Origin of the sequence: Colwellia sp. BRX8-4, assembly GCF_014077345.1 — a bacterium.
Taxonomy (GTDB): Bacteria; Pseudomonadota; Gammaproteobacteria; order Enterobacterales; family Alteromonadaceae; genus Colwellia_A.
Genome location: NZ_JACGVS010000020.1, coordinates 1 through 57,671, shown reverse-complemented (window position 1 = coordinate 57,671; position 57,671 = coordinate 1). Strand labels below are relative to the sequence as shown.

Below are 57,671 nucleotides of genomic sequence, written 5' to 3'. Positions count from 1 at the left end.
GCGCCTATGGTCGTCGCGATGGCAACGGTGATTATAGTCATGGGCTCACTCATTGGTATGGGCTTTACCGTTCATATTATGTCATCAATGATCGCTATATTCTTAATGCCAATTGCCGTGGTTGACTCAGTTCACATTCTTTCTGAATTTGCTGAAAAATATAAAAAAGGTGATGATGCCGGCGATGTTGTAAAAGGTGTCATGAAGCATTTATATACACCAATGCTTTATACATCAATCACCTCTGCAATCGGTTTTTATTCGTTAATGCTAACACCTATTCCGCCAGTAAAAGTCTTTGGTGCTTTTATTGGTACCGGTATTTTATTGGCATTCGCGCTGACAATTATTTACGTCCCTGCTTATATCTCTCGTTTAAAACCTGAAACTTTAGCCAAATTGCATGACGCTATTGTGCGTATGGAGAAAAAAGGCAGATTAGCCAATGTATTAGAACGATTAGGCAGTTTTGCTACTCAAAAAACCAAGCTCATTCTTATCGGCTTTGTTGCCTTATTTTTAATTAGTATTGAAGGCGTTAGTCGTATTGAGATTAATGATAATCCTGTTAATTGGTTTAAAGCGGATCACGAAATAAGAATTGCTGACAAGGTGCTTAATGAACATTTTGCTGGTACTTATGATGCTTGGTTAGTGTTTAACAATAACCAGGGTGACAATAACGGCGAGGTAAAAAAATTCAAAGCAGTGCTGGCAACGTTTACCGCTGATTCAACTAGCGCCAAAAAAATTAATTCCTTTATAAATAACGTTAACTCGGCTAAAAAAGAGTCATTATTTAATCAGAACTTGTTGGTTTTATTAGATGACCTAACGTTTTCTGCCCCTGATAAAGACCAAGGTATTATAGAGCAGCTAGTCAATATTGCTGATAGCGCTTTCAACGACAGTAAAGTATTTCTAGACCCCGCGTTATTAAACTGGCAAAGCGACTTTCAACAAGCATTACTAGCCACAGGTTTAGTCGGTAAAAGTAATGGCTTGGCTGATATCGTCAAAACGGTCAATCGTGAGCTTTTCTCCGGTGAAGATAAAGACTTTACTCTGCCTGAAACGAGCAATGGCGTGGCGCAAACATTATTGCAATATCAGTCGTCACATCGTCCACAAGACTTATGGCATTTTGTCACTAAAGATTACCAAAAAAGTCTCTTATGGTTGCAAATGACTAGTGGCGATAATCAACACACCACCAAAGTTGTTAACTGGACAGAAACTTACATTACCAACAATCCCATGCCAAAAAATATTAGTTATCAATGGGCAGGTAAATCTTATTTAAACATTGTTTGGCAAGATGCGATGGTAAATGGAATGATCGACAGCCTATTGTCTTCATTTGTCATCGTTTTCTTGATGATGGTTTTACTGTTTCGCTCTTTCAAGTACGGTATTTTAGCCATGTTGCCGCTAACACTTACTATTTCGATGATCTATGGATTAATTGGCTGGATAGGTAAAGACTATGATATGCCTATCGCGGTATTGTCGGCGCTCACATTAGGACTATCTATCGATTTTGCCATTCATTTTCTCCAACGTGCACGAGAATTAGAGAAAGAACTGGGCAGTTTATCACAAGCATTAACCGCAATGTTCCAAGAGCCAAGCCGAGCAATATCACGCAATGCAATAGTTATTGCCGTTGGTTTTACCCCATTATTACTTTCACCATTAATGCCTTATATTACCGTTGGTTTTTTCCTGGCGAGTATTATGGCGCTATCGGCGTTAGTTACTTTAGTGCTATTGCCGGCATTAATGACCCTTTTTGCTGGTAAGCAAAACCTAAAAACTGAACAACTATAGGATATAAAGATGAAATATTTATCAAAACTATTGATACTGGTCTGCTCCCTTTCAAGTTTTGTTGGCCAGGCTGGCGATCTAACCAATGCCAATGAAATTATTACTAAGGCAAATTTAGCCTCATATTATTCTGCTGATGATGGTAGTGCCCAAGCCCGTATGATTATTGTTGATGCGCAGGGCAATAAGCAGATGCGACAATTTACTATCTTGCGTAAAGACCAAACCGATTTAGGTAACCAAGACATCTTAGTGTTCTTCTCTCGCCCCACCGATGTCCAAGGTACGGTATTTCGTGTAGTTAAAAAAGTCACAAGCGATGACGACCGCTGGTTGTACTTGCCAGCACTAGATTTAGTAAAACGTATTTCAGCCGGTGATAAGCGTACTTCTTTTGTTGGCGCACATTTTTTTTATGAGGATGTTTCAGGCAGAAACCCAGCAGAAGATAACTTTACCCTGTTAAAAACTGATAACAACTTTTATACGATCAAGGCTCAGCCTAAAGATCTAAACAGTGTTGAATTTGATCATTATATTGTCAGTGTTGATAAAAACACTTTTTTACCGATGCAAGTTGACTTTTATGACAGCCAAGGTAAAAAATCACGTTCTCTGCAAGTATTAAAAACTGAAGCTATTGATGGTTTTACCACGGTTATGCATTCAAAAATAACTCAACACTCCGATGGCAGCTATACTGAAATGCAATTTAGAAATGTGAAATATAATGTTGGCTTACCCAATGATATTTTTTCTGAGCGCAGTTTACGTAACCCACCAAAAGAGTGGCTGGATTAATAAGCTAACGATGATCGTATAAACTCATCCTGATCCGTTTCAGCTACTAACGTTTTAACTGCTGAAATTAATTCAGTATCGGGATTATTATTTATATCACTAACAATAAATGGACAGAATTATTGTGCAAAAATCAGTAAAATATTTCTATTTTATAGTGACCAGCCTTTGTGCCGCTAGCGCAAGTTTTGCCGCTAATATTCTCGCAAACGAAACAGATAATTGGGGGGATGAGTGGAGCGAAGAAGTGGTTTCACCTTGGAAATTTTCAGGTTTTGTTGAAGCGGGTTATGGCTATTTATTACAGGATAATATTGTTGAGTCAAACGCATCATTAAGTGAAATCACCACACGCGTTAATCTTGATTACAGTCATGAATCTTTTGAGCTGGTTTCAAAAGCAGAGTTAATTTATGACGATGTATTAAAAGATACTTTTTTGCAAACACGCGAATTAAATATCCGTTTTAGCCCCTCAGATAAAACAGATGTTAAGTTAGGTCGGCAAATTCTGACATGGGGTACCGGTGATTATATTTTCCTTAACGACTTGTTTGCAAAAAACTGGCAATCATTCTTCTCAGGACGTGATGACCAATATCTAAAAGCGCCTTCAGATAGTGCGAAAGGTACTTGGTATATTGGTCACTATTCACTTGATCTCACTTGGACTCCTGAGTTCACCCCTGATGTTTACATCACTGGCGAACGTTTTTCTTTTTATTCACCGCAAGCACAAGCCATTGTTGCACCCGCTGATAATTTTAGGGTAAAAGAAACCAATAAAGCACAATTTTCAGCGCGCCTTGCGACTAACAATAATGGCGTGGAATATGCGCTGTATGGTTATAAAGGTTTTTGGCCAACTCCCGTAGGTATTACAGAAGATAACAGTCAGCCACCACAAGCTTATTTTCCAGAAATGAATGCTTGGGGAGCCAGTGTTCGATTGTCATTAGCCGGCGGATTATTTAATGCTGAATATGCAAGTTATAACAGTATTGAGGATAATAACGGCACTAACCCTTTTATTGCTAATGGTCAAAATAGGTTTTTAGTGGCGTTTGAAAGAGAAGTAATTAAAAACCTGACCGCTAGCGTTCAGTTCTATGTTGAGCAAACCAAACATTATCAGCAATTTATTAGCCATTCTGCTACGCCAGCAACAGAAGTCGATGAAAACCGTCAATTATTAACCGTTCGCTTAACCTACAGAACATTGCAGCAAAAATTAATTTATAGCGTTTTTAACTTTTATTCTCCCACAGACAAGGATGGTTATCTTAAACCTTCAATTACTTATCGCTATAGCGATAAGTGGTTATTCTCGGCTGGGGCGAATTTATTTTGGGGTGAAGAAAAGTATACTTTTTTTGGTCAACATCAACAAAACAGCAATGCTTGGCTTAGAGTAAAAGCCCACTTTTAAATGACGCCAGCACTAAAGGCTCAATGTCTACAGAATTAATCTGACAATAACTTACAGTTTTTCAGCATATCCTAACAATTAGATCACTGAAACTTACCCGTAATAAGATGAGAATGGCTGTAAATATTCTGCTGAGCTTATTATGAACAAAATTATTATCGTCATCTGTTTTAACATTTTGTTTTCTTTGAATAGTTACGCAATGAAATCTAATGATTATATTATTTCTATTAAGCATGCAACTAACGACAGTGACTATTACTCAAGTGTTGGCGTAGAGGTAATTCATCGTAAACTTAATAGTTATTTAGGTTTCTCGGTTAATAGCTCAATAGGCTATGCAAGGGTTACCGATACCTTCGATTACCAACATGGTTTTATTGCATGGGAAGGCGGTATAAAAATAGGTTATTTTTCTAACTTTAGTCTTTATGCTGAATTTGGCGTTGATCTGCTTGAGCTTGCCTTTAATGATCGAAGTGACGATGACTATTCACATAGAAATAAGGGCTATAGTACAGATTTCGAAAATGATAACTTTGACCATCATTACAATGACAACGATTCAGATGGCTATATAGGGATTGGTAGTTCGATGATGATTGAGCAAATAAAAGTTACAGCATTTGTTCGTTTTCGTGAAATAAGTGGTTATAACTGGCAAGCAAAAAACTATGCCTTTAGCGGTATTGAGTTAGCGGTAGTTTTTTAATTAAATTACCATCGTTTGTTTGCTTGTTTCTTTCTTTTCTCTACGGCAAAATAGTCCCCATAGATATTTACAAATAATAGAGAAAAAAATGAGCGCAAATTCAGCAGCACAAAATCAAATAAAACAAATGCTAACCATGCAAGACGCGATGAATACTCGTGTTAGTGATACCTGGCAAGAAAATGGTTATGAGTGGTATCGCGCCATTTGGGTTGAGTGTGCTGAAATGTTAGACCATCACGGATGGAAATGGTGGAAACATCAAGAAATAGATATTGCGCAAGTGCAACTGGAGTTGGTTGATATTTTTCATTTTGGATTAAGCTTACGTTTAATGACAGGCGAAACCGTTACAAGTATTACTGACACCTTAGCAACAGAACTCACTGAAAGCTCAGGCGAAAAAGATTTTAAAATTGCCCTTGAAAACCTAGCGTCAGCCGCCGTTACTAACAAAAGTTTTGATGCGATTGCCTTAGCTGATTGTATGCGTTTGATGAATATGGACCTAGATGAATTATTTCGTCAATATGTTGGCAAAAACACCTTGAATTTTTTCCGTCAAGACCACGGTTATAAAGAAGGGACATATATCAAAGTTTGGCATGGCGAAGAAGACAATGAAGTATTAGCTAATTTAGTTAATACCTTAGATGCCAGTGCAAGTGATTTTCAGCAACAACTTTATGCAGCACTTGAGACAAAATACCCAGCATAATTATTCGCTCAAAACCTAATAAAGACTCTAGATAAATAATAACTAGAGTCTTTTATCCCCCACCCTTTTCCCATGCTCAAACAGTCTTTTAGCTTAAAATATACAGAATAAATTCTACTTTTCGAACGGTCATTAAAACAACTCTTTTATATTAAGATCTGTCGCATAAATTCCACCTAGCCAAGGGTTATTAAAAGAATCTAGCAAAATTATGATCTGTGGCACAAATTCTGCTTATTCAACAGTTATTAAGAAGACCGTCAAGAATTTGAACCGCCGGAGCAGTGTATGGAATTAATTCTCTTTGCCATGATCAGCCTAATTGTTATTGTCGCTTTGTTAGCTAGCCGCTTAAACGACAATAGTTTTCCTTTTCCATTTGATAAAAAGCAAAGTCTTTTTACGCCAGCAGAGAAGAATTTTCAAAATTTGCTCGAACAAGCCCTTGGTGGTAAATACCGTATTATTAATCGAGTAAAACTTGCTGATATTGTCACTATTCGTCATGGTGTGTCGAACAGAGCAAGCCAAACAGCATCAGCGAATGCCGAAAGTAAATACTTAGACTTTGCTATTTGTGATCGTGAGAGTATGAAGCTATGTGGCGTTATTGATTTAGTTGATACCCAAGGTAAAGGCTATAAAATCAAAAAAGACTGGTTTGTCAGCGGCGCATTAGAAGCATCTTCAATTCCTCATATTCGTATTAAAGTGAAAACTAATTATACCGTTGACGAGATCCGCGCTTGTATTTACAGTCGACTTTTAGGAAACAGACCACCAGAGCCAAAAATTAAAGGAAAAATTATTCCTGCTCCCATGCTAAAACCTCGACCCAATAGAAATAGAGAAGAAGTTGGCGCTTTGTCTCCTATTGCCGCTCGTGCGCAATTAGGCTCATCAACAGGCAATGCTATGTCGCAACGTATCCCTGCACCGCAAGTAGCCGCATTACCTCATTAAACTCTACAATAAAATTAACTCATTATTAAAATAAAAAGTCAGCGATTTAAATCGCTGACTTTTTTGTTTTCCCTTAGATATAAACGTGCTTGGCAGTTTTAATGCGATAAAGGCTACATAAAGGCTAAGAGTGGCGATGTGATCGTAATATATCGTTGACGTATAATCTTGTGCCTATTGAACTAATACATAGAAAGACAGGGTGTCTAAGAAAGGCCATCCTGAACATATACGCTCTTTGCCATCTCGGTAACTGCTCCTGCGTTACTCTACTTCCTACATCCATGTAATCACAGCACCGCATTATACCGTTGACGTGCAGGGATGCACTAATGCCTAGAAAGACAGGATGTCTGAGAAAGGCCATCCTGAACATATACGCTCTTTGCCATCTCGGTAACCGCTCCTGCGTTACTCTACTTCCTACATCCATGTAGTCACAGCACCGCGCTATACCGTTGACGTGCAGGGATGCACTAATGCCTAGAAAGACAGGATGTCTGAGAAAGGCCATCCTGAACATAAATATACGACATCTGGGAATCTTCACGTTATAATTGTTTTATTAGATGTTATCAACGAATTGGAAATAAAATGAAAGCAGGAATAATTGGCGCAATGGAGCCAGAAGTTGCTATTTTAAAAGCAAAATTAACTCATGCAGTAACAACCGAACATGCAGGTTATACCTTTTATCAAGGGCAACTCAACGGCAGTGATGTCGTTATTGTACAATCGGGTATTGGTAAAGTGGCTGCTGCCTTAGCAACCGCGATTTTAATTGATAAGTTCCAGCCTGACTATATTGTTAATACTGGCTCTGCTGGTGGTTTTGAACAATCACTAAAAGTAGGCGATATTGTCATTAGTTCAGAAGTTCGCTATCACGATGTCGATGTTACCGCTTTTGGCTATGAGATTGGTCAGTTACCAGGTAATCCAGCTGCTTATATTCCTCACCCGACACTTGTTAAGGCCGCACAGGCAGGTGTTGCTGAATTAGAAAATATCCAGACCTTACTGGGTTTAATCACTACCGGCGATACCTTTATGACTGCTGATGATGATATTGCTAAAGCCCGCGCTAACTTTCCGACTATGGCCGCGGTTGAAATGGAAGGAGCCGCAATTGCTCATACCTGTCATCAATTTAAGGTGCCTTTTGTGGTTATTCGTTCTATGTCTGATATAGCAGGTAAAGAGTCTCCTACCTCCTTTGAAGCTTATTTAGAAACAGCTTCGGTGAATTCATCTCAGTTAGTTGAAAATATGCTCGACGCATTGCAAGGTAAAAAGTTAACTTAAGCCCTAAGTTTAATCGATACCGACTCCACTAATTTTGTGATCTTGTTCGCGCAAGGAGAATATATCAAGGCAAGGCTGACGATTTTCTAATCACTGACTATAGGCGTTGAGTGCGCCGCAGGTTTGGAGTATTTTAACCCGCACAAGTGAGCAATAATTTAATGGAATGGCTATAAATATGACTGCTAATAATCTAACAAACTTAATTGATATCAGCCCTTTCGCCTATTCAGTTGTCATGCTTTACGGTGTTATTTTGGTTAAGCTTTTTACTGGCTATTTAGCGAGTCATCAACCCTTAAGGTTTTTTCGAATTTTTTGCGATCAGCTCGCCAAAAAAGTCAATAAAAGTAAGAATACTGACCGTCAGCGTTTTATTTCTGGTTTAATTGCTATTGTAGTTAGCCTTACGCCTATAGTCATTATTCTTTGGTTATTTGAAGCTTTTGTTGAGGCCACCTGGCTTTGGCAGGGATTTTTACTTTATCTTGCCTTAGGCTGTTTACAACTAGGAAAAACAAGTAAAGAGATTGCCAAGTTAATTGTCGCCAACAAAAATTTCGAGGCTAAACAGTTATTAAACCCCTGGCTGTTGCGTAATACCGAACAGCTTTCCTCTTTAGGCTTAGCAAAGAGCTGTATTGAAATGTTATTGCTTCGAGCGGTGCAAAATCTATTCACTATTAGCTTGGTATTTTTACTTTTTGGTCCACTTACTGCTTTAGTTTGTCGATTGCTTATTGAGATGCATTACAGCTGGAATAACAAACAAAATAGTTTTCAACCTTTTGGCGACAGTGTTGCTTTTATTGTCAACATTATACAATGGCTACCTAGCCGTATCTTTTCATTAATCCTGCTGTTTGGTTGTATTGGCAAAAATTTCGTTTTATTTTTTCGGTTAAATCACCGCTACTTTTTTCAATTAAATAATAGCTATGTGCTCAATTTATTTGCTTTGTCATTAGAGGTTAAACTTGGTGGTGTGGCTATGTATCAAAATATAAAATTACGTAAAACAAGTTACAACGATCACGGAAGGCAGCCTCAAGCTACTGATATTATTCATGCCAGCAAACGTATTAGCCAAGTGTTCTATTTTTGTTTTCTATTTTTAACACTACTGACATTATTTATTTACTCGTTCAATATTAATAGGTAACAAACATGTATGAACTTCTTTACTGGTTAGATTTATTTGGTATTGTTGTCTTTGCCTTATCGGGTGCATTAATGGCTGGGCGGTATAAGCTCGACCCTTTTGGTGTTGTCGTATTAGCCGCAGTAACAGCGATTGGCGGCGGTACCATCCGCGATATTACTTTAGATACGCCAGTATTTTGGGTTGCTAATCCCATTTATCTTTATGTTATTTTATTAACTGCAGTGTTAACAATTATCATTATTCGCCGTCCTAAGCGTATTCCAAAGCGCTTTTTACTGATTGCTGATGCATTTGGTTTAGCATTATTTGCTGTTTTAGGAACTGAGAAATCATTAAGTTTAGGCGCTCCTGTATTTGTTGCTGTTGTAATGGGCACCATTACCGGTGTTGCTGGTGGGATGATCCGTGATGTTATATGTAATGTTATTCCAATGATCTTACAAAAAGAAATTTATGCTACTGCTGCGATCTTAGGCGGCTCTTTGTATGCGTTATTTCGATACTTAGCTTGGCCAGAAAATATCGCCATCATTTCTGCAATTCTTGGCGCATTAACGCTGAGACTAGCCGCTATTTATTGGCGAGTTTCACTGCCAGCGTTTCATATTGTTGAAAAAGAAGAAAGTAAATAATGCCAGCTCAGTGTTTTACAGATGTCGATAAGTTGTTTGTTTCTGTTAGATAATTAAGAGATACTAAAGATTAATTTTTAATCACTTTATGATTTCATTAAGCGACTAAGCCATTAATAACACTCATCGAACTATTTTATGACTGATAAAGATAAAATCATCGAAAAACTATCCAACAAAATAGTCATGTTAACTCAAGAAAATGAGCTTATTAAAGATGAACATAAAAAATTAACTGAGTACTTATCTGCGGCTCTAGATAGAACTGGTTTATTTATCTGGGAGCAACACATACCTAGTGGACAGTTAAAAATATTAGATCAAGCGTTTGGTAGCATGTGCGGTTTTGAAACCAATGAAATTGAATCAACAGTATCCTCTTGGAAAAACAACTTACATCCAGATGATAAAGAAAAAGTTATCGCTGCATTTGAAGAGCATTTAGCGGGAATAACACCCTACTTTTATATGACTTACCGCATGAAGCACAAGGACGGAGGTGATGTATGGGTATCGGATCGCGGTAGGGTTATTGAATTTGATGATGATAATAATCCTTTACGTATGACAGGAACACATACTGATATTACCCAAGAAAAACTTTATGAATTAGAGTTAGCTCAATATGCTAATTTAGATCCGCTCACTAATTTACTGAACAGAAAAGCCCTTCAACATAATTTTGAAGTCTACACTAACACCAGTAAATATTGTGGTGGTGCCTTATTTTTTATTGACTTAGACGATTTTAAATCAATAAATGATATTTATGGACATAAAGTGGGCGATAAATTACTGCTGCATGTTACCAGTAACTTTGATGCCTTAGCACCAACAGACGCCTTAATTGCCCGATTCGGAGGTGATGAATTCGCGATTATTTGTAAAACAACCGATAGACTAGCCCTTGAATTATTAGCGCAGTCGATATTAACAATATTAGCTAAACCCACTGAAATTGAAGGGATAAAAATATCAATTAATTTAAGTATCGGTATATGCGTTTTTGAAAAAAATAATGAAAGCTTTGCCAATATCTATGAGAGAGCTGACAAAGCGATGTATTCGGTGAAACGAAAAGGCAAAAACCATTATGCCTTTTGGGACGAAGACAAAGAAAGTTAAACGTCGAGTTCCTCTGTTTAAGCCTCCATTCCCCAGCCATCGTTATAGCCATTATACTTTGCAGCAAGTTGTTCAAGTTGTGCTTCTTGCGCGACAATCGCATCGTAGCAAGGTAGCATTTTTACAGTGCAATCTAAATCCCAAACATTAGGTGTTTCATCAGGATGAATGACTAATTCCATTTCAGGTGCATGTTCTGCTAAATAATCAGCCATTGCTTGGGCTTGTTCTTTTTTTTCGAACAATTGAAAAAACACGACGGGATGAATAATAGACAAATCAATACCAGCATCTTGCATTTCAGCCAAAATTTGGCCTGTTTCATCATTTGGAAAGGTCATAAAAGTTATTATCTGGGTAAAAAGTACTTCATTATAAACCGCTATTTTCTTCAACTCCACAGGAGAGTTAATTATTAATGTTTGAGTAGCTGCATAAATTATTCTGACAACTCAATTGACTCTTTGCGGGGTAGCGAGGACACCTTGCCACTGAACTCGACTCATCTGCTGTTTTCGCTAATAAAGAGGCGCCAATGGTATTAATAGCAAAGGCACATGTTAACTCTCCAAAGGTAATGTTAACTAGCACACATTGTTTTTTTGATGAGCAGGTTAAATTTTCTAGCAATATTTTTTGTTTGACCGAGACAAAGGTTTTACTTGTTAATGTATTCGTCTTGGCAGCAACGTTAACAAGAGAGGTTTCAATAACCGTGTTAAGCTTGTGTTTATTTCTTTTTTCTTTGCTTTTTTGAGCAGCCCTTTCCTGATCAAGCTGATGTTTTAAGTGCGTTGTTGCTATTTCATGTTCTTTTAATAAATACCCCAAGCCTAATAAAATAGTAATAAAAATCACTACGGCTATCAGTGTTATCGTTAACCATTTAAGCATTGTTAGCTTTACTTGCATCACGAGAATGAGGATATTTATCTATCATCGCATCAATAGCCCGGTAAATTTTCAATTGAGCCTCTCTACTATTATCGGTTTTAGCATTAATTTTCAAAGGGTAAACACTTCGCCAAACTGAACGTTTTTTTTCAGGGTCAAGTACATCAATAATTAAACTTCCCGGTTTAGTTTGCCACTGTTTTTTGTCCGCTTGCGCTTCACCGCCACGCAAACAAAGAGAACAATAAAGCACCCCTTTATTGTAGGTTAATAATTCCTTAGTGTTTTCATTAACAAGGTGATAAGTAATCACAATATCAGCATCATCTAGCGTATTATAAATAAAACCATTCTTATCTAATACTTGCTCTATGGCTAATTCAATACTGTTACGCGTGGTATAACTAATATTTTGAAACTGGCCAAAGTCAGAGTTACGCTTATAAAAAGCGTAGCTGCTTACCTTTGAAAAATTAAAGTTAGTTTGATATTTTGAAATGGCCGGTTGGTATAATGTACAACCTGAGAGCATTAGTGCTGAAAAGCATAGCAAGGTTATTAAAAAAATAAGCTGAAAAGATATTGGCTGGCTATTTTTAATCAAGAATAAAAGGCATAGATAATGAAAAGGATAACTTTAGCCTACCCTGCTGAAAAAAAATTACAACTATTTGCGCAAGTAATAAAATAACAGCAGAGCGTTTTGTGTAAATAGCTTACATCAACACAGATAAATCAACTTGGGTAAAATTAATGACCTTACCACCAAATTCAGCTGCAAAGGTTTGCGCATCTTTTTGTTTACTAAAACTTGCCAGCGTTTTACCCATCGCACCTGTTTTAATTGAGCCAGCAACAAACCATGCGTTGCGGGCATCAATAAAGTATTGGTCATTTGGTGTTTTCCACGGTGATTTACTCATATCGTGTACTAATATGGTGGTAACATTTCGCTTATTCTCAGGGTCTAAGTAAAAGCTAAACATATCGCGAGTCGAGCAAAACTTTTTCACACTATCGCCTTCCGCTTTAGTAAGACCCTTTCTAAATAATTCCCCTTTAGGACCACTAAAGTTTGAAATTAACATCCCACACAAATGACATTCATCGGCCGTTTCTATCGCCACGGCTTCATGTAACGATTGGGCGACCTCGTCATTTTTAGAACACGCAGACAGCAGTGCTGCCAACAATAGGGTTATCAATAAAAGGGGTAAGCTAGGCTTTAAAATATTCATTAGAGTGTTTTTTTCCTAAAAATAAAAATGGCAATAATGATAGGTACCATGACCCATGCCAGTAAAATGCTAAATAATTGCCCTTGTGACAGACTCGATTTTATTGCAATCGCTAAAGCGCCATTAACGTCACCACTATCAAGGCCGGCAAGATTTACTAATCTAAATATATCGGCTGGATTTAGCATCATTAATTGGGTAAGTCCCTGCTGGCTAATACCTTGTTCCACACCGACCAATAACGCCAGCAACGCTAAATCAAAAACTAACGCAAAGAAAAACCAAGTGATTAAAGCAAAACCCGCTGCTTTTGATTTTTCACTTACCGATAAACTGATCAAATAAGCGATGGCAGTAAAACTTAAACCTAATAAAACAGCACTCCCAATAAAGGTAGCAAAAACATTAAAAACGGCACTGTCGTTTAGTTGATAATATAAGATTAGCGCCGACGAGCCAAAGCCCAAAAGGGTTGCAAGTGCAATAATACCGCCTTGTCCTAAAAACTTACCTAATAACAGTTGGCTTTTACTTAAGGGATAAGTCAACAATAATAACAAGGTGCCGCTTTCTTGTTCACCCACAAAACTGTCGTAACTGAGCAGTAATGCAATGAGTGGAATAAGAAATACCGCTAAACTGGCCAGACTCGCTATCGTTGTTGATAAAGAGGTTACGCCTACTGTCCCTGACGCTGCAGCACCAAAATAGGTCAAACCAATAGACAAAATAGCAAAAATAACAGTAATTGACACTAGCCAACGGTTACGTAAACCATCATGAAATTCTTTGTTGGCAACGGCTAATATTTGTTTCATTAGCGGGGCTCCTTAACGGTATTTTTATTATCGACATGGTCAGCTAAATGGCGTGATAAATAAAATTGATAAACTTGCTCTAAATTGGCCGAATCAACTCTGACATCTTTAATCGCTTGATAACTCAGTAACTGACGCAAGGTCGCTAATTTATCTTGCTCAGGTACCGTCAGTAAGTCACCATGATTTTTATCTACTAAAAATTTAGCCAATTTAGGATCGCCTTGAAGCGAACCATTTAAACCTTCAACTTTGATGGTGACGGGCAAGGCGGCGGCTTGGCGTAACTCTTCTAAAGAGCCCATAGCAAGCACTTTGCCGGAAGATAATATCATCGCTCGGTCAATATGTTGTTCAACACCAGGTAAAACGTGTGAACATAAAATAACACTGGTTCCTTGGCTTTTTAGATCATCAACCGTTTTATAAAAATCAGCGGTTGCCATAGGATCTAAGCCAACAGTGGGTTCATCAAGCAACAACAGAGCTGGATTGCCGATAAAAGCCTGTGCTAACCCTAAACGTTGCCTCATTCCTTTTGAATACGTTTTAACTTGCCGCTTCATGGCATGAGCAACCCCAACTTGCTCGAGTAAAGCCATTGCATGTTTTTTGTCAAAGCCCTTAAGTTTAGCAAAATAACTAAGCACTTCTAAACCGGTTAATTGCTCATAAAAACTAACATTCTCAGGTAAATAACCAATTTTAGCGCGCATGTGCCAAGCTTCTTTAGAATCTGGTGCCATCCCCATCACTTTAACATTGCCATGACTTGGCGCAATAACGCCAAGAATAAGCTTCATCATGGTGGTTTTACCCGCACCATTATGACCAAAAAGCCCTAAGACTTCTCCCTGTGAAAGTTGCATATCAACAGAGTCTAGTGCTGTTAATTTGGGATATTTTTTACCCACGTTAGTTAGTTTAACCAGAGGTGTTTTGTCTGTAGTGTTCATCAATTTATATCCTTAATGCTCTGCACGTTGCACAACAGCAGATTGATTATCTGCCGTGTCAGTTTTTAGTGCCTCGGCATTAATCTTTTGTACCCTTGAGAGATTTTCATCAGTATTTCGGTGATGTGGTGAGGACATCAACGGAAAACTGTCTTTCACACCGGGTGGTTTTAGTACTGGAAATTGACGTTGCACCCATCGCAGAATAATAATCGCGGGGCTGTCCATTAGCATTTTCATTTCTGGGTATTGCCAAACTAATTTGTCGATACCATCGTTTGGTTCAAACATAACATCGCCAATGTTATCGTTATTCATATCCCAGCCGAGGTAATTACTCCAGTAATTACCTTTACTCGCTAAGCTCCACTCTTGCTTTTTATTGGAAACGTACTTAACTTGTGTCGGGTTATTAATAAAACTGTTACCGTAAATTTTAATATTTTCTGAACCAGCCGTTAAATGAATGCCTATTTCAGCGCCTTCGACAAGATTGTTTTTTAAAGTGTTATAACCTGAATTATAAACAAAGAGCCCTTTACCATCACGGCCTAATACTTTATTTTCAGGCTTTGTCCAAACACGTTTAACAATATTATTGCTGATAGTTGACTGTGTTATATAATTAAATAAAAAGCCATAATCTTCACTGTCTATCGTTGTATTCCCGCTGATAATTAATCGCCTAGAGCTCATTAGCGCATAGCCAGCTCGCGTGTTATAAGCAAAATTATTAATTACCGAATTGTCGTATGAATACATATAATGAATGCCATATCGTAAGTCGTGCAGAGTATTATTTTCTAAAATATTCTCTTGACTAGAAATAATATAAAGCCCATCACGGGTGTTAAATATTTCATTGCCTCGGACTTCAGCATGTTTCACGATAGAAAGCTGAATACCGTTACCTCTATCGGCTGAGCGTAAGCTCAAATTACCTTCAACAGTATTATTAAGGACTTTTATGTGTTCGCTTTTTTGTAACCAAATACCAAAGCCATCACCTTTAAGCTTGTTGTTTTTAATCACTATATGGCTGGATTTTTTTTCAGAATAAATAGCAGAATGTTGCTCAGTAAGGTTACTTCCCCAATTAACTATGGTGAGATTTTTTATGGTGATGTTAGAGTTTTTCAGTAGCAAAGCATGACCATCACCTTGCGCATCAATAATCACTTTGCCTAAGTCATCACGCTGGGCTGAAAGTGTAATCGAATGTTCAATAATGAAGTTGCCTAAATAACGACCGGGAGTAAGAATAACAACATCACCATCAACGGCTTTATCAAGCTGTTGTTGTAAATTATCTTGTGGCGTCAGCTTAATATTTTCAGCGCAAAGCGGCTTAATAAAAAGACAAAACACACTAATAAATATAAACACTGATTTGCATTTTACCAAGAGACAACCACCAAAAATCAATAATATTTGTAAGTAAAAAAAGCATATCACCTTTTAATGATATGCCCTTGATCTGGATTAACTTCGTTAAACGTAAAGTCTATTAAAACTAAAATGTACTTAACTTAGTACTAAGCTTCAACCAACATACGACCGCGCATTTCCATGTGTAATGCATGACAGAACCAATTACAGTAATACCAATAAACACCGGGTTTATTTGCCATAAAAGTAATAGAAGCCGTTGCTTGTGGACCAATTTCCATTTGAGCGCCGTGATCAGTCATACAAAAACCGTGGGTTACATCTTCTACTTGGTCGAGGTTAGTGACGATAACAGTCACTTCATCACCTAACTTCACTTTAAATTCAGTCATACCGTAAGTTGGCGCGATTGAGGTCATGTAAACGCGTACTTTTTTACCATCACGAATAATTTTGTTTTCAGAGTACACATCTACGCCATCACGTTTTGCTATAGCAATTGTTTCTGCAAACATTGGATCCGTACGAGGCCACAATTTTAATGGTTTCATTTTAGTGCGGTGTACCATCATACAATCATGTGGTTCAGCAAATGCAGGTCCATCGTGAACAATTTTCATTTCGTCACCTGAAATGTCAATTAATTGATCGTTTTCTGGACGTAAAGGACCAACAGGTAAAAATCTGTCTTTAGAAAACTTACATAAAGAGACTAACCATTTACCATCAGCATCACGTGTTTCTCCCATTGTTGTATGGTTGTGACCGGGTTGATAATGAACATCTAGTTTTTGACGAATATAGTTCACTTTCTTACCATTGTGGGCATCAATAGCATCTTGAACATTCCACTTAGCAATTTGGCTATCAAGAAATAATGTTGTGTACGCATTACCTTTGTTATCAAATGCGGTATGAAGTGGGCCTAAACCTAATTCTGGTTCCGCAATAATCGTATCACGTGGTTTAATTTCATCAGCGAATAATGCATCTAATTTTTTAATTGAGATGATTGAAACGGTCGGTGATAATTTACCGTTAGCGATGAAATACTCACCATTAGGTGACGTGTTCAAACCATGTGGTGATTTAGGAACCGGAATATAACGCGTTAATTGAGAGCCTTTACGACCATCTAAAACAGGTACATTGTTGCCATTATAAGTTTTGAATTTACCTGCCTTAACTGCAGCTTCACAACGCGCTAGACTAAATACAACAACATGATCGCGTTCAGATGTGATCATTTCACCCAAGCTCATCCCCATTTCTGAGTTGTAACATGTAGATGCAAAATATTTTCCATCATAATCAGCGTCGGTGTTATCTAAGTTACCATCAACGATGACTTGGAATGCCATTTCCATCGTTTCCGCATCAATCACGTTATATATTGAACGATAAGTACTTACATCTTCTAAAGAGGCTTTACCATCATTGACAATTGGCACCTCAAACTCGCCATTACATACTATGTATTTTGTATAGGGTACTTTTTGTACACGTAAACCGTGAATTGCTTGTGTATTAGGAACGGTAAGCATTTTATCCGTTTTCATCACATCACATCGAATGCGTGCTACACGTGTATTTGATTTATCGTTAATGAAAACATATTTACCGTTATAACGACCGTCAGTCATACTCATATGAGGGTGATGCGTATCGCCAACCATAATATTGGCACTATCGCCTTTAATACGTTTAGACTCGTTTGTTAAGCCCCAACCAGTCGCACTATCAATGTTAAAGACAGGAATACGCATTAACTCACGCATTGATGGAATACCCATAATACGTACTTCACCAGATTGACCACCTGACCAAAAACCATAATACTCATCTAAATCACCAGGATGAACAAACGGATCACTGCCGGCATCTTTAGCACGAGCTTGTGCCATTGATGAAAACATAGCTGCCGTCATTGGAGCAGCAACAACACCAGCACCTAATATCGCTGTTTTACCAAAAAACTTACGTCTACCTTCGTTCTCTAACTCTACGTTATTAGAGCTTTTATCGTCATTACTCATTACTTTTCTCCATTATGGTTAATTTTTTTAATATTGATTCCAACACTTGCTTGTATACTTTTATTTACTTGCTAACCGACATTTACTGCTTCTATTTCTGTTTCTTTATACTTTGCTTTTTTGCGTGCTAATTTTTTCAATGGTGGACATTTCTCATCGTTAAAGTAAGTGACTTGGCAGTCGAGACAATAGTGACACTCGCGCATATTGATCACGCCATTAGGGTCTATCGCTTGAATTTCACACTCTTTAGCACAGGTTTTACAAGGCTGACCACATTCAGGGCGACGACGTAACCAGCTAAATAAACGAATACTATTACTGGTTGATAATGCCGCGCCTAATGGGCACAAATAACGACAAAAGAATTTGCGATTAAAGATATTGATAATCAAGAGTACTGATGCATATAAAACAAATGGCCATTCTCGATCAAACTTTAATAAGAACGTTGTTTTAAAAGGTTCAACTTCAGCGAAATGTTCAGCCAGTGATAATGATTCCATCGACAAACCAAAAAGTGCTAATAGAATCAGATATTTAATGGCCCATAATCTTTCATGCACGGCCCAAGGTAATTCAAATTGTGGTATTTTTATGTAGCGAGCAAAGATATTCATCAACTCTTGTAAAGCGCCAAATGGGCACAACCAGCCACAATAAACCGCCCGGCCCCATAAAATCATGGTAACGGCTGCCGCTCCCCATAAAATAAATATAATCGGGTCGAGTAAGAATAAATCCCACGAAAAATCAGACATTAAGGCTTGTAAGAAAGTAAATACATTGACCACAGACAACTGGCCACCCCATGACCAACCAATAAAGACGACAGTAATAATCAAAAACAAATGACGGAAGTTGTGCATAAAAGTTGGGTGGCGTACCAATATATCTTGAAAAAACAAACTCATGACAACGATAGCAAGTAAAATAATCAAGATAATGACTTCAGCTTCTTTCTCTTGCCAAACTTCTTGAATCAAGGTTAACTCTGGCTCAGGATAAATAAGAGCTGGACGGTCAACATACTTATCTAATGTGTGATAATCGCCTTTGAAAGAGGTAAATAAGCTATCGACTGCGCCTAATTGGCGGCGAACAAGTAACTCCACCTGCCAATCAACACCGGGGTTAAACTGGTGCTCGGCACGGACAATAAATAATGACATTTCTTTAAACCTAGGTGCGCCAGCAATATAAAGATCAGTAACACGGTTATGATCTAAATCACGAAAGGCAAAGGCTTCGTTATTTTGTAGTATTTGAATACGATCAAAAATACCGCCACGCACATAACCCGACCCTTTATAAGAATAGCCATTTCCCAGCATAATAATGGCATGTTCACCCTCTTTAAGGCTTGCCATTAACCATTGATATTCACTATCGCCTAATAAGTTACGACCCACCGTTGGGATATCAGCCTGAGCAAAGTAAATTTCAGCAAACAGCTGTTGTTTCTGCTCTGCACTTGCTTCATCAACATGCTCAACTCTAGTCCCCGCAAACGCTTCATCAACTATTTTTCTATTTAAGGCTAATTTTCGAATGGAGCCGTCACCAAGGAGTCCTTGCCAATCAAGCTTTTGATAGACATCTGGGTATATTCTGGACATAGGTTGAATAATGTCTTGGCTAGCTTTAATAATACCTAAAGAACGAGCGACTTTTGTTGCCGCTTTAGTAATTGCTACATTCATCACCATGACAGTAACAGTTGCACCAGAAAGCCCATCGATATGAATAACGCCTTCCTTGTTATTCCCACCGACCTTTAATCTGTCACTGACGTTTAAACCATTATATTGATCAGCAAATTCATACAGTTTACTTTCAGGGATGCCAGCAAGAATAATAGGTTCATGATGCTCTAGAACTTTAGCTCCCAAATAAACACCTGCTGGGCTAATGGCGACTAACATATTGACTGGCTCACCAGAATAAGCTGGCATTTTAGCTAAGTCGTTTGTTTCAAAAGCATAGCCAATAATGTCTTTGTCTTTATATATGGTCCAAATTAACGGTTCACCTTGCTTATCTGATATTGATGTTGCTTCTGGGAATATTTCATGGATAAGTGGAATAGGGTCTTTAGGCGGGCTAACAAACAAAGCTTGTGCAGGCATTACTACAGATAAAAATATCGAAAGCATTAATAGCAAACTGTTAATTTTAGATGTCTTTACTCTATTCTTAGCCATGACTTAACATTCTTTTATTTAATTTTAATTCAGTAAACCTAAAGGTACTACTGCGACAATATGTCGCATATATTACGCTCACGGTTAAACAGTGATCTGATGTAGATCAATAAACAAAAGAAAAATAACCCTCCAAAATATAGGGTTAAAGAAACATTAGTATCAGGAAAGGTAACAACTAGCGTCGTAGAATATCTGCAGTGGCTGTAGAGTGATAACGGTGGTGTTTCAATTTAGGTAATCGATAATCGAGCTTAGTTTAGGGGCAGAGCTCTACTGGCAGCGGATAATAATGACGATGGTGGTTATGGCAGCAATGGTGTCATTACTCGCAATACTAGCAATACTAGCAATGCAGAATAAAAGTCAGTTTAGAAGCAGAACTCTACTGGCAGCAGATAAAGTCGACAACTAGTATCACTATCGTATATTGATATCTGGTGTAGTATTAATGTCGCCATCTTCGCTTATAGTTGCTGGTGTACCATTTTTTAAGACAAGAACAGCAGTACTGCCACTCGATGTAAACCGGGTAAAGCGGAGTTCATAGCCATATTTAGTTAAACTTAGTGCAGCAAAACGTTGAGCTAACGTTAATTTTTTCCAATTATTATCAGATTCAAACTCACTGTCATCAAAATATTGTCGCCGTTCGATTAAATTATTTCTCTCGGGTTTATTTTCCATAGTGCGGCTCAATACTGTATTTAATATTTGGTTCAACAAAATAACAACTCGACAACTTTAATGAGTGGGATTTATCGGTTAACAACCTTAACTCGACACTTAAATTAAGCACAAATTATTCCAAGATTAAAATACTGTTCTTTAACAACAAATTGGAGATAAAGCATTCTGTACTTACGACTAGATTTAGCGTTAGTGTAAAAAAAATTGACGAATAATTATTAAGCAATTATGCTGGATTTTATTACTGAGATAATAAATAAAAGTCATTATGATTTTAGCGTAAAACACCTGACTCTTTAATGCACTGATAAAAAAGCCAGTAATAAATACTGGCTTATACATAGGTTATAAATATGTGAGGTTATTTTACTGTTACTTTAGCAAATTTACGTTTGCCAACTTGGTAAATAGCCGTAGTCCCCGAAGCAATACGTAACTTGCTGTCGGTAATTTTTTCACCTTCAATTTTAGCCGCCCCTTGCTTAATCATTCGCATGGCATCTGAAGTACTCGCTACTAAGCCCGCTTCTTTTAGTAGGTTAGCAATAGCGATGTCACCACTGTCATCGGCTATCTGAACTAATTTATCCTCAATTTCATCAGGCATTGCGCCTTTTTGAAAACGATTAATAAATTCTTGATGTGCCGCCTCAGCCGCTTCATCATAATGAAAACGAGCAATTAACTCTTTGGCTAAATCGATTTTTACATCGCGAGGGTTCATTCCTTCAGCAATTTTTGTTTTATAGCCAGCAATTTCTTCCATTGGCTTAAAACTCAACAGTTCATAATAGCGCCACATCAATACATCAGAAATAGACATTATTTTACCAAACATTTCTGTTGGGCTATCCGTTATACCAATATAGTTATTAAGCGACTTAGACATTTTCTGTACACCGTCTAACCCCTCTAAAAGAGGCATCATTAAGACCGTTTGCGGTCGTTGCCCCTCTGATTTTTGTAATTCGCGCCCCATTAACAAATTAAATTTCTGATCAGTGCCACCTAGTTCAACATCAGCCTCTAAGGCTACAGAATCCCAGCCCTGAACGAGAGGATACATAAACTCATGAATGGCAATAGATTGACCGCTGGTGTAACGTTTTTTGAAATCATCACGTTCCATCATACGGGCAACCGTCTGACGAGATGCCAGTTTTAACATACCAGCAGCGCCTAGCTTATCCATCCAGGTAGAGTTAAAAGCAACCGTTGTTTTAGCTGGGTCTAGAATTTTAAAAACTTGTTCTTTATAAGTTTCAGCATTTGCCAGCACGTCTTCTCTTGTTAACGCTTTACGCGTAACATTTTTACCGGTTGGATCACCTATCATGCCAGTGAAGTCGCCAATTAAGAAAATAACTTCATGGCCAAGTTGTTGAAACTGACGCAACTTATTAATTAATACCGTATGACCTAGATGTAAGTCTGGTGCTGTAGGGTCAAACCCTGCTTTAATTTTTAGTGGCTTTCCCGTTTTTAATTTTTCTAGTAATTCACTCTCTAGCAAAATTTCTTCTGCACCACGCTTAATTTCAGCAAACGCTTGGCTGACATCAGTCATCGACTTAGCTCCAAAAAATATAATCATAATTTATTGCTCGATTCTACTGCAATAATGCCTTGGGTGAAAAGCCTTAAGTTAATATTTAGGGCAATTGTTCTATTTTTTAATTATTGCAGCTTGTTTTTCAAGGAAGAAGTGCCGCTGAGTCCCCGAGATCACTCACCTTTACGGTAATTAAATTTTACTCAAGGCTATTTTTTGATATAGTAAACGATAGCTATCGTATTAAGATACATGAAATTAGGTTGTAGTCTGTTGAAAAACATAAAAAAATTCTATTTACAGTTACCAAAACCGCATAGGGTAATTATTAGCTCATTCAGCATAATTGTGTTGTTGTTACTCCTTATTCCTTCGGAAAAGGCAACAGCCAGTCGTCAATTGACAGATACGTCACTAGAAATAGGTAAACGTTACGCATTAGCTTTACCTGAAGTTGAAGTTGAAGATATCTCCTTAGACACGCCTGCTAGCAATATCGAATCATCAATAAATAAAGAAAATATAACGGCACCTATTAACAGTGAAGAAGAGACACTAACCTGGAAAAAAGCAAAAGTACGCAGTGGTGACTCTCTTGCCAAAGTATTTAAACGCCTTGGCTATAGCGCGAGAACAACATACGACGTGAGCTCATCAAAAGGTGACTACAGTAAATTATTGAAAAAAATTAATGTTGGTGATGTCTTTCATATAGGCCAAAACGCAGCAGGAGAGCTAGCAGTACTGACCTACTCTTTATCAAAAACAGAAACCTTATATGTAAAACTAATTGATGATGGCAGTTACCAATCAAGTAAAGAAACCAAAACGGTAGAAATTCGAGAAACTATTGCCCACGGTGTTATAAAAAGTAATTTTTGGAATGCTGGTATTGAATCAGGTTTAAACGATGCACAAATAATTAACCTTGCTAATATTTTTGGTTGGGATATCGATTTTGCCTTAGATATTCGTGAAGGGGATAGTTTTCATGTTGTTTTTGAAAATCGATATGTCGATGGCGATCATATAGGTACAGGTAAGATTCTTGCCGCTGAATTTATTAATAAAGATGATCCTTTTCAAGCCATTCGCTTTACAGACGGCGAATATTATTCTCCTGATGGCAGAAGTATGCGCAAAGCTTTTTTACGTGCGCCGGTAAACTTTAGGTATATTAGTTCAAATTTCAAACCAAAGCGTTTTCATCCTATTCAAAAGCGCTGGAAAGCTCATCGTGGTACTGATTACCGTGCAAATAAAGGTACACCTGTTGTAGCTGCAGGTAATGGGAAAGTGACCCATTCAACCTATAACAAATATAATGGTAATTACGTATTTATTCAGCATGGTAATGGCATTGAGACTAAATATTTACACTTTTCAAAAAGAAATGTTAAAAAAGGGCAACGGGTAAAGCAAGGTGACGTTATTGGTTATGTCGGTTCAACTGGCATGTCAGAAGCATCACATTTACATTATGAATTTTTACTTAATGGCGTACACCGTAATCCAAGAACGGTAAAGTTACCTGATGCTAAACCCATTAATAAGAAATATGCTGCTGAGTTTTCGGTATTATCAAGCCAACGCTTAATGGAACTTTCAGGCTCTAGACAAGCTTTGTTGGCGATGCAGACGCATTAACCCTCTTTAGCCCAATAATAATTAGCGAGTATAAATGACAAAAGCTACGTTTTATATTGGGTTAATGTCTGGCACTAGTGCCGATGGCATTGACTTAGCCCTTGTTGACTTTACTAGTGGAAGTGCCGAACTAGTTGCTAGTTATTATCAAGCATATGACAATGTCACTCGACAAAAAATCACTGAGCTTTATCTACCCAATCATAACGAAATAGACAGAGCCTTTTCACTTGATATTACTCTTGCCCATCAATTTAGTGAGGCAATAAGTACACTATTAGACAAAGAAAACTTAGTAGCTACTGATATTATTGCTATTGGTAATCACGGTCAAACCATTCGACATCGCCCAACTCAAAGCTCTGCTATTGAAGCGCCTTTTACTTTACAAATAGGCTGCAATCAAACGTTAGCGGTATTAACCGGCATTAGAGTTATTGGTGACTTTAGAACAAAAGATATCGCCTTAGGTGGACAAGGTGCTCCTTTAGTCCCTGCATTTCACCAATTTTTATTACCTGCCACTGAAAAAGAAACATTTCTAGTGAATATAGGCGGTATAGCTAATATCACTTTTTTGCCTAAAAAAAACTCGTCCAAAAGTGTATTAGGCTTTGATACCGGCCCAGGGAACGCTCTTTTAGATGCATGGTGCTTTGAACACTCAGGAAAGAGATTTGACAATAACGGCGACTGGGGAAGCTCTGGAACGATTAACCAAGCACTATTAATACAATTACTAAGTGATGACTACTTTTTGTTATCAGCCCCCAAAAGTACTGGCCGTGAATATTTTACCTTGCAATGGTTAGCGCCCTTTCTCACCCCATTACAAATAAGCGCTGTCGACGTACAAGCAACTCTCACCGCCTTAACTGCTTGTTCTATAGCCGCCGACATTAAAAAAACATCAAATTCAGCAGATGTATATTTATGCGGAGGAGGAATCGATAATAATTTTTGTTATAAGCTTATAAAGCAAGAGCTTAACAACTTCAATGTTAATAAGGTACATTCACTAAAGCTGAATAATAACGCACTAGAAGCAATGGCATTTGCTTGGCTCGCATTCGCTTATGACAAAAAAATCTATGGAAATATCCCAGCAGTAACAGGGGCTAGAAAGTCAACAGTACTCGGTTGTGAGTTTTTTGCCTAATTCACTCTAGACCTAAGTAACTTTATCTTTATAATAAAATATTACCTGTTTAAGTAAACATGCTCATTTAGCAGATTAATTGAACTAAACAATCTATTGTAAATCTGAATAACATAGGGTTTATTTATCAATGTCAACACAGCAATTTAGGCGAGGAGGTTCAATGGAATTTCATGATATTCATATTGGTATGAAATGCGGTAGTAAAAAAGGTAGTGGTACAGTCACCTGGATTGACGGTTCAACGCGCACTATTTATATGGCAAATACAGAAGAAAACAATAGCTTTGAAGTGGACTTTGAAGAAATCATAGAAGACCCTCAAGCACATAATAATACTGACGCCTATTATTAATCACTATGGTGACCCATTACATAAAATAAAAAGCCTCTTTTTAAAGAGGCTTTTTATTCGATAATAAACTTTTATTTCAATAGGTTAACCGCCAACCTTCAAATTGGGTAAGTTAGTATTTGCAATCGTCGATAATACAAGTGAGACCATAAAAAAGAAGAATGTTGTTGCCCCTATCGTCGCTCGAAACACCTCATCATTGTTCTCTGAAAACGTTAAAACTCCGCCAAAAACCATGGCAAGCATAAAACAAATAATGCCAGTAACCTTAGCCAATTTTTGTAAAAAACCTTTTTTGGTTTGTGTTAACTCTGTAGTTATTTCTTTGCTTGTGCAATTTTCGCCATTTTTATGTGCTGACATCGTAGAACTCTCCTCAATGATCAATAACCGTATAATAAAACAACACGTTGATCATAATTAAACACCGCCATTTTTTGTTAAATATAACGGCTAAATATTACATTTTAAATTGTGATAATTGCTGATTAAGCTCGTAAGCTAACTCGAGTAACTGTTCACTTATCTCTTTACCACGTATCGCATCTTTACTTGATTTTTCTGCAACGTCACTAATATTGACAACATTGACATTAATTTCGTCAGCCGCTAAATTTTGTTGCTGTGCTGCACTAGCAATTTGTGTGTTTAAATCATCAAGCTCTGTTATTTGCGACGTTATTTCCACTAATAAACTGGCTACATTCGTTACATCTTCTGCCTTTTCATTTGCCTGCTGACTAACATCATTCATAGAGTTAACCGCATTACTGGCATCGACTTGTAATCCCCTAATCGTTAACTGGATTTGGTCAATAGACTCTCTGGTACGCGTGGCTAATGAGCGCACTTCATCGGCAACCACTGCAAAGCCTCGCCCTTGCTCTCCGGCTCTTGCTGCTTCAATAGCGGCATTCAATGCCAATAAATTGGTTTGTTCGGCAATACTGGTTATTACTTCTAAAACACCTCCTACTTCATGAGTTTTGTCGCTTAATGCAGCTATCATAGCGGTATTATCAATTACCTTATCACGCAATAAACCAATGCCATCTTTAGCATTTTCAACTAATTCCAGGCCTTGCGTTGCTTTTTCTCGTACCGACAGTGAATTCTCAGCGGCGGTTTGAGTATTACGATGTACTTCACTCGCAGATGTATCTAGTTCATTAATTGCAGCGGCTACAGAGTCGGTGCCGTTCTTTTGTTCAAGCACAGCCGCACGCATTAAATTCGATATTTCATCAACACTTTTTGCTGAAACAATTAATTTGTCTGTTGTTGATGAGATGGATAAAAAACTTGTTCTAAATTTTTGCATCATGCTATTCAATGCCACACTTACTGCACCTAATTCATCATCATGATGTACTTTGATTTCTTTGTTCAAATCTAAATTATGTTCTACATCGTTAATGGTTTTTCTAAGCCGTTTGAGGCGACTAAAAATCAATTTTTTTATGGTTAAACTTAATAACCAAAAGCTAACAACAGTGATAACTAACTGTAGGATCGCTGCTTGAGTTATAGAACTCATAATTTGCTGGTCAACTTTAGACAGATCATAGGTCACCTTTACCGCGCCTAATATTTCATTTTCTTTGACTTGATGACAGGTTAAACAGTTAGTGCCACGGTAGTCTGAACTGGCACGAATAGGCGAAATAAAACTCATCATTCGCTTACCGTCACGTTCAAAAACATCAAACGCTTTAGTGCCGTTTATACCTTGTTGTTCAAAATTACCGACCGCTTTTTGATCAGCAAAACCGTCACCAAAAATAGCCGTTAAAGCAGGCGCTCGAATAATACGTGCCTCAACAATTTCATCTTGGCTCTGTATTTTATTTTGTATTAACTGACGATTTACTATTGTCCCGGTTAACATCATAGTATTCACAGAGTCAAAATAATTAAGTGCTAAACTTTCTAGGTTACGTTCAACAAAATTTTCACTGAGCTCTTTTTCATCATAATAAAAGAATATGACTGTGGTACTTAAGAACGCTATTGCGATAAGTACTAATGCAGCATTAATCTTTACTGCCAATGATAGTGTAGAAAACATTGTGTTCATGAACCCGATAGTTAAAAGTCATTAAAGTGTAAATTATTATCATAATAAAACTTTGATTTACTTTAACAATCGAGCATATATTTTTATCTGTTTTTGATAAAACCAACCATTTTATAACTCATCTCTTTACTTATTTATTATCTTCATAGATCGAGGGCAATTGTAGAAATGGAATAAACATGGAAACCGTTAAATACAATCGGAAACTGGAATGATTACGTTTAAGCGCAGTATCTGCCACAAAGCGGTCTAAATTTACGAATAAAAATCATCCTTCATAACGATCACTTTGATACGATTGCTTACATAAGCCTTGGCTTATCTCAGTGTAACTATTTCGACAACTAATTAGCTAAAAGGATAAGCTTTGTTAGTATGAATTATTGTTCAAGCTATAAAACTGAGGATTAGTGGTGTTGAATATTAAGTTAAAGTGCTTGAAAAGCTCTACGCATATGTCATAGCAAAGGATTAAGAATTCTATGGTGATAGTTTACTGATGAAACTACCTAATTTACCAACCACCAGAAACAAAAAAACACCAATCATGACAATTGATGTTTTCTATAATCAAAACTTAAAAACTAGATTAAGATTGTTTCTTAAATCTACGTGCTGCTAACCCCATAACACCTAATGCAAAAATAGCAAGACTTGTAGGTTCTGGTACGCTGGTTAAGTCACCATTTATTACAAGATTATCGAACCCTGCATTGTTACCATTCCCTTCACCACTACCTGTTAATCTAAGAATGTAATCATTGTTAGCTAAAAGAAAATATCCCTCAAGATCTACGCTAACGTTATGACCGTTAACATTGGTGAATGCACCATTATTGGCAAATATATCATCAAGTAAAGTGAATTCTTTTAGAAAGATATTAGATGAATCAAATAGTGATACAGCAATATCTAGATTTCTTTGAACGTTTTGAAAGTTACCTGAGTTGTTAAATATATAAGCATCTAATGTTAGAGACGATAAGGATATATTATTTTGATATAGCAAATTCAATGAAATATCTACAATCCAATCTCCTTCGTTAGAAAGGTTACGGTCTACAGCAAACTTGTTTTGTGAGTCAGTTGTATCAAATAAGTTATAGTCAGCAGATAAATCACCTGGTGAACTTAAGCCATCTAGAATCCAATCGAGATTTGATGCCGTATCTCCAGCAACAGTTCGATTATCAAAATCTGTCGATGCAATAATTCCAGCATTAGCGCTACTAGCTAACATTATCAGTCCGGCTACAGCCACTTTTAAAAATTTATTTTTCATTTGTATTGCCTTTTAATACCTTGTCCACTAATTTTGGTAGGTAAATGCTAAAATAGTAATCAATCAACCCACTTTATTGCAGTAAACACGCCAACTTTATAAAGATCAATATTTTCAGTGTTTTGGTTGATAATGTGCATTTTAATATAATTACATTGTAAAGTAATTCGACACAAATAAACTTATCAACCACTTAATTTAATTGAAAAATATTAACAAGTAATCATTTTAAGTAATTTAAATTCACATATGTAATAAGATGGTCAGATATTGGTGGCATGACCTGAATTGTGTTGATGATTGCTCTACTTCCACTTATGACTATCAGTTGCCCTAAAGAATAAACAGTAGTTAACGTCAACAATGCCGACTTTCCTGACTGTAATACTAAAATATAATCATAATAAGAAACAGACAGTTCGCGTTTGAATAGATCAGATAAGGCGTCTTTTTTGTTGCAGAAAACTTTATAAAGCATCTAATGAAAACATACCAACAGAGTCTACTTTTAGTCAAAGCATCAACAGATAAACAACGTTACCAGCAGGTTTGCCTGAGCGCTAACAAAACTTAGCTTGACGTAACATTATATTAAGGCCAGTACGCTTCAATGTTGAATTGAAAGTATTACCAATCTTAAGGTTTGCTTGTTCAAATAGATCAGCCGTTAGTGATGATAAGTTTAAGATGTTTGTGGCAGAATTCATTCGATGTCTCTTTTGGCTTTTTACGTTGTCTAGTTAACAAGTATTTACCACATTGAGACATCACTTATTTAAAATCATCGTCTTATTATCATTGTTTTATTATATTTGAATCCCGAAACTTGAGTTGATTTTATACAAAAATGTTTAGTTGTTATTTTAAACTTATCATACGACCTTTTTACGTTGCTCTGCTAATCCCATGGCGAGTATAAAAGGGTTTTCCTTTTGCTGTGCTATAAAATTAGCTTTGCTTTGTAAATTAAGCCAATGATGGCTGATCAAACTCTGCGCTACTGCGCCACCTAAGGTAGCACCTGGGCCCAGAATAATAAGCTTATCGGGCGCAAACTCTTTAATGGCTACCTCTATCGCTTTTGAAAAGTTATAAGGTTCTACCACTTGTGTATTAAGCGTGTAGTTATGTAATTGCTCAACATCGCAACTATAAGGTTGCCACACTTGCCCTAAGCCATCAATTAATGGTATTTCAGGGGCATTAAACAGTTGTGCTGGCAATAGTTCCACCGCCCGCTTTGAAACATCACTTAGCAGCGGCGTATGAAAAGCCGCATGGTTAAATAAATTCATTGGATAACGGTCTTGCACCACAGGCAGTAACGCTTCTAACGCTTTCAAACCGGCCTTATTACCACCAAATACTATATAACCACCTAAATTAATCGAGACATAAACTTCACATTCACTTTGTTGATTTGCTTGTGCTAACCATTGCATAACCTTGTGTTCTTGCTCTCGCTCAATATTCCACTCATCGTTAATGATTGGATATATCATTTGTCCGCCAATCACACCTTTTGTCATCATCGAGCCCATGGTATTAATTAGCTTAATAGCTTGTTTGGGCTTCAATGCGCCAGCAACCGCTAATGCTATATACCAACCCATGGAGTTGCCAGTAACCGCGACAATGTCGAACTCGTCTTTATTAATGGCTTGATAATCTGATAACGCACAAGCATAAATAAGTGCCGAAGCATTTTCACCAGCAGTATGGGTACGCATACTGTAATTTTCCATACCATCAAGTTCAGAAACTTTCATTTGCCCTTGGCTGTCGCGAAAATCATCAATTAGAGAAACTATTTCGGTTTTATCGCTATGCAAACGCTGTAAATATCCTAGTTCTTCTTTATTGTAGGTACCTCGGCCAGGGCAAATAACTACCGCTCTTTGCTTTTTCTTATTCATGGATTTTACTAGCGCTTTATCGGTATTTTTTATTGACGAACTCATTGGCAAATCTCCTTCGCAGCATCGACAATATTATTAACCGATGGTAATACCTCATAGGCTGCAGCGCCTAGAGGAATAAAGCTATCACTGGCGGTAACGCGTTTTATTTTAGGACATTCACTTGTTTTCTCATGAATTAAAGTCACTAGCGCTTCACTAATTGAGCCCGTTTGACGACATTCATCAACAATAAGCACATGCTCACAATCATTCACTTGCGCCAAAATACCTTTTTCATCTAATGGTGCTAACCAACGTAAATCAACAACACGTGCATCAATACCCTGCTCTGCTAATTTTGCTTGTGCTTGGCGCGATAAATAATTGCCATTGCCATACGTTAAAATACACAGTTGTTTACCTGAGCCAGCAACCTTAACGCCTAAATCGATACTGCTGTCTGCCAATTCAGGAGGCTGATACTCAAAGGTCCATAAACCATCACCTTCTTGGTGTAGGTCTTTCGCCATGTACAACGCTATTGGCTCTAAAAATATCACCATACGTTGTTGCTCTTGCGCTAAACGCACACTAGCGCGCATCATTTCAACTGCATCGGCACCATTTGACGGACAAGCGATGATTAACCCTGGAATATCGCGAAAAACGGCAAAAGAGTTATCATTATGAAAATGACCACCAAAACCTTTTTGGTAGGCCAAACCCGCAATGCGGATCACCATGGGATTAGTAAATTGCCCATTTGAGAAAAACGGTAATGTCGCCGCTTCGCCACGAATTTGATCTTCAGCGTTGTGCACATAAGCTAAAAATTGAATTTCAGGGATAGGTAAAAAACCGTTGTGCGCCAAACCAATAGCGGTACCTAAAATCGTTTGCTCATCTAACAAGGTATTAATCACCCGGCTTTTGCCAAAACGTTCACATAACTTTGCCGTAACGTTATAAACGCCGCCTTTTTTGCCAATATCTTCACCGCACATAACAATACTGGGATATTCAGCCATCAAGTCCATCAATGCCCAGTTAATCAATTTTGCTAAATGCTGTTTTTTAGGTAGGTTATGTTTCTCATGTTTAAAAATTTCTGCGCGAGTTTTATCGCTAACTAACACCGAGCTTCGTGCTTTAGTAACGTTAGGTATAATGCTTGCCATTACGGCATCAGCACTGGTCAGTTTTTCCTTGCTAGCGGCATTTTCAGCAATAACCTCAATGCGCTTTTCAACGTCTTGATAAATATCGATTAGCTCTTCAGTCGTTAAAATATTGTTTTCTAAGATAATGCGCGCGGTGTGTAATAAAGGATCTTGAAACTCTGTTGCCGTAATGTCAGCCATATCACGGTAAACAAACTCAGCATCAGAGCCCGCATGCCCCAAAATACGCACAGTGCGGATATGTAAAAACACGGGTTTACGCAATTCTCGAGCAATTCGCTCTGCTTCTTTTGCGGTTTTATAGGTATCTAAAATATTTAAGCCATCACAATAGAGGTAAGTTAAGCCGGCTCTATTTTCATAATTAGCGGCGATCCAGCCTTCCGGTGTAGCCGTTGAAATACCAATACCATTATCTTCACAGACAAAAACAATTGGCATAGGTATAGACTGATAAGCTGCCCAAGCTGTGCTGTTAATTGCCCCTTGTGTAGTGGAGTGATTCGATGAAGCATCACCAAAGTTACAAATAATGACGCCATCGTCTGGGATCTCACCTTTATGCGCTAAACGTTTTGCTAACGGAATGCTATATGCAGCGCCCATCGCTTTAGGCAAATGCGACGCTATGGTACTTGTTTGTGGTGGAATAGAGAGCGCTTTACTACCAAGCACTTTATGACGACCGCCAGAGATAGGGTCATCTTTTGATGCAGCAAATGACAATAGCATGTCATATAAAATCGTTTGTCCTGGTACTTGCTTACTTCGCTGAATAACAAACGCACCGCTGCGATAATGCAAAAATGCCATATCTGTCGGACGAAATGCCTTAGCATAAGCAGCATTACCCTCATGACCTGAGCTACCAATAGTATAAAAACTTTGACCTTTTTTCTGCATCACACGTGATTGCAAATCAAGGTGGCGACTCATTACTTGGGTTTCAAATAGATCAATAACTTCAGCTGAACTTAATCCAACATCACTAGGAGTTAAAGCACAAGTTGATTCAGGCAAAGTTTGGGCGCGAACAAAGTTAATAAAGTTTTCTTTCACCAGCTGATTACGATCAGACATGATATCTCCACGGGGAATTATTATTATTATTGTGGTTTAAAACTAATGCTATAGGGCTACATAAAGCATCAAAAAAAGCATAAATAAAAGGCGTATCAAATACGCCTTATTCAGTGTTTTAGTAAAATGCTTGTAAACCAGTTTGTGCTCTACCTAGTATCAGGGCATGCACATCATGTGTACCCTCATAAGTATTAACCGCTTCAAGGTTCATCATATGACGAATAATATGAAACTCATCAGCAATACCGTTACCACCGTGCATATCACGAGCCATGCGAGCAATTTCTAATGCTTTACCACATGAATTACGTTTGATCAGCGATATAGCTTCTGGTGCTAATTGATCCGAATCCATTAAACGACCCACTTGTAAGCAAGCTAATAATCCCGTGGTGATATCGGTTTGCATATCGGCTAATTTTTTCTGAATTAACTGTGTTGCCGCCAAAGGACGACCAAATTGTTCACGGTCTAGTGTGTATTGACGAGCACCATGCCAACAAAATTCTGCAGCGCCTAAAGCGCCCCAAGCAATGCCATAGCGTGCTTTGTTCAAACAACCAAATGGGCCTGATAAACCTTTAACATTTGGTAAAATATTATCGCTAGGTACAAAAACGTTATCCATAACGATTTCACCGGTAATGGATGCTCGTAATGAAAATTTACCTTCAATTTTTGGTGCACTTAAACCTTCCATGCCTTTTTCTAAAACAAAACCACGAATCACACCATCAAGTTTGGCCCAAACCACAAAAATATCTGCCACGGGAGAGTTTGTGATCCACATTTTATTACCCGTAATGCGATAACCGCCATCAACCGCAGTAGCATGTGTAGTTAAGCTACCTGGATCTGAGCCTGAATTAGGCTCAGTTAAACCAAAACAACCAATGTATTCACCAGACGCTAGTTTAGGTAAATATTTCATCCGTTGCTCTTCACTACCATAAGCATAGATTGGATGCATAACTAAAGATGATTGCACGCTCATCGCACTTCGATAACCACTATCTACACGCTCAACTTCTCGTGCAACTAAGCCGTAAGTAACATAATTCACGCCTGCACAGCCATATTTTTCAGGTAATGTAGCGCCTAATAAGCCCAGTGCACCTAGTTCGCGCATAATTTCAACATCAAACACTTCATTTCGGTTAGCCATTAATATTCTTGGCATTAGTTTTTCTTGGCAATATTGATGCGCACTGTCACGGATCATTCGCTCCTCTTCAGACAATAAAGATTCCAATAAAAGTGGATCTTGCCATTTAAATGAGGGACGGTTTGCACTGCTTGAATGAGACATGAAATTACCTGTTAAGCTGAGAAATAATTAAGTGCAAAAATAATAAGCAAATACTAGCCAAAGTTAAAACATTATTTTCCTTTAACTGATATAGTTTAAAGCTATACCTAGGTTGGCTAAGTTTATTATGGATTTAAAATCACTCAATTATTTTATTACAGTCTATGAGTTAAAAAGTTTTAGTGCTGCTGCAAAAGCGTGTTTTATTGCCCAGCCTTCAATATCTGCAGCAATAGCACAACTTGAACAACAACTGAAAGTAAAACTTTTTATTCGCCATGCACGTGGTGTAACGCCTTCAGAGCAAGGTAAAAAACTATTTCCATTGGCCAAACAGCTGTTAGGGCAAGCAGGTGCAATAAAAAACGTTTTTTCAGAAAAAACCCATAAGCAACCTTTTAACTTAGGCGTTACCCGCGGCTTAGGTGTTGAACGTATGAGCTTATTATTAAAAGAATTCACCTCAGCAAACCCTTCTGTCGAACTGACTTTAGTGCCACATACTGAAAATGTTGATGCACGTATTATTCTAAAAGATGAATTACAGGAAAATGAGCAGTATATAGACATGTGGCATGAAGATTATTTACTTGCCGTTCCTTATGATCATATATTTGCCCTCGAAGATACCGTCACAATTCAACAGTTAGATGGCTTACCTTTTATTCAGCGAATGCCTTGCAGTGCTTGGGATCATCTACAAGACACTTTAGCGATCGCCGGTATTAGTCTCGACGTACGAGCAAAAATCACTACCATAGATTATGCACTTGGCTTGGTACATGCTGGTTTAGGCTGCGCATTCTTACCCGCACACAGTGAAATTATTAAACGCAGTGACGTGGTCTTTAGGCCAATAGTCGGCTTACAACTCACACGAGAAATTGTATTGGCATACACAACATCGTCAAAAGCCATCAATAACTTAAAGCGTTTAGCTCATAAACATGCCCATTAGACATTACTGATAATGGAGCAGATCCCTCTGTTTTTATAGATAGCTCATTGAACAGCGCGCCATATAAGCTAAAGTTTTGAGCAACTTTCTAACAAAGTAATGAAAATTTTCCAGCTAATCAGCTATGCCTTAACAGACTAAGAGTATTAGCATTAGTTAAAACTGATTAAAAAACCTAAGTAAATTAATTTTGATCATCGTCGCTATTGCCACAAAGAAGACCAAATACTGAAACTAAAAAGCAGCCTTTTAAAGACTGCTTAGTGCCATGGGCTGTCATTAGGGTAAGTATTTTGAATACCGATCGAAATCGGCATACGAGCCAGTGTAACGTATGGTCACTTTGTCATCACTTTCATAGCAGATATCTTTGCTATTTATTATGTTTTTATAGTTAACACGTGATCTAACTAACACGTCATTAACAAAAGTATCAGCAAAACCATAGAGATTAGGCGAAGAGAAATAATCAAACATATTACAGACTTCATTTTCAGGGATCCCTTCATAAACAAGAGAAATTCCTATATGGTCACTTGAAATAGTAATATTATCGTCATAACCGTGACTAATTATTCCCTCTTTGACTGAATAAAGATCATCAATCAGTTTTTGTTCAATCGCAATTTGATTATTAATATTCTTATTTTTACTGCGGTTATAATATACGCTTATGCTTTCCGCTAACTGAAACCTTTTTCTTAGTTCATTATGTAGTTTATTTTCTGATGAAACATCAAAATTAATAAAAATAGTGACCGCAACTAGTAGGGAGGTAGCCGTTCCCCCCAATGTGATAACCTTTTTTTTGTTGAATAAGTTTTTCTCTAAATAGAGTGCAAAAAATTTAGCTGTAATAAAACCAGTGGCACTTGATATAGAAAAAATCTTTAAATACAATAAAATAAAAATAACGTCATAACCGTAAAAGTGACCAAGAAATAATTTCACAACTATAAATGATGATATCCATGAGATGAGCACTAAGATGATAAATATCTTTGGGGAGTCAAGGTAGGGGAAAGCCGCGATAAAGAATAAAATGCTGAAAATAGGAAACCAATAATGTAATACTATATTGTCAGGTACAACATGCTGCGCTAGGGTGGCTAAAGAAAAAAAAGCAATAAAAATAAAATTTATTTTACTTCTCTGAATAATGCTACCCATTTTTATAACCGTCAGCTAAAGCTAAATAATGATTAAACTCATCTGCAACAGATATATTGTAAACACATTTTAATTTAAAGTTTTTCATTTGAAATCCCTATCATTCTATTTAATCCAATTTCCGCTTATCGCTCTAAGAAGACATTAAGTTTTTCAACTCGTTATGTCAACTAAGCGCTCGCAGAAGACGTTAACACAGTTATTTCATGATGTGTTTCGAATGATTATTAAGGTTCAATTATGGCAGTTGAAGACAGGTTCCAACTTTATTTAGAGTGTTTTTTGGTGCTTTTTTAATAGATAAAGCTTACTGCAACATTTGTTTCGATCTTTATTTAGCTTCTACAACAATAATAAAAATTTTAGACTAAAGACAAAAAACCCAACAGTTACGTTGGGTTTGATTGAGTTCTAGTGACTAAATTGGCACTTTAAGACTGATTGTTCGTTAGAACGGGATATCATCATCAAAATCAATCGTTGGCTCTTGAGGGTTAACTTTAGGAGCTGATTGCTTTTGTTGTCCTTGATTTGCAAAACCACCTTGCTGCTGTGGTGCTTGTTGTGAATAACCGCCTTGCTGCTGTGGTGCATTGAAGCCACCTTGTTGCTGTGCTGGTGCATAAGCAGGTTGTTGACTTTGTTGTGGCGCTTGCTGAGAGTAACCACCTTGTTGCTGTGGTGCTTGTTGCGGAGCCTGCTGTGATGATTGCCCAGAAAAGCCACCTTGCTGCTGTGAAGCTTGACCAGAGAAACCGCCAGCTGACTGACCGCCAGAACCTTGACCACGTGAGTCGAGCATTTGCATAGAGCCATTAAAGCCTTGTACAACGATTTCAGTGGTGTACTGATCTTGGCCCTGTTGGTTTGCCCACTTACGCGTTTGTAATGAACCTTCGATATATACTTTCGAACCTTTTTTAAGGTATTCGCCAGCAATCTCAGCTAATTTTCCAAACATAACAACACGATGCCATTCTGTTTTTTCTTTCTGCTCGCCAGTTTGCTTATCTTTCCAGGTTTCAGAAGTTGCAATAGTAAGATTAGCAACGCCGCCACCGTTAGGCATAAAACGTACTTCTGGGTCTTTACCTAAATTACCTAAAATGATTACTTTATTAACACCGGCCATGAAAAAATCCTATCTTTGTGCGTAAATATTTTATTTACTGATTTACGTTATCGACAAACATAAAATAATTTATCGATGCAATTTTAAAAAGTGGCAATTATTCTATCACTGTGAGTAAAAAATTTCTTTGAGTTTCAGTGCATTTTTAAGTTTATTTTTTGATTATTTTAAACCGACATTATTCTTCTGGAAAAAGGTGAGCCTTCATTTCTATTTTTATCTGCTCAGGTATTTTTAAAGACGATTGATTTTCAAAACAAAAGTGAACCATAACGGCAGTTCCTGACGCGCACTTTTTATTTTTTTGCCACGCTTCTTGGTAAACAGTAAACGATGACCCACCTATACGACCTATATAGGTGCGGATTTCAATTTCTTCACCATAGTAAAGTTGAGCATGGAATTCCACATCAATTTTAGCCAGAATTAACTGCCAATTTTTTGTATCTAATGCGGGCATAAAAAATCGAAAGACAGGATCTCTAGCGCCTTCAAACCACACAGGTAACAAGGTATTATTTATATGGCCTAGCGCATCGGTATCGCTAAATCTTGGCATTAATTTTTCACTGAACATAAACATTTTCCACAGATTTTAAGTGAGCTTATTTTACATACTTTTTCATTGTGTTGAAGTGTACAAGCGAAGTTAATAGAATATAAGCTATTGCTATGGTATTTTCATTATCAATATTTATTGAAGCTTATCAAACTATGACTGACTTTATAGAACTATACCCTAACGCCCTTTCTCCAGAGTTTTGTAAAAAATTCATTCATGATTTTGAAAGGAGTCCGCATAAAAACCAAGGACGTACCGGTGGTGGCGTAGATACTAGTAAAAAAATTAGCCAGGATATTTATTTAAATCAGCATGCTGAATTTCAGCCGGCACTGGAAACCATTTTACAAGCCTGTATTACTCATATCACTGAGTATGTGAGCAAATACTACTTTAGCTTGATCAGCAGTATTTCTTTAACCGTACAGCACCCCGTAACAAAGCAGCCCGTACAACTAACCGCTGATAACTTTGAAGAGGTAGGTAGACCTAATTTAGTCAATTTAATACAGTATTTATTTAGGCTCGCCCCGATTAATGCCCAAAAATATTTACAGGGTAAAGGCAATTATAATTATTGGCATTCTGAAATATTTCCACAGCTTGGTGATAATAATGCCTTGCACAGAAACTTGCTTTTTCTTATATATTTAAATGATGTCGAAGAAGGTGGTGAAACTGATTTTTTCTATCAAGAAAGAAGTGTTAAGCCAAAAGCTGGCACTATGGTTATTGCTCCTTGTGGCTTTACTCATACCCACAGAGGCAATGTACCGGTGTCATCAGATAAGTATGTGTTAACGTCATGGATGCTATTTAACCCCGCAGATAAAATTTACACCCCACAACCTTAACAAAAACATACCCGTTTCACTTCATCATGCCTATGACATGCTGAAGTGAACGGCTATTATCTATTTGCTTATAAAAATAGTTTCAGTAATCGGTCTATTTGAGCCATTCTTAATTTTTTTAACAGTTTTTTAGGTTTTTCTGGGTACTGATCTTGTGACTCGAGTTGCAAGTAACTGCTAATTAATGTCGTATGTTGATTAATAACTGCCAGTTCATCAGTGAGCGTAGGTAATAAGTTTTGCTTGGCATCGTCAATTAATAAACCATTTTCTAGATCTAAGCCCCAAGCCCGTGGATTAAGATTATTACCAGTCAAAATATGCCAGCGTTCGTCAGCAACTATGCCTTTTAAATGAAAACTATTACTTTCGTGCTTCCATAAACGCACTTTCAGCAGCTTGTTATCAATGTATTTTTGTTGTCTTTTTAAAAATGCCTTTAATAAGGTTTCATAAATATAAGGAATAATACCTATTGTTGAAAATTTATCTTCATCCGCAATAAAAAAATCATTGGCTTTTTTATCGCCAATAATAATAGTCACTTCAACGCCACGCTTTAGCGCTGAACGTAAATCTCGCATAACCGGCTTCGGTAAATTAAAATAGGGGGTAAAAATCAGTAAATTTTTCTTTGATAAACGAATCGTTTCGCGGATCTGTTGATTAAGTTGATTTTTTCTCCGGCCAAAACCAATCAGCGGCACAACAGATAATTCACCTGCTAAAGATTCAGGTTTTTGGGCATAGAAGTTAAAACGTACCGTTTTTAATAGCGCTTTTAGCTTAGATATTGTATTTTTTATTTGTAATTTATTAGGTAAAGTTGCCACATTTAATTGCGGCGAGAATTCACTCTTAACAAAGGTTTGTTGAAGGAATTGACAAAAACTTTCACACAACGCCGGTGATTGAATTTGGTAATAACGGTCTAAACGATATTTTTCAGCTTGGTGCAAATAGATATCATTAATACTCGCCCCCGTATAAAGTAAAGTATTATCAAAAATCATGCCTTTAAAGTGCCAAACGCCCATTAATTCTTTACGTTTAACCGGCACACCGTACACGGCAATACTTTCACTGTATTGTGAGGCTACTTCAAGATAAAAATCGCGATTACCTTGCCCTGATTTATCACCAATTAGACCCCTTTGCGCGCGATGAAAATCAACAAACACTTTAATATCTAAATGAGGGTTAGTTTGCTTTGCTTGATATAGGGCATGTAACACTTGCTGACCAGCCGCATCATCTTGTAAATATAAAGCCGTTATATAAATACGTGATTGCGCACTTTCAATTAATCGAACTAAGGCGGTAGCATATTGTTTTGCGCTTGATAGCACCGTAATATTTTCAGCTAAAAGAGGAATACCCGCTAATACTTTATTCATTCAGGAAATCCACTTAATTTATGAACACATTGGTTTAACGGGCAATAATACCTTATTTGTTCAAACAGTCACTTTATTTCGATAAGTCATCGAGTTTAAATTGCGACAGTTGCTGTGTAAGGTGGTCAGCCAGTGTTAATAAATTTTCCCCTGCGCCGGCTGCATCTTTTGCTGATTGCATAACTAAGTCTGCGTCTTGGGCAATACTTTGGGTATTTTCTGCCATTTCTTTTACCATAACACCTTGCTGATTAACGGCGGTTGATATTTGTAAGGTCGCACCAACAATGTCTTCAACATTATGCGTAACCTCTGTAAAAGTGGTTTTGACGAGTGTTGTTTTATCAACACCTTGTTTAGCCATTGCAACACCTTGGTGCATTGCTTCAACAGACCGACTGGTGCCTGATTGTAACAAGGCAATTATACGTTGAATTTCGGCTGTAGAGTCTTGAGTTCGACTGGCTAACGTTCTCACCTCATCAGCAACAACAGCAAAACCACGTCCCTGCTCTCCAGCACGTGCTGCTTCGATAGCCGCATTAAGTGCCAACAAATTGGTTTGATCGGCTATTTCTTTTATGACGTTAACAAACTGACCAATGTCATGGCTATATTTTGCCAATTCATCAATAAGGCCTGCAGACGTATTAACCTCTTCTGAAATATTATTAATGGCTTGTGCCGTGTCACTAATAATATGACCACCTTGATTAACGTGCTCGCTGGTTTGTTCCGTTAATTGCAGTGTCGCTTCAGTACTGTCGCAAATCACCTGTACCGAGCCACTAACTTCATTGATAGACCGCACGACGGAGTGTGTGTTTAGCTGTTGCTGGGCAATACTGTGCTTCATATGATCGGTGAGTTGATGAATGTTGTTTGCCGAAGCGCGTAATTTGCTAATGTCATCACTAAAGATGGTCAGTAATTGGCATATTTTTCTTTGCATTTGACTGAAATTTTTAGCAATATCACCAAGTTCATCAGACGCGTTAACCCTTAACGCCTGAGAAAAGTTACCGCTACCTAAATACTCAGCCGCTTGGTTGATGGCATTAACATTATTAATTAAGGAATAATAAATCCCCATGAGTAAGTAGCCAATCACCACAATAACAACTATTAATACTATCGCTAAAATCCAAAGAGTTTGCTCACTCTTCTGCGTTAGGGTATCAATTCTTGTTAATAACAAATTGTCACTAGTTTTTAACAAACTTTCAGCCAATTGATAAACCGTTTCGGCTAATTGTGTCGCTTGCTGTTGAGTTAACGATATTCTATCTGGGTCGATCATCTGTTGATGTAATTTTTGCTGGTATTCATCAAGTTGTAGATTAAAGTCGGCGTGTTTAGGCAAGTATAAAGACAGTTCATCATTAGCAACACGCTCTAGCTGTACGGTTGTTTTGTCAAGTTGTACTTGTAGTTCATCAAGACGTTTATCAAGCGCGATAACAAGAGTGTAATTTTCTGCATTAAAGCCATTGGTAATAATTTGAGCACTGATTGATTCAGTCCGTTTTAAATATTCTAATAAGGCGGGAATTCGTTGGCTACTTGCCTCAGCTAAGTAAAAGGCTATCGCGTCATTTTCTCTGGATAAGCCACTTAAGGCGGCAAGGCGTTCTCGAATCGATAAGCTTTGCTCGTAAATTGCTTGGTAAGCCTCAGTTTGAAGGGAGATTTCTTTTTCTCGTAAACCTTGCCAAGCCTGTAACAATGCAGAAGTTGAAATATCTCTAGGTAAGTTTAATTGTGAAATTTTATTGGTAACTGTACTCGATTTAACTTGTTGAAAGCGACTATCGGCTATAGCTTGCTCTAGTGTTACTGCTTGCTGTATTTGTGTTAGCCCAATTAATTGCTCTTCATGTTGTGTTATCAAAGCACTTTGCTCTTGAACTATCCACCATGAACCAAGAAAAACAGGTAGAAAAAACATACCCGCTAAAAGAATAAATTTCGCTTTAAAACGTAAAGCATTAGAAAGTGAGATTGCAGGTTTTAGAAATGCAGACATAATTACTCTTATTTTTATGGGTTAACTGTTATGCGAATATAACTACATAACAGTTGACCATAAACAGAGTTGCTTTCTTTCAATTATTATTTATATCTTCAACAAGTCGGCGAGCACTTACTGTTAGATGATAGCGGCCAGCTCTGCAGCTTGGCGTATCGCTCTTTTCGCATCTAATTCAGCAGCAACTTTAGCACCACCAATTAAGTGTAGTCCTTGCTCCGCACCCTTGATGCTTTCTAATTTATTATATAAACCACGTTGTGATTCTTGCCCTGCACAAATAATAACATGGTCAACATCTAGTACTTGCTCTATACCATCAATTTCAATGGTTAAACCGGCATCATCTATTTTCTTGTAACTGACCCCAGCTAACATTTTTACACCATTATTTTTTAAGGTAGCTCTGTGGATCCAACCTGTTGTTTTCCCTAACCCTGCACCGACCTTAGTCGACTTCCTTTGTAATAAGTGAATATTACGTGATGTCTTTTCAATAGGCTCTACTGCCGATTTGTCCAGCAAAGCACCATTACCCTGATAACTTTGATCTACGCCCCAGCTCTTTAACCATTTTTCTTTGTTGTTCACGAGAGGACTTTTTTCGTGTTCTTCCGCTAAGTAAACCGCAACATCAAACCCAATACCTCCAGCGCCAATAATGGCAACATTTTTTCCTATGGGTTGTTTATCACGTAGTACATCTAAATAATTTTTTACTTTTTCATGCTCAATACCTTCTATATCGAGTTTTCTAGGTAAAATACCCGTTGCAACCACTATTTCATCAAAGCCAGCATTTGCTAGCGTTTCGGCAGTCGCTTCGGTTGATAAATGTAGCTTAATATCGAGTAAGTTAATTTGCTTATTAAAATATCTAATCGTTTCATAAAATTCTTCTTTACCTGGTACTTGCTTAGCAAAGTTAAATTGACCGCCAATTTCACTAGCACGGTCAAAAATTTCAATTTTATGACCTCGTTGTGCAGCATAGACACTAAAAGCTAAACCAGCAGGGCCAGCGCCTACAACAGCGATACGTTTATTTTTTGACGCTTTAGCGAAGGTGAGTTCTGTTTCATAACATGCCGTTGGATTAACTAAACAAGAAGCACGTTTTTGCTGAAAAACATGGTCTAAACAGGCTTGATTACAACCAATACAAGTGTTGATTTCATCACTTTTATTTTCCATCGCTTTTTGGACAAATTCCGCATCAGCTAAAAATGGTCGCGCCATTGAAACCATATCGGCCTGTCCTGATGATAAAACTTCTTCAGCGACCTCTGGGGTATTTATGCGGTTAGTTGTCACCAATGGAATAGAAACTTCTTGCTTCATTTTCTCTGTGATCCAAGTAAATGCAGCACGTGGTACCGAAGTAGAAATGGTAGGAATGCGCGCTTCGTGCCAGCCAATACCGGTATTGATTAATGTCGCCCCAGCCGCTTCAACCGCCTTTGCCATGGTAACTACATCGGCCCAGCTATTACCTCCATCAACAAGATCTAGCATCGACAATCTAAAGATAAGGATGAATTTTTCACCCACTTTTTCTCTAACAGCTTTAATGATGTCAATGGCTAAGCGCATACGGTTTTCAACGCAGCCTCCCCATTCATCGGTTCGTTTATTAACGCGTACACATGAGAACTGGTTAATTAAATAACCTTCAGAGCCCATAATTTCAACACCATCGTAGCCTGCACGTTGTGCTAATAATGCTGAATGGGCAAAGTCTTTAATGGTGCCTTTAATTTGACGAACTGACATCGCAGCCGGTGTAAATGGATTTATCGGTGACTTAACTTTACTTGGCGCAAAGCTAAATGGATGATAAGAATAACGACCGGCGTGCAACAACTGCAAACAAATTTTTGTTGGATACTGATGAACTGCTTCAGTAATTTTTTTATGTTTAGCGACGTGCCAAAACTTACTGAGTTCACAGCCCATAGGTGTTAGGCGCCCGCGTGCGTTGGGGCTAATACCACCGGTAACAATTAAGCCGACACCACCTTTAGCTCGAGCTTGATAAAAAGCAGCCAATTTATCAAAGCCGCCCTTTTCTTCTTCAAGTCCAGTGTGCATTGAGCCCATGAGTGTACGATTTGCTAAGGTGGTAAAACCCAAATCTAATGGGGCTAATAAGTTAGGAAAGGCGCTATTGGCTGTGCTAATTGTCATAGTAGTTCACTTTTTCGGGATTATTTTTATGGTCAAACCAGTTATTATCATTATAAAGTAGACGTTTATAACGATAAATTCAAGTACTATTTTGACAGCTGTCAGATCAAAAATATATTTACTAAAAATTTCAAGCAAGTATGCTGAGCATGATGAAAAAACAGATAATAATTAACGATATCCTTGCCCATTTATCAGCAGAATTGTCTGCGATAAAAACAGCAGCAAATAATGCTCACTTAGCCGCCACTGATGATCAGTCGGTCGCAGAAACTCAATACGATACGCTTGCTATTGAAGCTAGCTATTTAGCGGAAGGTCAATCTAGACGTGTCCATGATATTCAACAAGCTAAACAAGCCATTGAACGGTTTGTTATTTACAACTTTGAGGAAAGAATGCCTGTTTCAATAGGCGCCTTAGTACAGATAACACCAGAAAAAGGTGGAGATAAATGGTTTTTTATTGCGCCGGCCGCAGGAGGCTTTCAAGGCGTATTAAATAGAAAGCCCTATACCGTTATTACACCAAATTCACCGATGGCAAAAGCATTAATAGGTAAGTCTATTGATGATGATGTTGCGTTAACAATAGGCACTAGTAAGCAATATTACCTGGTTAGTGGCGTTTATTAATAGTGGTATTTAACAGCTTTGTCTCTGCTGAACTTGCCTATAAGGAGATAAGCAAATTCAGCAGATGATTTGTCACTATGGGTTCAAGGCAGCTTTGATATCAGCCAAGTTCACCACTTTATCATCAACCTTAAGGTAAACAACCGATTCTTCTTGCACCAATATCGCTTCGATAACCCCAGGTAATTCAATTAATTTTTCGGCGACTTCATTGGCTTTTTCTTGGCAATCAATGCTGGTGGTGAAAGTATAACTTTTTGATTTTTGCAGTGGTTTCATGCTTATAGCACCAAAAAACCATAATAAAGTGATCAATGACATTACTAAAAATATCGCTTGTTCCCCAAATTGGCTGGCAATAATGCCGCCAATAATACCACCGGTAAAAGCACCTAAAAATTGACTACTCGAATAAATACCCATCACACTGCCTTTTACGCCAGCCGGAGCAATGCGTGACAAAATAGATGGCATAGTTGCTTCTAGATAATTAAAGGCAGTAAAAAACATCACCACCAATAACACTAACGTCCAAAAGCCAAGCGGTAAATACCACAACAGTAATAACGAGGCTGCCAGTAATAAGATAGCCGCTGAAAACATCTGTTTTTCTTTTTGCTTTTTAATCGCAATAATCATAAAAGGTACCATCAAAAAGAAAGAACCTAACAAAGCGGGTAAATATAATTGCCAATGTTGCTCTAGCGCTAAACCACTGGCAACAAACTGTTTAGGTAAAGTAATAAAACAAGCCGTTAACGCCATATGAAGAATAAATACTCCCCAATTTAAACGCGATAATTCGGGATTACGAATAAGCTTACTGAGTTGCTCCGGTAAAGCGACACTATCGCCCTTTGGCGCTTTATTTACTGAGTTTGGTACCATGAACTGAATCATTACCATAGCTAAAATGGTTAATATTGCCGTAAACCAAAACAAACCACTCAGCCCAAACGCTTGCGCAACTATAGGTCCAAAAACCATAGCGAGAGTAAATGACAAGCCAATAAACATACCAATAGTTGCCATAACTTTGGGTCGTTGCTCTTCTCGACTCAAATCGGCGGCCAGTGCTAATACCGCACTTGCAATAGCGCCGGTACCTTGTAATGCTCGGCCAAAAACAACGCCATAAATAGTGTCAGACATTGCAGCGACAACACTCCCTAAGAAGAAAATAACTAAACCAATTAAAATAATCGGTTTTCTGCCGTATTTATCAGACAGTATCCCCATAGGTATTTGCAGCATAGCTTGGGTTAGACCATATGCTCCAATAGCTAAGCCTATCCAAATAGGACTAAAGCCGATCAGTTGCTCGCCATAAATAGCAAACACTGGCAAAATCATAAAAAGCCCAAGCATACGCAAGCCAAAAACGGCGGCTAAAGAAAATGCGGCTTTTTTCTCAATACTGTTTAAACCTGTCGTACTCATGGGGCTCTCTATTTAACGTGTCATAAAAAAGCGAAAATTCGCGCTATAGTAGCACGACAAAGTCCTGAACAAAAACAGAGATTATTACTGATTATTGCCGAGTAATTATGCAATAATACTTGGTTCAAACTTTACGTAAAATAGCGATCGCGAATCTATTGAGTTTGTGCACATTCGGATAAACTTATTAGAGTGGATATTTATGAAAAACATTGAAGTACGTGGCGCTAGAACGCATAACCTTAAAAACATCAGCTTAGATATTCCTAGAGAAAAATTAGTCGTTATTACTGGGCTTTCGGGTTCAGGTAAATCTTCACTCGCTTTTGATACTTTATATGCAGAAGGTCAGCGACGCTATGTCGAATCACTTTCGGCTTATGCTCGTCAATTTTTATCGATGATGGAAAAGCCTGATGTCGATCACATAGAAGGCTTATCGCCGGCAATTTCTATTGAACAGAAATCAACGTCGCATAACCCACGCTCTACTGTGGGTACTATTACCGAAATTTACGATTACTTACGACTACTTTATGCCCGTGTTGGCGAGCCACGTTGCCCTACACATCACCAGCCTTTAGCGGCACAAACAAATTCACAAATGGTCGATAAGGTTTTAGCGCTTGAAGAAGGTACAAAAGTCATGGTGCTCGCGCCTGTCCTGCAAGGTCGAAAAGGTGAGCATGTTAAATTACTCGAGAACCTCGCATCTCAGGGTTATATTCGAGCTAGAATAGACGGCGAGGTCTGTGATTTATCTGATCCTCCAACATTAGAACTTCACAAAAAACATACGATTGAAGTGGTGGTTGACCGTTTAAAAGTACGTGACGATATTCAACTTCGCTTATCCGAATCTTTTGAAACCGCATTAAGTTTAACCGCGGGTACTGCTAAAGTTGCCTTTATGGATGAACCTGATCGAGAAGAATTAGTCTTTTCAGCTAATTTTGCTTGTTCAAAGTGTGGTTATAGCATGCAAGAGCTTGAGCCGCGCTTATTCTCATTCAATAATCCAGCAGGTGCCTGTAAAACCTGTGATGGTTTGGGTAATCAACAGTTTTTTGACTCTGCTCGTGTTATTACTAACCCTGAATTGAGCTTGGCGGGCGGTGCAATACGTGGCTGGGATAAACGTAATTTTTACTATTTTCAAATGCTACAAGCACTGTCTGATCATTATAAATTTGCCCTTGATAAACCTTTTGAAAAGTTATCCAAGAGTGACCAAGATTTAATACTTCGTGGTAGTGGTAAACAAGAGATTGAATTCAAATATATGAACGACCGTGGTGATGTCGTTATTCGTAAGCACCCGTTTGAAGGCATAATTAATAATATGGAACGACGATTCCGTGAAACAGAATCTAATGCCGTTCGTGACGAATTATCAAAATACTTAAATAGCCAACATTGCCCAGATTGTAATGGCAGTCGTTTACGACTTGAAGCGCGTAATGTTTTTATTGCTGATACACCATTAACTGATATTGCCGAGCTTGCTATTTCTGACGCCTTAGCCTTTTTCGAAAACTTAAATTTATCAGGTCAGAAAGCACAAATTGCAGAAAAAATTCTTAAAGAAGTGTGTGAACGTTTAGGCTTCTTAGTTAATGTTGGCTTAAATTACCTCAATTTATCACGCGCTGCTGGCACCTTATCAGGCGGTGAAGCACAACGTATTCGTTTAGCAAGCCAAATAGGTGCTGGTTTAGTTGGCGTAATGTATGTATTAGACGAACCATCAATTGGGTTACATCAACGCGATAACGAACGTTTATTAAAAACCTTGATCCATTTACGTGATTTAGGCAATACCGTGATCGTGGTTGAGCATGACGAAGACGCCATCAGAGCCGCCGACTATGTTATTGATATTGGCCCTGGAGCCGGTGTTCATGGTGGTGAAATTATTGCTCAAGGTGATGTAAATGATATTTTAGCCTGTGAAAATTCACTAACGGGTAAATACCTTTCAGGACGAGAAGGTATTGAGATACCTAAGGTTCGTGTACCTTTTGATAAAAACAATGTCGTTGAACTAAAAGGCGCAACCGGTAATAATTTAAAGAATGTTGATTTAGTTATACCCAATGGTCTTATGACCTGTGTAACCGGTGTTTCAGGTTCAGGCAAGTCGACCTTGATTAACGATACCCTATTTAAACTTGCTCACATTGCTTTAAATGGTGCGACGACACAAGAACCGGCACCGTATAAAGAAATTATTGGTTTAGATTTACTTGATAAAGTTATCGATATTGACCAAAGCCCGATAGGGAGAACACCACGCTCAAACCCTGCAACCTATACGGGTATATTTACCGCTATTCGTGAAATTTTTGCTGCGACTCAAGAGTCACGTTCAAGAGGGTATAAACCCGGACGCTTTAGCTTTAATGTAAAAGGCGGGCGTTGTGAAGCTTGCCAAGGCGATGGATTAATCAAAGTTGAAATGCATTTCTTACCTGACGTTTATGTTCCTTGTGATGCGTGTAATTCAAAACGTTATAATCGTGAAACATTAGAAGTAAAATATAAAGGCAAGAGCATTCATGAAGTGCTTGATATGACAATCGAAGACGCGTTAACTTTTTTTGCACCCATCCCAGCTATTAACCGTAAATTACAAACGTTAATGGATGTTGGTTTAAGTTATATTAAATTAGGTCAGTCGGCCACTACCCTCTCAGGTGGTGAAGCACAACGGGTTAAATTATCAAAAGAGCTATCCAAACGTGATACTGGTAAGACCCTCTATATTCTTGATGAACCAACCACAGGTTTGCATTTTCACGACATCAAACAACTGATGCATGTTATCCATCGTTTGCGTGACCATGGCAATACTGTTGTTGTTATAGAGCATAACTTAGACGTGATAAAAACAGCCGATTGGATTATTGATTTAGGCCCTGAAGGTGGCTCTGGTGGTGGTGAAATATTGGTTTCTGGTACACCTGAACAGGTTGCTAAACACAAGACATCACATACCGCGAGGTTCTTAAAACCTTTACTCGAGAAGCAAGCAGCTAAAAAGCGTAAATAAGCCTTAACAAACCCAAAAGGCGTGTATCTCCGTTTAACTTGAATTTCAGGATGCAACTGAAATTCAGGTCGAACGGCTACCTATCAAATTGGCTTGGTATATCGCGCCTTTTGTCGTTAAGATAGCTTTACTTAATAGACAATATTACTGATACCCTAAATGACGGATACCAAACCCCAGCCATCATGGCAAAACCCATTCATTTACCTACTCGCTTTTTGTAGCGGTTTTTGCATAATGGGCATTGAACTATTAGGTGGCAGAATACTTGCTCCTTTTTTTGGCAGTAGTGTGCATATTTGGGGCAGTATAATTACCGTGTTTATGCTGAGTTTATCGTTTGGCTATTTGGCTGGTGGTAAGCTGTCGACAAAAAATGCTTCTTTGAAAAAATATGGTTTTATCTTTGTATTAGCAGGCATTACCATTTTGCCCGTTGCCTTATGGTCAACAACAATAATGGAAGTCATCTTTTTAAATGTTGAAGATTCTCGCTATGGCTCTTTACTCGCCTGTACAGCACTCTTCTTTATACCTACGATTATTTTAGGGATGATTTCCCCTTACTCGGTCCGCTTATTAGTAACTGACCGGGATAAGAGCGGTCAAATCGCTGGAAAACTATATTTTGTTTCCACACTAGGTAGTGCATTAGGTACTATTCTTACTTCATTTTATCTGGTGTTATTTTTTGAAGTGAACAGTATTATTATGGTGTTTAGTTCGATATTAGCGTTATTGGGACTTATTGCTATTGTCTTAAATAAATCGGTGAAATCTGTTAGCTTTAATACAGTAGGTGTTATAAATGAGTAAGCTTAATTATTCGATGTTAACTATTTTTATCCTGAGTTGCCTATTTGTTAATAGTACAAGCGCGGAAGTCGTTCACCAAGAACGTTCATTATATCGAAATATATTGGTTGATGATCAAGGTGATTTACGTTGTTTGAAATTCAATGTGAAAACAACTAAAACGAATCAAAGCTGCTTTTATAAAACTGCTCCTCAACGTTTAGTCTTTAATTATACAAAACTACTCTTTTCCGGTTTGCTATTAATTGAGCAGCCTAAAAGTATTCTTATTGTTGGTTTAGGTGGCGGAACTATGTCAAACGTCCTTCAAGAACTCTACCCAACGAGTAAAATCACCAATGTTGAAATAGACCCTGCGGTTGTAAAAGTTGCTCGGCAATATTTTGGTTTTCTCGAAAACCAAGCTGTTTCATCGGTAATACAAGATGGCAGAATTTTTATTAAACGCGCGTTGATCAGAAAACAACAATACGATTGGATAATTCTTGATGCGTTTAACGGTGATTACATTCCTGAGCACTTATTAACGCAAGAGTTTTTACAAGAAGCTAAAGATTTACTTAGCCCCGAAGGTGTATTAAGCGCTAATACTTTTTCAGTCAGTGATTTATATGCACATGAATCAGCTACCTATAAAGCAGTATTTGGCGATTTTTATAATGTACGAAACTATAAAAATAGTAATCGCATTATCTTAGCCGCCAAAGGACAACTGCCCAGTGTTGAATTAATTAATCAGCGAGCAAAAAAATTACAAACACGTTTAACACCTTTCAATATTGATTTATTAAAGATAAGCCAACAAATGACACCAATTAGTGTCGAGCAAGACTGGCCAGAAAAGACTAAGTTATTAACTGACCAGTTTTCACCGGCTAACTTATTGAATTAAGTAGGAGGCACTTAACTTTGTGCTTTTAGCTTTAACTGATTGCTCTGCAATTACTTTAAATAGCTAATACTTTGATCGGTAACACAACGAGTAAAGCTTTTTTGCCTTTCTTCTCGGCTTAACGTTGAAATACTTGCCGTTACCACCGCCATTCTTTCTAACTTCTGCTGCGGTGGTAAACTTGATAATTGCTCAGAAAAACAGCCATGCAAACCATAATTCAAGGCAGTATCAGACTGTGTTGTTGCTCCCGTTAAACAAGCCGTTAATTTTTCAGCCAGTAAATTACGGTCCATATCTTCAACAAGCTCCTTTACTTGATAATTAGCATTACCGCTATTTTTAGCTTGGTCACAAGCAAAAAACATATCTGCAACGGCAACTACCGGTATTAAGCGTTCATGTTGAGCGCTAAAACGTAACTTTAGCCATTTGTCATGCTCAAGTTGCTCGGGTGTTTTATCTGCTGAAGCATTCGCTATGCTCAATGGTAAAATTAAAGCAATGAACAAGGAGCTGATCTGTAAAAGTATTTTCATAAGTCTGTCTAAAAGATAAAGTATTGCGTGCAATTTACCTTACTCATCATTAAAAATACAATTATCGTTTTATAACTATCACACTTCACCTCGTTAAATATCCGTGTTCTAATAAGAAAAACTCTGCAAAGTAAAATACTATGAACACTAGAAAATTAATTCCATTGTTATTCTCTGTCCTGACCAGTTTTTGTTTTACAACGGTAAGTTTTGCCCAGCCAATAGCACAGGAAAACGTATTACAAAATTTTGATAAATTAATTGCTGATCACAAAGGACAAGTGATCTATTTAGATTTTTGGGCATCTTGGTGTGGTCCTTGTCGAAAGTCCTTCCCGTGGATGAACGAAATACAAGCGCAATATAAACAGCAAGGCTTAACTATTATCAGTGTTAACGTTGATAACAATAAAGCATTAGCAGATGAATTTTTGGCAGAAGTTCCGGCTGATTTCACCGTTTTTTATGACCCTAAAGGCAATGTTGCCCGTAAGTTTAAATTAAAAGGCATGCCAAGCAGCTACATCATTGACCGTTCAGGAGAGGTGGTTAGTACTCATGTTGGCTTTTCAGAAAGTAAAAAAGAAAAGTATCAACAAGAGTTAGAAGCTTTACTTCAGTCGACAGAGTAAAGAATACTTACTCAACAATAGCTAAGTAGGCTCAGCTATTTATAAATAGACCAGACCTTAATTAGCGTTAAAGGTCTGGGGTTGAACACTTGCTAAGGGTAATATTAACGTTTTTTATAAGTAAACTTTAGCCAAATATAAATACCACTCACTGATAGTAAGATAAGCATCAAAGCAACAATGTCCATAAACCAAACACCTAAGTTACCAAATAATCGGCCAGAGTGAGCATCAAGAATCACTCTTTCCCAGTTTAAAAACTGCGATTGGAATTTTTTGTTCGCCACAACCAACTCATTTTCGGTCACAGAAGCACTTTCCACCCAAGACGGCTCAACCAGCGTAGTGATCTTTTGCCACTCAAAGAAATCACTATCTCCTTGAAAATAACCCTCTGGTGTATTTAAAACAAGCTGATCACCAATAATGCTAAATGCTGAAATAGGCGTAGGTAAATCACTGGAATTGTCGATCTTATCAATAATAAGCCCTTCGTCAGTAAAAATAACAAGTTGCTTTGTGGTAACCAACAATAGATAAGATTGCAAACGGCTAATACCGATAACAGGCGTATCACTTTGAAAAACCACTTGATCGTTTAACCAGATAAGCTGGTCAGTGACTAACCATTCTTTTTGTTGATAAAAACGAATATCACTAGGGGGCTTAATTCCATAATGATTAAGTAGTATTGAGCTAGTGATTGATTTATCTGACAAAGAAAAAAATGAGGTGTGGTTTAAAGCGACACCCGAAATAGAAAGAAAAATCAGGAATAATGCAGCAAATATACCCAGTTGCCGATGCCATTTTCGCAGATGACGAACAAAACGATTACGGATTAAGTATGCTGATTTTTTATTTATCATTGGGATACGTTAGACCTATCTAAATAAATTTATTACCGGTAAAAATTAAACTTTTACCTTTTTATTTAACCACAATGCCAAACGTGCAACTTTAGTTAGTGCGCGTACCGACATGGTTGCGCCTGTTATACCATCAATATGTTGATTAAGCATGTTTTCTTTAGTCAGTGAGGCTGACTTAAACTGATTTGTGAAAAAGTCATGTCGAACTTCATCACCACGGGACTCTCGATAGACAAGGACTTTAAGGTCAACTACCTGCTCGTCTTTAATATGAACACCAATTGTAATAGGTTGTTCTTTACCTATTTCTTCAAGCACCCAAACCGTTGCATTTTCTTGCTGCCAGTACCTTACGCGTAAACGGTTATATTCATGGCTCATAATATCACTAATTGCCACTTTGTCGTCATTTGACAACCATAGCGCTTTAGATTTTGGCGATTCACCATTAAAAGAACTGCTAATAAACTGCTTAGATGTTTGATAAATACCATTCGCAAACGCCGGTGTTTGCAAACTAAGTATAACTAAGAAAGTGAATATAATTTTAACCACATGTCACCCTTGATGATAAATAGATTTGTTAAAACACAAAAGTGAATGAGCAAATAATGCTCATTCACTTCCATGTGAATTATAACCTAACGCAAGTTTGCGATAAGTAAATCAAATTAAAACTGGTAGCCAAAACCTAAGTTAAAGCCTTGCGAGTCTTTTGAACCGCTTAATTCTTCAAAATCAGCTTTTAGTACAACGTTTTCATGTAAGTAATAATTGATACCTACACTGGTTGATTCAACAGCATCAGAAGAACTAGCTCCTGCTTCATTGTTATATTCAGCATAGCGGGCAAAAGCACCTATTTTTTCATTAAACATATATGAAGGTTCAACGTACCAACCTGTTTGCTCATCTCGACCTAATGCTTTTGCTTCTTTACCGTAAATATTCCAAGCGGCATATAGTGCACGAACGGTGAAGTTATTAACTTGGTAAATAGCATGGGCTTGAATTAATGTTGCAGCAGCTTTATCAACACCAGCAGCACTTTGAGCCAAATCTGTTTGAAACTGAACCGTTGCGGCTAACTCTAAGCCTGGAATAGCTGTATATTTTATACGCCCAGTGTAGGCTAAGTTTTCAGCCGAAGCGTTAGAAACTTTTTGACGTCCGCCTCTAATTTTGTAATCATCTCCAACGTTTAAGCCACTAGTTATAGCGGTATCAACAGCTATACCTGGCGCCAACTTAAAGTTAGCTGCAACACCGGCTTCCCACCACGTAGCTGGAATAATATTTTTTTCAACACCGTTACGTTCAACACCATAAAATGTTGGTGGCTCGTGAGTTTCGTTTATGATGCCAACAGGAACCAAAAACAAACCTGTTTTGGTAGTGATAGTGTCGCTATAATCGTACTCTACGTAAGCTTGTTCTAGCTCAACTTCGCCATCTTGCCCTTCACCAGCAATACTATGTTCTAATTCGAATTCAGAGAAAAAGCGAATTTTATTGGTGAACTCATGACCAAAGAATAGTACGAAACGATGAAAATCAACTTTCGCGTCAGTATCTTTATAGTTGTTATAATGTAATTCGCCGTAGCCACCAATGGTTGTTTTGGCAAATGGGCTAGCAGTTGTACTTGACTCAACTTGGTCAGCAGTTGCTTCTAAGCGCTGCTCTGTTTGATCTAAACGTTGTTCTAAGCTCTTTAATACTTCTTGTTGCTGGGCAATAACTTTACGTAATTCCTCTGTATCGTCATTTGCAATAACAGCCGTGCTAGCAAATAAGCCAACAAGTGCAGAAGCAATTAAGGTTTTCTTCATCATGGGTTCATGTCCGTTAAAGTTTGTAGAGAGAGTTTTTTATAATTGAAGTGATAATACACATGAATAAAACGTAATGCAAACGATTATCATTAAGTCTTTCGTTTGTGTTTGATATAGATCAAGATTTAAACTAGATACTTCAGAGATCCTATAATTGGTAACATCGAAATGTGCTATGTTTGTAATACACTTTATGTTTTCGCCGTGCAATTTACTTAAAAATCAATATAAGCTTAAAAGAAAGAAAGTAAAGATTCATCTCCCTTTAGACAGCCAGCCTACCCCTAATGTAAAAGCTAAACCTGAAGATATAACAGCAAGCATTTTAGATAAAAGACTCGCTGATGCAATTTTTTCTGTCGTATAAGCCTTTATTTACTTTAGTAACATTAACCAAGCCTGAGCGTAGTCGGGTAAATGCTTATTAGCTTGGTGATAATCACTCCAACCTTTATAGCTATCTACTAACATATCCAATTGGAATAAATTATCATCGAAGGCTCCACCTTGATCAGCTAGGACACCGATCCGTGATATATTTTCATTATTACGGTCATAGCTAACCATAAAGAGTTTACCTAACCCTAGCTGCTTTACATTGCCAGCAAACGTTACTTGAGATTTTAACGCTATCTTATCCTCTTGTTTTTGGCCATAGCCCATAATGCTAGGGACCTCAATAAAATACCAATATCTTGCTTGCTCTCGTTTTCCTAATGCATAATCATAAGCTATGCCGTTATTACGGTGAACATTAAAGTAACGAACTTTTCCATCGACGTTTACCACGCCAGTGCCTTGTAACAAAACATCATGTAATGCTTCTTCAGATAACCAAATTAGAGGTTTAACCGCTGTATTTGTTGATAAGGCTCCTGCCATAATATCTTGTCGGGTATACCTATACCTTATCAATTGCGGTTTCTGGTTTTCAGCTTGCTCTAATGAAAGGCCTTCCTCATCAGTCGGTAAGGCATACAAAGCTTGATTATATTTAGTGGTTTTAACGGTACTGGCATCTAATAGTTTCGTATAATATTTAGTAAGAAAAATTTTATCTTTGGGAATACTATTTAGTAATCGACTTTTAACTTCATTGGTACTTTTATCTGCAATTAGTTGTGCTGTCTGTGTATCAGGGAGCCAACGAAAAAAATTAAAATTCTCTTTTACAAATGCTATATCGTGTAGGCGACTCTGTCGTTTTGCTCGAACGTCCTCACGATAAGTTGTACAGATAAACGCCAATGTTTGTTCAATATCTTGCATACTAATTTTATTGTTAAATATTGTCCCTGGGTGTACTGCAAACTTATCGCTAGGAACCTTTTGTATATAATCCATTGTATTTTCAGTAACTTGACATAAGTCACTTGCTTTAAAATCTACAAGTTTATTAATACTTGGTGATTTTTCAAGGACGAATTCATAAGAATTCACTTGAAATATAAACAGGAATACAGAGGAAAATAAATATATTAAGTAGCGCATTAATCAGACCTATTAAAACTTTTTCAATATTGTAACTATTAAGCTAATAAAAGATATAGGTTTATCATAGAACAAACAGCAAAATATCCTACTCTGACATGAGCATGTCTAATATAAGACACACTACCCTTGTTATCAGTGCATGCTAGTTATGGATTTTGTCTTTTTCAAACGCCAGAAAGCAAAAAACCCGACTCTTTCGGATCGGATTTCTGACGTGTAGGGATATACTAATGTCGCGTTGCCAAGGATGACAAAGAGCGACCTAATTAGAAGCTTAGAATGTCCTAGGCTCACATGGGCATGTCGAACATAAGTCACACTACCCTTGTTATTAATCCATGCTAGCTATGGATTTGGTCTTTTTAAACGCCAGAAAGCAAAAAACCCGTTACGTTAGTAACGGGTTTTTGACGTGTAGGGATATACTAATGTCGCGTTGCCAAGGATGGCAAAGAGCGACCTAATTAGGAGCTTAGAATGTCCTACTCTCACATGGGCATGTCGGACATAAGTCACACTACCGTTGTTATCAGTGCATGCTAGTTATGGATTTGGTCTTTTTTAAACGTCAGAAAGCAAAAAACCCGACTCTTTCGAATCGGGTTTTTCTAATTGGAAGCCTAGCAATGTCCTACTCTCACATGGGAACTCCCACACTACCATCGGCGCTACTGCGTTTCACTTCTGAGTTCGGAATGGGATCAGGTGGTGCCACAGTGCTATT

49 protein-coding genes and 1 rRNA gene (1 of these 50 running past the window's edge) are annotated in these 57,671 nt (G+C 37.7%); 20 read left to right on the top strand and 30 right to left on the bottom strand.

All coding sequences use genetic code 11. From position 1 onward, the window contains the following. The 10 genes from H4J56_RS15600 to H4J56_RS15555 form a co-directional block, all read left to right on the top strand. Window positions 1-1,830 carry the 3' portion of an RND family transporter gene (locus tag H4J56_RS15600; RefSeq protein WP_259368200.1) on the top strand. 750 nt of this gene lie to the left of the window's left edge, so only the last 1,830 of its 2,580 coding nucleotides appear in the window; its start codon lies beyond the left edge, outside the window; its stop codon occupies window positions 1,828-1,830. A gap of 9 nt (window positions 1,831-1,839) precedes the next feature. Beyond that, window positions 1,840-2,631, top strand: a complete 792-nt coding sequence (locus H4J56_RS15595; RefSeq protein WP_182259577.1) for an outer membrane lipoprotein-sorting protein — start codon at window positions 1,840-1,842, stop codon at window positions 2,629-2,631. 124 nt (window positions 2,632-2,755) lie between these two features. Next, the gene (locus H4J56_RS15590; RefSeq protein WP_182259576.1) at window positions 2,756-4,060 is read left to right on the top strand and encodes a hypothetical protein; all 1,305 of its coding nucleotides are present in this window, start codon (window positions 2,756-2,758) and stop codon (window positions 4,058-4,060) included. Between the two features lie 202 nt (window positions 4,061-4,262). Further along, on the top strand, window positions 4,263-4,772 hold the full coding sequence (locus H4J56_RS15585) for a hypothetical protein (protein ID WP_182243628.1): 510 nt from the start codon (window positions 4,263-4,265) through the stop codon (window positions 4,770-4,772). Between the two features lie 88 nt (window positions 4,773-4,860). Then, entirely contained in the window at window positions 4,861-5,490 is a 630-nt protein-coding gene (locus H4J56_RS15580; protein WP_182243627.1) for a dUTP diphosphatase, read from the top strand. Window positions 5,491-5,778: 288 nt separating this feature from the next. Further along, the gene (locus H4J56_RS15575; protein WP_182216781.1) at window positions 5,779-6,453 is read left to right on the top strand and encodes a DUF2726 domain-containing protein; all 675 of its coding nucleotides are present in this window, start codon (window positions 5,779-5,781) and stop codon (window positions 6,451-6,453) included. A gap of 594 nt (window positions 6,454-7,047) precedes the next feature. Further along, a complete protein-coding gene (gene mtnN, locus H4J56_RS15570) occupies window positions 7,048-7,758 on the top strand; it encodes a 5'-methylthioadenosine/S-adenosylhomocysteine nucleosidase (protein ID WP_182216779.1) in 711 nt (236 codons plus the stop codon). A 178-nt stretch (window positions 7,759-7,936) separates the two neighbouring features. Further along, window positions 7,937-8,920: a cobalamin biosynthesis protein gene (locus tag H4J56_RS15565; RefSeq protein WP_182251450.1), complete on the top strand. Its 984-nt coding sequence runs from the start codon at window positions 7,937-7,939 to the stop codon at window positions 8,918-8,920. Window positions 8,921-8,925: 5 nt separating this feature from the next. Continuing rightward, window positions 8,926-9,555: a trimeric intracellular cation channel family protein gene (locus H4J56_RS15560; protein ID WP_070375615.1), complete on the top strand. Its 630-nt coding sequence runs from the start codon at window positions 8,926-8,928 to the stop codon at window positions 9,553-9,555. Between the two features lie 138 nt (window positions 9,556-9,693). Beyond that, window positions 9,694-10,680 carry a sensor domain-containing diguanylate cyclase gene (locus tag H4J56_RS15555; protein ID WP_182216776.1) on the top strand — a complete coding sequence of 329 codons (987 nt, stop codon included), beginning with the start codon at window positions 9,694-9,696 and terminating at the stop codon, window positions 10,678-10,680. A 17-nt stretch (window positions 10,681-10,697) separates the two neighbouring features. On the opposite strand, the gene H4J56_RS15550 is transcribed toward H4J56_RS15555, so the two are convergent. The 11 genes from H4J56_RS15550 to tyrS all read right to left on the bottom strand — a co-directional run bounded on the left by H4J56_RS15550 (window position 10,698) and on the right by tyrS (window position 22,472). After that, a complete protein-coding gene (locus tag H4J56_RS15550) occupies window positions 10,698-11,021 on the bottom strand; it encodes a ribonuclease E inhibitor RraB (protein ID WP_070375614.1) in 324 nt (107 codons plus the stop codon). Between the two features lie 67 nt (window positions 11,022-11,088). Next, on the bottom strand, window positions 11,089-11,574 hold the full coding sequence (locus H4J56_RS15545; RefSeq protein WP_182222748.1) for a hypothetical protein: 486 nt from the start codon (window positions 11,572-11,574) through the stop codon (window positions 11,089-11,091). Beyond that, on the bottom strand, window positions 11,567-12,106 hold the full coding sequence (locus H4J56_RS15540; RefSeq protein WP_182216771.1) for a DUF4136 domain-containing protein: 540 nt from the start codon (window positions 12,104-12,106) through the stop codon (window positions 11,567-11,569). Before H4J56_RS15540 ends, H4J56_RS15545 begins: the two co-directional genes overlap by 8 nt. Window positions 12,107-12,290: 184 nt before the next feature. Then, entirely contained in the window at window positions 12,291-12,812 is a 522-nt protein-coding gene (locus H4J56_RS15535) for a nitrous oxide reductase accessory protein NosL (RefSeq protein ID WP_182216769.1), read from the bottom strand. Beyond that, window positions 12,812-13,630 carry an ABC transporter permease gene (locus tag H4J56_RS15530; protein WP_182216767.1) on the bottom strand — a complete coding sequence of 273 codons (819 nt, stop codon included), beginning with the start codon at window positions 13,628-13,630 and terminating at the stop codon, window positions 12,812-12,814. The genes H4J56_RS15535 and H4J56_RS15530 overlap by 1 nt, the downstream gene beginning before the upstream one ends. Continuing rightward, window positions 13,630-14,586, bottom strand: a complete 957-nt coding sequence (locus H4J56_RS15525) for an ABC transporter ATP-binding protein (protein WP_182259575.1) — start codon at window positions 14,584-14,586, stop codon at window positions 13,630-13,632. Before H4J56_RS15525 ends, H4J56_RS15530 begins: the two co-directional genes overlap by 1 nt. A 12-nt stretch (window positions 14,587-14,598) precedes the next feature. Next, window positions 14,599-15,966: a nitrous oxide reductase family maturation protein NosD gene (locus H4J56_RS15520; protein ID WP_404842645.1), complete on the bottom strand. Its 1,368-nt coding sequence runs from the start codon at window positions 15,964-15,966 to the stop codon at window positions 14,599-14,601. A gap of 155 nt (window positions 15,967-16,121) precedes the next feature. Then, window positions 16,122-18,011, bottom strand: coding sequence for a TAT-dependent nitrous-oxide reductase (nosZ, locus tag H4J56_RS15515; protein WP_182216762.1), 1,890 nt, complete (start codon window positions 18,009-18,011; stop codon window positions 16,122-16,124). 71 nt (window positions 18,012-18,082) lie between these two features. Further along, window positions 18,083-20,215, bottom strand: a complete 2,133-nt coding sequence (gene nosR / locus H4J56_RS15510) for a transcriptional regulator NosR (RefSeq protein ID WP_182216761.1) — start codon at window positions 20,213-20,215, stop codon at window positions 18,083-18,085. 420 nt (window positions 20,216-20,635) lie between these two features. Continuing rightward, complete coding sequence (locus tag H4J56_RS15505; RefSeq protein WP_070375611.1) at window positions 20,636-20,902, bottom strand: hypothetical protein; 267 nt, start codon at window positions 20,900-20,902, stop codon at window positions 20,636-20,638. Window positions 20,903-21,266: 364 nt separating this feature from the next. Beyond that, the gene (gene tyrS, locus H4J56_RS15500) at window positions 21,267-22,472 is read right to left on the bottom strand and encodes a tyrosine--tRNA ligase (RefSeq protein WP_182259582.1); all 1,206 of its coding nucleotides are present in this window, start codon (window positions 22,470-22,472) and stop codon (window positions 21,267-21,269) included. A gap of 237 nt (window positions 22,473-22,709) precedes the next feature. Between tyrS and H4J56_RS15495 the strand changes: the two genes are divergently transcribed. The 3 genes from H4J56_RS15495 to H4J56_RS15485 all read left to right on the top strand — a co-directional run bounded on the left by H4J56_RS15495 (window position 22,710) and on the right by H4J56_RS15485 (window position 25,618). Further along, a complete protein-coding gene (locus tag H4J56_RS15495) occupies window positions 22,710-24,104 on the top strand; it encodes an OapA family protein (protein ID WP_182259573.1) in 1,395 nt (464 codons plus the stop codon). Between the two features lie 34 nt (window positions 24,105-24,138). After that, window positions 24,139-25,263 (top strand): anhydro-N-acetylmuramic acid kinase, encoded by a 1,125-nt coding sequence (locus H4J56_RS15490; protein ID WP_182259572.1) that lies wholly within the window; start codon window positions 24,139-24,141, stop codon window positions 25,261-25,263. Between the two features lie 163 nt (window positions 25,264-25,426). Continuing rightward, window positions 25,427-25,618 (top strand): hypothetical protein, encoded by a 192-nt coding sequence (locus tag H4J56_RS15485; protein WP_070375607.1) that lies wholly within the window; start codon window positions 25,427-25,429, stop codon window positions 25,616-25,618. Window positions 25,619-25,702: 84 nt separating this feature from the next. Here H4J56_RS15485 and H4J56_RS15480 read toward each other — a convergent pair whose 3' ends face one another. The 6 genes from H4J56_RS15480 to H4J56_RS15455 form a co-directional block, all read right to left on the bottom strand. Beyond that, window positions 25,703-25,981 (bottom strand): hypothetical protein, encoded by a 279-nt coding sequence (locus tag H4J56_RS15480; RefSeq protein ID WP_182216753.1) that lies wholly within the window; start codon window positions 25,979-25,981, stop codon window positions 25,703-25,705. Window positions 25,982-26,078: 97 nt separating this feature from the next. Next, complete coding sequence (locus tag H4J56_RS15475; protein WP_182259571.1) at window positions 26,079-27,686, bottom strand: methyl-accepting chemotaxis protein; 1,608 nt, start codon at window positions 27,684-27,686, stop codon at window positions 26,079-26,081. A 598-nt stretch (window positions 27,687-28,284) separates the two neighbouring features. Beyond that, window positions 28,285-28,977, bottom strand: coding sequence for a PEP-CTERM sorting domain-containing protein (locus H4J56_RS15470; protein WP_182259570.1), 693 nt, complete (start codon window positions 28,975-28,977; stop codon window positions 28,285-28,287). 872 nt (window positions 28,978-29,849) lie between these two features. Then, window positions 29,850-30,938, bottom strand: coding sequence for an ACP S-malonyltransferase (locus tag H4J56_RS15465; RefSeq protein WP_182259569.1), 1,089 nt, complete (start codon window positions 30,936-30,938; stop codon window positions 29,850-29,852). Beyond that, window positions 30,935-33,139 (bottom strand): alpha-ketoacid dehydrogenase subunit alpha/beta, encoded by a 2,205-nt coding sequence (locus tag H4J56_RS15460; RefSeq protein ID WP_182259568.1) that lies wholly within the window; start codon window positions 33,137-33,139, stop codon window positions 30,935-30,937. Before H4J56_RS15460 ends, H4J56_RS15465 begins: the two co-directional genes overlap by 4 nt. Window positions 33,140-33,257: 118 nt before the next feature. Further along, a complete protein-coding gene (locus H4J56_RS15455; protein WP_182218685.1) occupies window positions 33,258-34,451 on the bottom strand; it encodes an acyl-CoA dehydrogenase in 1,194 nt (397 codons plus the stop codon). 127 nt (window positions 34,452-34,578) lie between these two features. Between H4J56_RS15455 and H4J56_RS15450 the strand changes: the two genes are divergently transcribed. After that, a complete protein-coding gene (locus H4J56_RS15450) occupies window positions 34,579-35,409 on the top strand; it encodes a LysR family transcriptional regulator (protein ID WP_182218687.1) in 831 nt (276 codons plus the stop codon). A gap of 279 nt (window positions 35,410-35,688) precedes the next feature. On the opposite strand, the gene H4J56_RS15445 is transcribed toward H4J56_RS15450, so the two are convergent. The 3 genes from H4J56_RS15445 to H4J56_RS15435 form a co-directional block, all read right to left on the bottom strand. Further along, window positions 35,689-36,579, bottom strand: coding sequence for a hypothetical protein (locus tag H4J56_RS15445; RefSeq protein ID WP_182251442.1), 891 nt, complete (start codon window positions 36,577-36,579; stop codon window positions 35,689-35,691). A 448-nt stretch (window positions 36,580-37,027) separates the two neighbouring features. Then, entirely contained in the window at window positions 37,028-37,711 is a 684-nt protein-coding gene (gene ssb, locus H4J56_RS15440) for a single-stranded DNA-binding protein (RefSeq protein ID WP_070375599.1), read from the bottom strand. A 178-nt stretch (window positions 37,712-37,889) separates the two neighbouring features. Then, complete coding sequence (locus H4J56_RS15435) at window positions 37,890-38,288, bottom strand: thioesterase family protein (RefSeq protein WP_070375598.1); 399 nt, start codon at window positions 38,286-38,288, stop codon at window positions 37,890-37,892. Between the two features lie 137 nt (window positions 38,289-38,425). On the opposite strand from H4J56_RS15435, the gene H4J56_RS15430 reads away from it, so the two are divergent. After that, on the top strand, window positions 38,426-39,127 hold the full coding sequence (locus tag H4J56_RS15430; protein WP_182251456.1) for a 2OG-Fe(II) oxygenase: 702 nt from the start codon (window positions 38,426-38,428) through the stop codon (window positions 39,125-39,127). Between the two features lie 68 nt (window positions 39,128-39,195). Here the strand turns inward: H4J56_RS15430 and pssA are convergent, their stop codons facing one another. The 3 genes from pssA to H4J56_RS15415 form a co-directional block, all read right to left on the bottom strand. Continuing rightward, window positions 39,196-40,524: a CDP-diacylglycerol--serine O-phosphatidyltransferase gene (pssA, locus tag H4J56_RS15425; protein WP_182217949.1), complete on the bottom strand. Its 1,329-nt coding sequence runs from the start codon at window positions 40,522-40,524 to the stop codon at window positions 39,196-39,198. A 73-nt stretch (window positions 40,525-40,597) separates the two neighbouring features. Then, entirely contained in the window at window positions 40,598-42,550 is a 1,953-nt protein-coding gene (locus H4J56_RS15420; protein ID WP_182259567.1) for a methyl-accepting chemotaxis protein, read from the bottom strand. A gap of 123 nt (window positions 42,551-42,673) precedes the next feature. Further along, the gene (locus H4J56_RS15415) at window positions 42,674-44,740 is read right to left on the bottom strand and encodes an NADPH-dependent 2,4-dienoyl-CoA reductase (protein ID WP_182217945.1); all 2,067 of its coding nucleotides are present in this window, start codon (window positions 44,738-44,740) and stop codon (window positions 42,674-42,676) included. 149 nt (window positions 44,741-44,889) lie between these two features. On the opposite strand from H4J56_RS15415, the gene H4J56_RS15410 reads away from it, so the two are divergent. Next, a complete protein-coding gene (locus tag H4J56_RS15410) occupies window positions 44,890-45,375 on the top strand; it encodes a hypothetical protein (protein ID WP_182251438.1) in 486 nt (161 codons plus the stop codon). Between the two features lie 75 nt (window positions 45,376-45,450). Here the strand turns inward: H4J56_RS15410 and H4J56_RS15405 are convergent, their stop codons facing one another. Then, complete coding sequence (locus H4J56_RS15405) at window positions 45,451-46,815, bottom strand: MFS transporter (RefSeq protein ID WP_182217943.1); 1,365 nt, start codon at window positions 46,813-46,815, stop codon at window positions 45,451-45,453. A 202-nt stretch (window positions 46,816-47,017) separates the two neighbouring features. On the opposite strand from H4J56_RS15405, the gene uvrA reads away from it, so the two are divergent. The 3 genes from uvrA to H4J56_RS15390 all read left to right on the top strand — a co-directional run bounded on the left by uvrA (window position 47,018) and on the right by H4J56_RS15390 (window position 51,575). After that, a complete protein-coding gene (gene uvrA / locus H4J56_RS15400; protein ID WP_070375593.1) occupies window positions 47,018-49,867 on the top strand; it encodes an excinuclease ABC subunit UvrA in 2,850 nt (949 codons plus the stop codon). 159 nt (window positions 49,868-50,026) lie between these two features. Continuing rightward, complete coding sequence (locus H4J56_RS15395; RefSeq protein ID WP_182217942.1) at window positions 50,027-50,683, top strand: fused MFS/spermidine synthase; 657 nt, start codon at window positions 50,027-50,029, stop codon at window positions 50,681-50,683. After that, window positions 50,676-51,575 (top strand): fused MFS/spermidine synthase, encoded by a 900-nt coding sequence (locus H4J56_RS15390; protein WP_182251436.1) that lies wholly within the window; start codon window positions 50,676-50,678, stop codon window positions 51,573-51,575. The genes H4J56_RS15395 and H4J56_RS15390 overlap by 8 nt, the downstream gene beginning before the upstream one ends. Window positions 51,576-51,625: 50 nt before the next feature. Here the strand turns inward: H4J56_RS15390 and H4J56_RS15385 are convergent, their stop codons facing one another. After that, on the bottom strand, window positions 51,626-52,114 hold the full coding sequence (locus H4J56_RS15385; RefSeq protein ID WP_182259566.1) for a hypothetical protein: 489 nt from the start codon (window positions 52,112-52,114) through the stop codon (window positions 51,626-51,628). Between the two features lie 140 nt (window positions 52,115-52,254). On the opposite strand from H4J56_RS15385, the gene H4J56_RS15380 reads away from it, so the two are divergent. Next, window positions 52,255-52,746, top strand: a complete 492-nt coding sequence (locus tag H4J56_RS15380) for a TlpA disulfide reductase family protein (protein ID WP_182217939.1) — start codon at window positions 52,255-52,257, stop codon at window positions 52,744-52,746. A 104-nt stretch (window positions 52,747-52,850) separates the two neighbouring features. Here the strand turns inward: H4J56_RS15380 and H4J56_RS15375 are convergent, their stop codons facing one another. The 5 genes from H4J56_RS15375 to rrf form a co-directional block, all read right to left on the bottom strand. Next, window positions 52,851-53,615 carry a PepSY-associated TM helix domain-containing protein gene (locus tag H4J56_RS15375; protein ID WP_182222956.1) on the bottom strand — a complete coding sequence of 255 codons (765 nt, stop codon included), beginning with the start codon at window positions 53,613-53,615 and terminating at the stop codon, window positions 52,851-52,853. Between the two features lie 45 nt (window positions 53,616-53,660). Next, window positions 53,661-54,173 carry an FMN-binding protein gene (locus tag H4J56_RS15370; protein WP_182222957.1) on the bottom strand — a complete coding sequence of 171 codons (513 nt, stop codon included), beginning with the start codon at window positions 54,171-54,173 and terminating at the stop codon, window positions 53,661-53,663. Between the two features lie 116 nt (window positions 54,174-54,289). Beyond that, window positions 54,290-55,450 (bottom strand): porin, encoded by a 1,161-nt coding sequence (locus H4J56_RS15365; protein WP_182259581.1) that lies wholly within the window; start codon window positions 55,448-55,450, stop codon window positions 54,290-54,292. Window positions 55,451-55,828: 378 nt separating this feature from the next. Continuing rightward, window positions 55,829-56,944 carry an MltA domain-containing protein gene (locus H4J56_RS15360; RefSeq protein ID WP_182259565.1) on the bottom strand — a complete coding sequence of 372 codons (1,116 nt, stop codon included), beginning with the start codon at window positions 56,942-56,944 and terminating at the stop codon, window positions 55,829-55,831. A gap of 621 nt (window positions 56,945-57,565) precedes the next feature. Beyond that, window positions 57,566-57,671 (bottom strand): 5S ribosomal RNA (gene rrf, locus H4J56_RS15355); the annotation flags it as partial.

Bases quoted from the DNA above. Each gene is read 5' to 3' on its own strand.
- ssb (WP_070375599.1), bottom strand. From the start codon at position 37,711: ATGGCCGGTGTTAATAAAGTAATCATTTTAGGTAATTTAGGTAAAGAC.
- H4J56_RS15480 (WP_182216753.1), bottom strand. From the start codon at position 25,981: ATGTCAGCACATAAAAATGGCGAAAATTGCACAAGCAAAGAAATAACT.
- H4J56_RS15460 (WP_182259568.1), bottom strand. From the start codon at position 33,139: ATGTCTGATCGTAATCAGCTGGTGAAAGAAAACTTTATTAACTTTGTT.
- H4J56_RS15565 (WP_182251450.1), top strand. From the start codon at position 7,937: ATGACTGCTAATAATCTAACAAACTTAATTGATATCAGCCCTTTCGCC.
- H4J56_RS15410 (WP_182251438.1), top strand. From the start codon at position 44,890: ATGATGAAAAAACAGATAATAATTAACGATATCCTTGCCCATTTATCA.
- nosZ (WP_182216762.1), bottom strand. From the start codon at position 18,011: ATGAGTAATGACGATAAAAGCTCTAATAACGTAGAGTTAGAGAACGAA.
- H4J56_RS15550 (WP_070375614.1), bottom strand. From the start codon at position 11,021: ATGACCTTTCCAAATGATGAAACAGGCCAAATTTTGGCTGAAATGCAA.
- H4J56_RS15495 (WP_182259573.1), top strand. From the start codon at position 22,710: ATGAAATTAGGTTGTAGTCTGTTGAAAAACATAAAAAAATTCTATTTA.
- nosR (WP_182216761.1), bottom strand. From the start codon at position 20,215: ATGGCTAAGAATAGAGTAAAGACATCTAAAATTAACAGTTTGCTATTA.
- H4J56_RS15360 (WP_182259565.1), bottom strand. From the start codon at position 56,944: ATGCGCTACTTAATATATTTATTTTCCTCTGTATTCCTGTTTATATTT.
- H4J56_RS15540 (WP_182216771.1), bottom strand. From the start codon at position 12,106: ATGCTCTCAGGTTGTACATTATACCAACCGGCCATTTCAAAATATCAA.
- H4J56_RS15585 (WP_182243628.1), top strand. From the start codon at position 4,263: ATGAAATCTAATGATTATATTATTTCTATTAAGCATGCAACTAACGAC.
- H4J56_RS15380 (WP_182217939.1), top strand. From the start codon at position 52,255: ATGAACACTAGAAAATTAATTCCATTGTTATTCTCTGTCCTGACCAGT.
- H4J56_RS15450 (WP_182218687.1), top strand. From the start codon at position 34,579: ATGGATTTAAAATCACTCAATTATTTTATTACAGTCTATGAGTTAAAA.
- H4J56_RS15475 (WP_182259571.1), bottom strand. From the start codon at position 27,686: ATGTTTTCTACACTATCATTGGCAGTAAAGATTAATGCTGCATTAGTA.
- H4J56_RS15365 (WP_182259581.1), bottom strand. From the start codon at position 55,450: ATGAAGAAAACCTTAATTGCTTCTGCACTTGTTGGCTTATTTGCTAGC.
- H4J56_RS15435 (WP_070375598.1), bottom strand. From the start codon at position 38,288: ATGTTCAGTGAAAAATTAATGCCAAGATTTAGCGATACCGATGCGCTA.
- mtnN (WP_182216779.1), top strand. From the start codon at position 7,048: ATGAAAGCAGGAATAATTGGCGCAATGGAGCCAGAAGTTGCTATTTTA.
- uvrA (WP_070375593.1), top strand. From the start codon at position 47,018: ATGAAAAACATTGAAGTACGTGGCGCTAGAACGCATAACCTTAAAAAC.
- H4J56_RS15555 (WP_182216776.1), top strand. From the start codon at position 9,694: ATGACTGATAAAGATAAAATCATCGAAAAACTATCCAACAAAATAGTC.
- H4J56_RS15530 (WP_182216767.1), bottom strand. From the start codon at position 13,630: ATGAAACAAATATTAGCCGTTGCCAACAAAGAATTTCATGATGGTTTA.
- tyrS (WP_182259582.1), bottom strand. From the start codon at position 22,472: ATGACTGATGTCAGCCAAGCGTTTGCTGAAATTAAGCGTGGTGCAGAA.
- H4J56_RS15375 (WP_182222956.1), bottom strand. From the start codon at position 53,615: ATGATAAATAAAAAATCAGCATACTTAATCCGTAATCGTTTTGTTCGT.
- H4J56_RS15415 (WP_182217945.1), bottom strand. From the start codon at position 44,740: ATGACAATTAGCACAGCCAATAGCGCCTTTCCTAACTTATTAGCCCCA.
- H4J56_RS15395 (WP_182217942.1), top strand. From the start codon at position 50,027: ATGACGGATACCAAACCCCAGCCATCATGGCAAAACCCATTCATTTAC.
- H4J56_RS15420 (WP_182259567.1), bottom strand. From the start codon at position 42,550: ATGTCTGCATTTCTAAAACCTGCAATCTCACTTTCTAATGCTTTACGT.
- H4J56_RS15580 (WP_182243627.1), top strand. From the start codon at position 4,861: ATGAGCGCAAATTCAGCAGCACAAAATCAAATAAAACAAATGCTAACC.
- H4J56_RS15445 (WP_182251442.1), bottom strand. From the start codon at position 36,579: ATGGGTAGCATTATTCAGAGAAGTAAAATAAATTTTATTTTTATTGCT.
- H4J56_RS15545 (WP_182222748.1), bottom strand. From the start codon at position 11,574: ATGCTTAAATGGTTAACGATAACACTGATAGCCGTAGTGATTTTTATT.
- H4J56_RS15535 (WP_182216769.1), bottom strand. From the start codon at position 12,812: ATGAATATTTTAAAGCCTAGCTTACCCCTTTTATTGATAACCCTATTG.
- H4J56_RS15490 (WP_182259572.1), top strand. From the start codon at position 24,139: ATGACAAAAGCTACGTTTTATATTGGGTTAATGTCTGGCACTAGTGCC.
- H4J56_RS15485 (WP_070375607.1), top strand. From the start codon at position 25,427: ATGGAATTTCATGATATTCATATTGGTATGAAATGCGGTAGTAAAAAA.
- H4J56_RS15595 (WP_182259577.1), top strand. From the start codon at position 1,840: ATGAAATATTTATCAAAACTATTGATACTGGTCTGCTCCCTTTCAAGT.
- H4J56_RS15525 (WP_182259575.1), bottom strand. From the start codon at position 14,586: ATGAACACTACAGACAAAACACCTCTGGTTAAACTAACTAACGTGGGT.
- pssA (WP_182217949.1), bottom strand. From the start codon at position 40,524: ATGAATAAAGTATTAGCGGGTATTCCTCTTTTAGCTGAAAATATTACG.
- H4J56_RS15560 (WP_070375615.1), top strand. From the start codon at position 8,926: ATGTATGAACTTCTTTACTGGTTAGATTTATTTGGTATTGTTGTCTTT.
- H4J56_RS15390 (WP_182251436.1), top strand. From the start codon at position 50,676: ATGAGTAAGCTTAATTATTCGATGTTAACTATTTTTATCCTGAGTTGC.
- H4J56_RS15465 (WP_182259569.1), bottom strand. From the start codon at position 30,938: ATGAGTTCGTCAATAAAAAATACCGATAAAGCGCTAGTAAAATCCATG.
- H4J56_RS15430 (WP_182251456.1), top strand. From the start codon at position 38,426: ATGACTGACTTTATAGAACTATACCCTAACGCCCTTTCTCCAGAGTTT.
- H4J56_RS15505 (WP_070375611.1), bottom strand. From the start codon at position 20,902: ATGGAAAATAAACCCGAGAGAAATAATTTAATCGAACGGCGACAATAT.
- H4J56_RS15405 (WP_182217943.1), bottom strand. From the start codon at position 46,815: ATGAGTACGACAGGTTTAAACAGTATTGAGAAAAAAGCCGCATTTTCT.
- H4J56_RS15470 (WP_182259570.1), bottom strand. From the start codon at position 28,977: ATGAAAAATAAATTTTTAAAAGTGGCTGTAGCCGGACTGATAATGTTA.
- H4J56_RS15575 (WP_182216781.1), top strand. From the start codon at position 5,779: ATGGAATTAATTCTCTTTGCCATGATCAGCCTAATTGTTATTGTCGCT.
- H4J56_RS15385 (WP_182259566.1), bottom strand. From the start codon at position 52,114: ATGAAAATACTTTTACAGATCAGCTCCTTGTTCATTGCTTTAATTTTA.
- H4J56_RS15455 (WP_182218685.1), bottom strand. From the start codon at position 34,451: ATGTCTCATTCAAGCAGTGCAAACCGTCCCTCATTTAAATGGCAAGAT.